This window comes from Paenibacillus sp. FW101-FHT12H11, from assembly GCF_058790355.1.
This window is the reverse complement of sequence record NZ_JBYTCO010000003.1, coordinates 174,071-231,741: the sequence shown is the minus strand read 5'-3', so window position 1 is coordinate 231,741 and position 57,671 is coordinate 174,071. Positions and strand designations below refer to the sequence as shown.

The following is a 57,671-nucleotide window of genomic DNA, read 5'->3' as shown; positions in this document are numbered from 1 at the left end:
TATAGTAAATAATAAAGTGACTAACAGCACGGCTGCAATCAACATGTTTAGCTTATGCGTTCTATTCATGGCCGAACCCGCTCTTATTCATCATTTTTTTATGTTCATTGCGGAACTCCTTGGGAGTCAAAAGCTCCGCCTCACGGAAAACCTTCACGAAATATTTAGAAGAACTGAACCCCGTACGTTCGGCTACTTCGTATATTTTCATATCGGTTCCAAGCAGTAATTCCTTACTTTTGAAGAGCCGCAGCCGGGTCAAGTAATCACTGAACGTATAGCCGGTTTCCTCTTTAAACAACACCGAAACATAACTGGAGTTCAAATGAATATGCTCGGCAACATCCTTGATCCCAAGAGACGGATTCCACAACTCGGCTGAAATATAGACTAAAGACTTACGGATTGAATCGTTAAGCACCTGCGGTACAATGAAGGAAGAATCATGGTTGACCCGTTTCCACAGCTTGTTCTCTTCAAAGGCTTCCTCGACGGCCGAAATTAAATTTTGGAATTCGACGGGCTTCAGAATATAGTTCACCGCGCCAAGAGTCAGCGCTTTTCTGGCATATTCAAACTCCGCATAGCCCGTAAGCAGAATGGACTTTGTCTGCAAGCCTTCCTTCTTCAGTCTTTCGAGAAGCTGTATCCCGTTTAAACCGGGCATCCGGATATCCGTAATCAGTAAATCCACTGGATTTGTTTTTCGGTAGTGAAAGGCTTCCATCCCGTTTTCCGCCACTTGCAAATTGATTTTTCCTTCCGACCAAGTTTGTAGCGCTTTCATAATGCCGTTTCGGGTAGGCAACTCGTCTTCGGCTATAAGAATACAAGGAAGTTCAGACATCGCGTTCAACTCCGTAAGGAAGATATAGATCCACAACAGTCCCTTGCTCCGGGCTGCTTTGAATGTAAACTCCATAATGATTGCGGTAATAAAGCTTAATACGCTGCTGTACGTTTAAGAGGCCAATGCCTGATTTGGAAGATGTATCCGGCCGGCCGGATGATTCCAATCGGTTTTTGAGTGCTTCAAGAACATGCCGTTCCATTCCTACGCCATCATCTTTAACTTGTATACCTAGCAAGGTTTCCCCATCCTTTTCGATGGACCGTATCCAGACAAGCAGCGATGAATTTCCAATCTTCGGTTCAATCCCATGCTGTATCGCATTTTCTATTAACGGTTGAATCAACAGCTTGGGAACCTTTACTTCTTGGGTCAGCGGTTCGATATGAAACTGCCAATTTAGACGATGCCCGAGGCGGTATTTCATAATTTCCATATAACGCTGACAGTGCTCTATTTCGTCTGTTAAGCTCACCCAATCATCTTTGTCTGCAGCATGTATCGTATACCGGAACAGCTTGGATAAGGCAATAACCGTCTGGGCGCCTTCTTCCTCTTGTTTATCTATCAGTGTCCAATATAACGATTCGAGCGTGTTGAACAAAAAATGCGGGTGAATTTGCGCCTGCAGCATTTTGATTTCCGCTTGGTTTTTGAGGCGTTCCTTTTCGTAAACCGTTTGCACCAGCTGATGCAATTCCCGGACAAGATTGTTATAAGAAATATTCAACTCATTCATTTCAAAATTAAAATAGACCTCTTCATTCAGATGCGGCAGCCCGAGGAACGGAATGCGCATTTTATTTCTGAGCCTGCGGATCGGCTTTGTAATAAAGCTGGAAAGTATCCACAAAAGCAAAAGACAGAAAACAACGCCGACAATTAACGACCAAAGTAAAGCCTGCTTGAGTACAAGCAGCCCTTCTGTAATCGCTCTTACAGGAACAAGCATGAGAATGGACCAGTGGGTTTCCGTTGACTGCCGAATAATCTTAAGATAATCCGCCCCGTGTATATTAATGATGGAATGAGTCCCCTGCGGAGCCGGGCTAAGCAAGAAAGACGGATCTACCGATGTCAGCAGCGAGGGAGAGCTGGATGCGACAAGCTGTTGATGCTGGTCGTACAAATGCATCGTGCTTCCCTTGATTGAAGAGAACTCCGTGTTAAAAAAGTCCAGAAGTGAATCGCTGATTCGGAACACAATGTATCCTCCTCCAGCCAGATAGTCATCCTCCAACCGAATTTGCCGCACAGCGAGAAGGTGACCATTCTCCTTCTGCTTTGTGTCCGCCCATACAAGCTGCCCTTCTTTCAAATTTGCGAAAATAGCAGCCTCCTGGCCGATGCGTTCCAATAAATTTTGGTTTTCCAACGGATAGAACGGCTCATCGCCCGCGTACAGCTCAATGCCTTGAATGAGGTCGGAAAAGGTCATCAAATTGATCAAAATAGGCCGGACCGACAGCTTTTGGTCAACCGTTACGGTTTCTCCTTGTTTAACTTTGTACAATAACTGTTGGATCCGGGCATCCGTCATCAGCAGCAAGCTAAGCGTGTCAACCTGTGCAAGCACCGCATCCAAGCGGGCACTGGCCTGCTTGGTTGTTTCCCCTACGTAGGATTCAGCATTACGGACCAACAACTCGGATATTGAACGGTAAACCAATCCGCCTGCAATGGACAGGACAACCATCATAACCAGCAGGAAGCCAAGTAAGATTTGCACTCTTGTCCGGTTCAATTGCAAGGCGCCTATAATCCTGTTCATGCTAAACACATCCTTTATTCCTAGCAAAAAGAACCATACCCCATAGTATACATCATAGGAATGGTTTGCAAACTACTTATATTTATCTGTCGGAAACTTATCCTTTTACTGCGCCGGCTGATAAACCTCTGACCACTTTTTCCTGCGAAAGAAAATAAGCGATTAGCAGCGGTAAGGTTCCCAGTGTCAATGTAGCCATGATTCCAGGAATGTTAACGGAAAACTCACCGTAAAACGCACGTAAACCGAGCGGCAGTGTCATTTTTTCAGGTGTTGTGATAAGCACCAAACCAAAAACAAATTCATTCCATATATGAATAAAATTATAGATCCCTATCGTCGCAAGCGCCGGAGCAAGCAATGGCAGTATGATTTTCCAAAATAATGCCGGCTGCGAGGTTCCGTCCATGATAGCCGCTTCATCCAGCTCGCGCGGAATTTCCTGGATGAATTGTGTCAAAATAATGATCGAAACCGGAAGGCTAAATGAAATATACGGCCCCAATAGCGCCCACAACGAATCATATAATCCGATTTCCTTTGTAAGAAGATAAACCGGGATCAATGTGGTATGCACCGGAATCATCATGCCTGCAAGAAATACATAGTAGATAGGCCGGTTCAACTTGAATCTTATGCGGGACAAGGGAAAGCTGACCATAGCCGATAATAAAATAACGGCAAGCACGCTAACGACCGAGATCAATATACTATTGATAAAATATTGATCGATTCCGAGCTTAAACACGAGCGCATAGTTTTCAAACACAAAGTTACTCCAGAGAGAAGTTGGATTTTGAAAAAACAGCTCTTGTGTTTTCACAGAAGTTGCAATCATATATATAAATGGATAGCCTGTAAAAACCAGCAGAATGGCCGCTATCAAATAAAGCCCTGTATACTTTATTACGGAAGGCATAGTGATCACCCTTTCTTTATCTATGTCATATTTCTATTGGTTTGCCTTTGCGCGTGATCTATCCGCTGCTAAAATGATTAATGCAACCACAAATGCGATAACAAACATAGTAAATGAGATGGAGCTCGCGTATCCCATATTGAATTGGGAAAAGGCCATCTTATACATATATGTGGCCATTAGCTCTGTACTGCTGGAGGGACCACCCTCCGTCATGACGAAGATTAAATCAAAATATTTTAACGAGCCGATTACTGATAAAACCGAGGAAGTAATAATCGTTGGTTTAATTAACGGCAGTGTAATATGCCAAAACTTTTTAAAGCCGCTGCAGCCGTCAATGCCAGCCGACTCGTAGATGTCCGTCGGGATTCCGGAAATGGCCGCTCGGAACAAAATCATATAAAACGGAGTGTACTGCCAACAAATGGTGATGATAACTGCGATAAAAGCGGTTTTCGTATCTCCAAGCCAACCGTTCTGCCACGAGCCGAGCCCTATAGCCTCCAACGTTTTATTAATAACGCCGAACATCGGATCGTAGATCAGCGACCACAAAATCCCTACTGCTACGGTTGACATCAGCAAAGGCAGGAAATACACGGTTCGGAACAACCGCATGCCCTTTAGCGGAGCAAACAAAATAAGCGCCATAACGAGTCCGAGCGGAATTTGTGTAACAACGGAAGCGATAACCAGCAGTAAATTATTAGAAACCGTCATCCAAAAAACGTTATCCGACAATAGAGTTACGTAATTTTGTAACGCAATGAACGTTTTTTCAGTCTGAATTCCGCTCCACTTAAACATGCTGTAATAAAAAGTAGCAAAGATGGGATAAATCACATAAATCAAGTAGACGAGCAGCGCCGGACCGATAAACCATAGTAAAAATAGGCTGTTTTGTATCTTATTTTGCCGGCGTACATTTTGTGGCGAGGCATTGCTGTTCATGGGAAGCTCCTCTCCTTGGTGTAATAGTAGAAGGGGAGGCATCCCTCCCCTTGAATGACTTTATTTCTTTAATACTTCTTTTGCTTTAGCTTCCATTTGTTTAGCTGCCTCGGCCGGCGTCATGGTCTGGCCAAAAATATTTTGCGTTGTATCTTTATGCAGCTCAGCTAATTCCGATGGCAACGTTTGATCATAGAACGTTTGCAAGGAAGTCGCGCTGCTCAACATGTCGTTTAATTGTTTGGCAAAGGCATCCGTGTAAGTAATACCTTTCTGTGCCGAGATTGTACCAGCTTGGTCAGCTAATTTTTGTCCCAGCTCCTTGGATGTTAAAGCTTTAATCAGCTCAACGGATTCGTTAGGATATTTCGTTTTGGAAGATACGGAAAGTACAGGTGATACTCCTCCGACTACGTCTGTAATTTTCCCTTTGCCGCCGTTGATGGTCGGGAATGGGAACATGCCTAATTTTTTCTCAAAGTCAGGCGCTTCGGTACGGACGTTGTTAATATACGAAGAGGTTTGTACTTCCATTGCAGCTTTACCCGTATACATCAACTGACGTGAATTTCCCGCATCGTATTGAATACCATTAAACCCTGGATTGAAGCCGCCGGCTTTGACCAGATCCTGGATCATATCTCCAGCTTTTACATAGGATTCATCATCAAATGTGCGTCCTTTTCTTTCAAAGGCTTCGTTGAAAATTTCCGAACCCCCAAGACGGTTTGCATAATACATGAACAACAAAGCAGCAGGCCATTTCGTTTTATTAGCAAGCGCAAAAGGAATGATATTCTCCTTTTTAAGCTTTTCTACAATAGTCATCAGCTCGTCGTAAGTTTGAGGCGGCTGCAAATTGTATTTAGCGAAAATTTCCTTGTTGTAATAAACAGGAACTAAGGACAAAGCCACCGGTGCACCGTATACTTTATTATCAAAGGTAGCGGAGCTGATCCCGGCAGGGATAAAGGTATCGGTGCTGATTTTACCGGTTAAATCCAACACTTGGTTAGCGCTTACAAATTGTTTCAGCCAACCGCCGCCCCAAGAATGGAAAATATCAGGAGGATTTCCGCCACCCATAGCAACGGTTAACTTCGTTTTGTAAGGGTCATTAGGAATTTGAACCGCTTCCACTTCCACGTCGGGATGATCCTTCATAAACTGTTGAATCGTTGCCTCAATCAGTTCCTTCCGTTTCCCCGTTTCTATATACCATAACGACAGTTTCTTTTTCTCTCCAGCCGCAGCAGGAGCAGGTTGGGTTGGGTTGGAGTCAGGTGCTGCCGGTGCCGCAGTTTTAGTGCCACTACAAGCTGAAATAACAAACAGCGCGCATACGCAAAGCATAGCAATCCATTTCTTCATTGGGGAACCCCTCTCGATATGTTTATATTGAATGTTTACGCTTTCATAATATCACCGGTCCCTGCGCATAAAAAAGGTACTTTGATAGGCAAAAATGCCAATTTGATTGGGTATGTAGGCTTTTAACAGAAATGAATAAAGGAGTGATTGCGGGAGAAAATGCCGGGGGAATGCTTCTGGAGAAGTCATTTCATATAACGAAACAGCCGCCAAAATCACTGCTTCAGTGAGTCTGACGGCTTTTTTGCTATGACCATTCGACAAACCTAACAGGTATTCATTCATTTCAACAAATTAGAGTGGAGGGATAATTACCGGAATGTTACCATCAGCTTCCCATCCAATCTCGACATAGGACAAATACCAAGTTTCCCCGTTATCGTTGTTGCCTTGAAAAAACAAATAAGTGCGCTGATCTTCATCTTCAAATAGATATGGATGACCTGACTCACTAGAATTCCAGCTGCCCGGTTCGCCATTCGGCAAAAGAGGCTCTGAAAACAGCCTTTGAAAATGCACGCCGTCTTCGCTTACCGCACATCCTATTTGCTGCGGCCAATTATTATAGGCACCAGCATAAAACATAAATACTTTGCCATTCCGCTTACACGTCGCCGCCGCTTCGATACATTGCCCCTCCCAAGGAAGCTCGGGCTTAAGGATTGATTGGTCACAAGCTTGAGTCCATGCGCCTGCTCCAAAGTCAGAATCAAGTGGCGCTGTTGCCACACCCTGCATTTGAATTTCACCCCTGGGATCGCGCGTGGCAAAATAAAGGAACAGCTTATCCTGGTGAATAATAACATCGGCATCGATAGCTCTACCGTTATTCCACTCACCTGTTGGCGAAAACACGGGGTTCGACTTATTTCTCTCAAAATGCAGCCCGTCTTCCGAAACGGCGTGACAAATCGCATCCTTTGGGAAGTTCCCGTAAGTTTGATAGAACAAATGAATGCTTCCGTTCAATACAATAGCCCCGGGAGCACATATTCCGTTGATTTCATAAGGATGCTGCGCTGTCATTTCACCAACGCGTTCCCATTGCTCCAGATCATCGCTTACAGCAATACCTATGCCCCAGCCATCAGGTTGACGCCCGTCTTCATAGGAAGGAATAGAATAATACATCCAATACTTTCCTTTGAATTTTACAACAGCCGGATCTTTAGCGTATGGCTTTCCCCTGGAATGATCAGCATAGTACATCATTTTTCATTCTCCTTTTTCTGGATAATTTATGCATTGGTACAGTATAGCATTTATCCGAAAATTCTATCAAATAGTTTTTCCTGTGTCCCGTTTTCTCGGCAACATTCCACATACACCTGAAGCTATTCGCAAGTGTATGAGAAAGCTAGGCACTTCTGAGCAATTGCATGTATGTTATGAGGCAGGACCAGCTGGGTACACTCTTTTCAGATTTCTCATCTCCTTAGGGATTAACTGCATCTTGTAGCCCCAACCCTTATCCCTAAGCGCGCAGGAGACCGAGTTAAAACGGACTGAAGAGATTCTTTGAAACTTGCAAAGCATCTTAGATCTTGTGAACTTACTCCTGTTTGGACACCTGATGAAGATCATGAAGCATTAAGAAATCTAGTTCGCGCTCGGCATGACGCTAAGGAAAATTTGCATCGAGCTCTTCTTCGTCTTGTAGTATGGCCTCAGCAACTATTTTCTCTGCTTCATGTACTCCTTGAAAAACAACAGGCCAGAAATTAGATTGTAACGTTTCTTTATCAAGATAATTAAGGCTTCCCCGCTCTCCATGGCAAGGTAGTTCAGGAATAATTACTCAATATCCCCAACTTGATATTTACGATGCAAAAAACTTGTAACTTTCTATCGTTGATCCGCATCCGTGGTACAAAACAATTTGTCCAAGCTGTTCATATGAAGTATCTAGTATAATACATGTTACTCCACAAATATCTCGATATCCAATCTGTTCCATAGGAGATCTCTCCTTCTCCGTTTGCTCTTTATAAAGATTATATAGATCCAAGTGATTAATTGAGCTTTTTTCGATAGCTAAACAATGTAGCCGACAATTTTTTAGTTGAGTTGAAGTAAACGTAAAATTTCACCATCAATTATCTCTTCGCTTGCCTTTTTAAACCCCAAGGATTCATACATCTGTCCAGCAATTATGTTACTAGGTCTGTGCCCGATCATAATTCTTTTGGAGCCCATTGACTTAAATAGTTCAATTAGTTGTTTCATTGCACTCTTTCCGTAGCCATTACCCTGGTGATTTTCATCAATCATTATTGCAGGTATCCAGTGGTTTCCATTCGAGTCTGGCTTCTTACAAAAAACAAGAAATCCGATTAATTTATCATCAAAATAAATTGCACGCAGCTCAAAATCATCAACATATTTCGATTCTGCAATCCAATAAACAATGGGTGCAGGAAAAACATTACCTTATCCTCCATGATAAAGCCTGTACTCTTTTTGTTTACCTTGTTAACACTTTTTCATAACCTTTTCAAATCTGAAAAAGCCATCACCACCCGGCAAGGGCTTGTCAGAATCGCGTCCATTGTGATGCAAATACGGCTCAGAGTGATGTTCATTGAAGAACTCTACGATTTGGAAGCCGCACTTATTCACATAGAAGTTGATATTTCGCTTCTCAAAATAAGGGGTACCGGTTTCCCAGAGCACAGTATCCGGATACTGTGCTTCAATGGCTTTCCAAGCAGAAAGACCAATCCCGCGACTGTGATGCTCTGGAGATACATAGATCAAATCCAATGAATTATTATTTGTTTCGCTGTTGATCCGTAATACTGCACCACCGACCTTCTTACCATCCTGCAGAAAATGATATACGACCGCTCCAGGAGCATCGAAAGACTCCTGAACATCATTGTTCGATGGAATCGGTACATCTTCACAATCACCAAACGTTTCGATCACGGCAATCGCGAATGCCTCCTGTAATTTCTTTCTAAATTCCGGCAAATCAGATTCCTTTGCCAGTTCCAGTGTAACTTTTAGTTCCTTTTTTATTTTCATGATTACTTACTCCTTCATTTGCTGAAATACCGAGTCCAGTCGTTCAGTAAAACATTCCAACTGCTCTACGAGGCCTTTTCCCAAAAGTGGTTCCATAGCTTTTTCTTCCGCTTCAAAAATCGGAGTTAAAATACTTGCTGCAAAAGCTTTTCCGCTTTCTGTAAGTACGATTTCTTTTTCTTTGTTTCCTTGGGAAACAAGCTGAACGTAACCTTGATTTACACACTCGTTTACTACCGTATTAAGTGTCGTACGCGGAATTAGCCATTCCTCGCATATTTGTTTCTGGGAGTAGGACCTTCCATCGGAAATCGCATAAAACAGTACGAATGTGTTGTCTTTGACTTTGAGCATGCGTAATACGCGGTAATAAAGCTCATCAATGCGGTTGACCGCAATCATTAAGCGACGAATTTCATTGCGACTATCAATCATTATATCCCTCCCTGAGTTTAAATCCGAATTCGGATTGATTGCAATTATATTCCGAATTCGGATTGATTGCAATTTTGAAGTATGCTGCCCATAAGTTTAATCCAAAGCCCAAGGCCATATTAACAAAACCAAAAACCGGAACCCCTTAGGGTCCCGGTCTCATCCTATCCAACCTCATTCAACTTTCCATCCCGAAAATACACTACCCACTTCCAAGGCCTGCATGACAAGCGGATCCCGCTCTTTCCTGCTCATGCCCCTGTATATCAGCGGCAGTTCCACGTTTTCATACGCATTCAGCCTTGGCAGCAGGTTAAAATTCTGGAAGACGAAGCTAATCTTCCGATTCCTTATTTCAGCTAGCTGTGCAAATTTGAGCCGATTAATGGCCTTCCCATCCAGCACATAGTCCCCATCATCCGCAACATCCATGCAGCCCAAAATGTTCATCAGCGTCGATTTCCCCGACCCCGACTGGCCCATGATCGCCACGAACTCGCTGATCGATTTCTAACGAAACATCGTCCAACAAACGAATCGCTTCCCCGCCGATCACATAGTTCTTACTCACATGTTCAATCTGGATTAAGGTCATCCTCTTCGCATCCATTATCTGAAAACAAATAAATGAAGTATGCATTTCATTAGATACGCTCGACCGACCTTACCGCTTCGCCTTATAAAACTCATGATACAGCTTCATCAGCGCCCGCTTCTCAATCCGTGATACATAGCTGCGGCTAATGCCCGGCTCCTGCGCTATCTCCCGCTGCGTCCGCTCTTCCCCGCCAAGCTCCAACCCAATCCGCCCGACAACGACTTCCTTCTCGCGATCATCCAAAATCTCTAAGTTCCGATAAATCTTGTTTTTCTCTATTTTAAGCTGCACTTTATCTACGACTTCGTCGCCCTCCGTCCCAAGGATGTCGATCAAATCTTCATTTGGCAGGCTCATTACTCTTAAATAAAATAAGGCTGTACACGACTGCCTCTATGTTTACTGTTTTCTGGACTGACTGCATCTTTTAAAGAACATGCGGGCAGTTTGGGCAACTCGTCTATTGCAACTTAAATTTCAACAAATATTGTTGCAAATTAGCTGCCATTATGTTTAATTGTGAGGCGGATGTACATATTTCCCCCATCGCTGTCAGTTGCAAATCAGATGCATTGGCAACAGCTTGCGTATTATTGTTTGAATTTTTGGCGATAGCAGCCGTTGAGATAATTGTAGCAGTAATCTGTTGTGAAGAGGCTGCCATTTGTTCTGAAATTGCCGAGACCTCTTGAATCTCATTGTTAATGTGCTGAATGGCGTCCAGAATCGTACCGAACTTCTCGTTTGTCGTTTCTGCGACTGAAATGCCAATTGTCACGTCACGTGCTACCCTTTGGATCGACTCGACAGTTCCTTTCGTTTCCAGCTGAATTTCATGAATAAGCGATGTTATTTGGTTCGCTGAAGCACTGGATTGTGTGGATAATTTTTTCACTTCATTGGCGACCACTGCGAACCCTCTTCCGCCAGCTCCCGCCCGTGCTGCTTCAATCGAGGCATTCAATGCCAGCAAGTTAGTCTGTGTAGCGATATCCGAAATGAGCGAGACAATCTCGCCAATTTCTTCCGAACGCTGTCCGAGACGCTTGACACACGCTGCTGTAGTTGAGGTGGAGGATTGAATCATTTCCATCTGCGTAACGACCTGACGAATTGCCTCGCCGCCCTGTCCTGCTTGTTCTGAAGTCGTCGCCGACTTCTCAGAAACGACGGATGACGTTTCAGCTATACGGCCGATGCCTGTCGCTATCTCTTCCATTACCTTGACGGCTTCCTCAGCGCTGACGAGCTGATTAGCCGCACCTTCGGCAACCTCTTGCACGGCCGCCGTAACTTGCTTGGAGGATGTGGCAGTCTGATTGGCGCTCGATACCAGCTCATCCGATAAAGCTGCGACTTGCGACGAAGTTGCCAACGTTTGCTTAAAAGTAGACTGCAAATGAGCCACCATATCGTTCGCCGCTTTAGCTAGTTGTCCTAATTCATCCTTGCTTTTAACCAGCAGGGGCTGTAAATTAAGCTCCCCTTCGGATACTTGCACGATACGAGCTGTCACTTTGAGCAATATTCTAGAGATATGTATATGCAAGCCTGCAATTACAGAAGCAGCAATGAGCAAACTGATGATTAACAGCACAATAAGTCCCATTTCAGCAGATATGAAGGCTTCGATCGCCTCGTTTGTCGCTAAAACGGCCTCGCCATCGTTGTAAATTTTCATCTTGTCCAGAATCGCCTGAAGCGTTACATTCAGTTCTTCCGTTTGAATGATCAATTGGGCTGCCTTGGCGGCGTTGTTAGTACGGCTGCTTACCTCTAAAGTCTGACCATTGATCTCCTTATACTCGCTCCATTTATTTTTAAAATTATCCAAATTTTTCCGATCTTCTTCATCCATGACCTTTTTATCGTAACTTTCAAGCGTTTGGTCGATTTTACGATATATTTGTGCGATGCTGCTCTCCTGTCTTTCCTTACCAGTCTTCATCGTATCTTGCACATGCATGAGCGTCATCCGCATGACATGCTCGACCTCAAAATTCAGCTCATTGCTTAGTTCAACTCCTGGTAAAGACACCGCAGTTATCGAATCAAGCCGTTCTTTCATGACATTCATGCGATTCAATGAAAAGAGAGCCATAGCGACCATTAATATAAAGATGGTACCAATGCCAAACATAATTTTTTTCCGACCGTTATTTTCATCTCCATGCAGCCGCCTTCTATTCGTAAAAATGGCTTTAATTAAATACGATCCATATCCCGGTTTTATCGTCAGATACCTTAAACCGTGGATACCGCAGACAATCTTTATCAGATAATTCTGTATTCACAAGCCAATTCGCATACCCGCTCAATGTCATTTGGCTTACGCCTGATGTCAATTCCTGAATGACGTCAACTTGTTCACTACCACGTTCAGTATGTGGAAAAAGCCCGTCAGATACAAGCAGCAGCGACTTCAACTGGATTCGGTTGATTCTGCCGAATTCGATAAAATCAGCCATATGCGGTTCACCACTTAACACAGAATAGCCTGAGATCGTGTTCATCTTCGATTTATTCTGCATAATCGTCGGCTTGACCAACTCCCATAATTCCTCTCTCTTCACGACGCCGTTTGCGATCGCCTGCTCCCATATCTGTTTGGATTGATGATCGATATGCGCCACCTGATCCCGCGAAACCGCGCGAAACGTTCCGTCTTCGTATCCCGCAATAATCATGCAGTCGCCAACTTGGGCAAAATCGACATAATGATCCTCGATACGGATAAGCGCAAGCGAGCTCGTCCAAAGAGCTGCTTTATCCGACATATCAATACCAGCCTCCTCCATTTTCTCACGCAAACGGATATTGGATTGAATGACTAATTGTTTAAGATTCAGGTCTGCGATGTCCTCAGATCGCAATGATTCCAAGTACTGCTTAATCACCTGAGAGGCCAAGTAGCCTCCAGTTTCATTATGGGGTCCTCTATAGGGGAGAAGCGAGGTAGCACCATCCAATACACCAAATAGATGTAACTGCTCATTACCGACAAGGGCATCCTCGTTCCACTCGCCGCTGCCGGGAATGGATATAGTTTCAATTTGCATGTTTATTGCCTCCTTATTCGTTCGTCTGTAAGCAAGTTTTCTAATGAATGAGTTCAGCTTCTGTATTATTTGCCTGAAAGCGCAGCAGAGCGCTAGATTCCTGCTCCAATTGTTCCAACTTGGATTGCGTTTGGACCCATCGTGCATAATCCTCTTTTGATGGTTTCTTCTCTACGAATAGGCGAACTGCATCAAGTATTAGCTTCTGAACTGGCGTCCAAGTTTCTTCCAGTTGAAGTTTTTGCCAAACATCGATTTGGGAAGGAATGACACCAACGTTGCGCCACAAAGCCTCTTGCGTCTTTGAATCCAGCATGTATGCCATAAAACTGTTAGCCGCCTTTACTTTATCTTCCGTCGATTTCAAAACAACCAAACTGTCAATGGACGGTACAACGCCTTGTTGGTCAGCACCTGGAAGCGATTGTGCGTTATACTGAAACTTACCTCCAATATACCGTTCTATAATCGAGATTTGTTCTGATGAGCTAATAAATAAGCCGATTTTGCCATTAATAAAGTCGCTAGGCGCTCTTCGATGCGTAAGAGGCTTCATAATCTTTAAGCTGTGCACCCACGCGCTCCACATTGACTCTGCTGAGTCAAATTTTCCGAATTCGTTGGATTCTGAATTACCCGCTTTGACATTCAAGCCCTCCAAGTACCAAGGCACTTCCATGTCAATGCCTATGCCCCAGTGCCCATAGACATCGTTATCGCCCCTGTTCGTTTCGATAGCTGCCTTAACCACTTCATCCCAGTTGCGGAATGTGCCATTATGCACATTCCGCAATAATTCCTCACGATAATAGATCAAGGGTATACCGCCACCGAAGGGCACCGCCCAGTACTGCTTTTCATAATGAAAAGGCTCCGTAAATGATGGCTGTAACTTCTTCCATTGTGGGAAGGTCACCTCGTCAACAGGTAGCACCGCTTTAGTATCTACAAGTTGTGCAATGCCATAGAAACTTTTGATTTCGGCAAGCTGTGGAGCATCGTTTGCCGATATAGCAGCCATAAGCTCGGTAAATAATTGATCGCTTGAGCGGAAGTACCGTACATTTAAGTCAATATCAGGATTAATCTGATGAAATTCATTCAATGCACTCTCAAGCCCTTGACTATATACCCAAACTGATAGTGTGGTTCCACGAGTTGATTCCCCACTCGGACCGACCGTTTTATTGTGTTGAAAGATCATTACGACACTCATAATAATGATCATTTGTAATGCAATACTCCATAGGATCCAATTATTCCGTTTCATGATTCCCCCGAAAAACTCGTCATCAATAATTGTTATTATTGTAGCATGACGCTTCTTTGAAATCATGGTGAAGCCATGCGCTCTCTAACCCGTGTACAAAACTACAATTGCAGTCCCTTCTTGCTCAACTTGTTAGCAATTAATAAAGAAAGCAACGTTGTGATTGACAGAATGGAAGCCAGTGCAGCACCAGTACCGTAATTTGACGTAAATACTTCGCTATAAATCGTCACCGTGATTGTTGCCGTCGCCCCGTAATAGAGCACGATTGTCGAACTTAACTCATTGATGGTCGTCACCCAACTCAGAATAGCACCGGATAAAATACCAGGGGCCATTAAACGTCCAGTTGTTTTAAAAAATGTTTTCATCGGCGGTACGCCGAGACTTATCGAAGCTTCTTCAACGCTACGGTCCAATTGGTACAAAATCGCAGTACTTGAGCGAATCGTATAAGGCAGTTTCCGCACCACATAAGCAATAACCAGAATAACCCATGTTCCCGTCAGAACAACGGGTGGTTTATTGAAAGCGATAATCATACTGATACCGAGAACCGTGCCAGGCATTACATAAGGAATCATGATAAGACCATCCAACATCGCTGAAAGCTTTGATTTACGGCGAACTAACACATAAGCAACCAGCATTCCCAACACAACCATTATTACAATGGATACCAAGGAAAAGGTGTACGTATTCATAATGGCTTTCGGTACGCGGAATAGAATCTCTTTATAGCTGTTTAAGCTAAAACCCGGATGAAAGACAGGTCCTTTTGTTTTGATAAAAGAAGTAACAATAACAGTCGCTTGCGGAATAATCGATACGATTGACACTAGCATAGCGAAGCCGGTCAGCAGCCATTGGGAGAGCGGCGTCAGCATTTCCACCTTCGGTGTCCGCATGCCGGTCATCGTATAATTCTTACGAGATACAAAGTAACGCTGCAAGAACAAAATACTGGTCGAACATAAAATTAGGATAACGCTCAGCGTGCTGGCCATTGCGGGATTCCCGCCCATTTCGCTAATGAATTGTTCATACGCCAAGATCGGCAGCACCTTAAATCCTTGACCGAGCAGCATTGGCGTTCCAAAATCTGCAAAAGAGGCCATGAACACCATCAACGCTCCTGCGGACAATGTTGGAAAGATAAGCGGTAAAGTCACTGTTCGTAATCTATGGAAACTGGAGCGCCCTAAGCTTTCTGCAGCTTCTTCCAGTGAGGTGTCAATCGTTTTGAGCGCACCCGATACATAAAGATAAATATGCGGATAAAACTGTAACGTGAATACGAATACAATACCTTTCCAGCCGTAAATAGATGAAAACGGAATCCCGATGTCATGGAAGAAACGCGTCAAAAAACCGTTGTTGCCCAGCATCAATATCCAGGAATACGCACCGATAAAAGGAGGCGAGAGCAACGACATGATGACAAGAATTTGAATGAGACCTTTGAATTTCACATTATAACGGGTGGTAACGTAGGCTAGCGGCACCCCGATCAATATCGAGAACACTGTTGTGAGCGCAGAGACCTGCAAACTGTTCCATAGCGCGCTGTAATAATACTTCAATTTAATAAAGTTGGCATAATTAACTAACGAAAATAAACCTTGATCGTCAAAAAAGCTGTTGAATAATAGAGAGAACAACGGATATACGATAAAGGCGAGTAAAAAAAGATACATAAACAGGGTTACCCAAGACCAAAAATCCCACTGTTTAAAGGAGAACCACCGGCTTTGTTTAACTGGTTGCACGGTAGATCGCCTCCTTGCCGCTTTCATCAAACATCGCTGCTTTTTCTAACTGCAAATTGACATAGACAATATCGTTCGCCTTACGCAAGCGATGAGGTCCTACCGCATGCTCCTGCACGTCAATGATCTCTCCGTCAGGCAGTTCAATTAAATAACTAACCTTCTCCCCAAGGAACGTCACTGTATCTACCTTCCCCCTGATCGCAAATTCTCCCCCAGGAGTGGTTTCCAGTTGGATACGTTCTGGACGCAGTGATAATAACATTTTGCCTTCGTAAGGCTTCAGAAGAGGCAAACGGAAGGAGGCCCCAAGCAGCTTGATTTCTGCATCTTTATGACCGCCCTTTCCTCCAAGGCATTCGGCCTGAATGAAATTCGATGTACCGATGAAGTTCGCAACAAATTGATTAGCCGGAAATGCATAAATATCTTCTGGTGGAGCGATTTGCTGAATTTTCCCCTCACTAAGAACGGCGATCCGATCGGATACAGCAAGCGCCTCTTCCTGATCGTGTGTGACGTAAATTGTTGTTATATTTAATTCTTTTTGTAATTTTCGGATATCAGAGCGCATTTTGATGCGCAGTTTGGCATCGAGGTTAGACAGCGGTTCGTCCATGAGAAGCAAGCCGGGTCGGATTACTATCGCGCGCGCCAGCGCTATCCGTTGCTGCTGACCGCCGCTCATATTGGAAGGAACACGATCCCGCAAGTGTTGAAGCTGAACCATTTCTAACGCTTCCATGACCCGTTGTTCCGTTTCTTTCTTGTTTACATTGCGCGCTTTCAAGCCGTAAGCAACATTTTCAAATACGGTCATATGGGGGAAAATCGCATAATTCTGAAAAACCATGCCAATGTTTCTTTCATGTGTCGGAATATCATTAATTTTGCGATCTCCGAAGTAAATATCGCCTTCCTCTTGACGATAAAAGCCTGCAATAGTCCTCAGCAGCGTTGTTTTTCCACATCCGCTTGGACCGAGTAGGGTGAAAAACTCCCCCTCCTCGATCGTAAAATGCGCATCGTTGACTGCCTTGGAGGTACCGAAATATTTGGTCACGTGGTCAAAGACAATTTTTTGCATGTTATTTCCCTCCGATGTTTAGAAAAAAGGTGCCCAAACCCTAGGAAAGGCACCTTATATTTTAGAAGCAATATGTTATTCCTGACCGGATACGATCTTGCCAAAACGCTTGATGTTCTCGTCTTTTTTACTAGCTGCCCAGTCAAAATCATAATCGACAAGCTTGATATCTTTCGCTGGCGCGATGCCTTGAACGACTTCCGCGTCTTTACGGACAGAGCGGCGTTTGAATTCTTTTTGAATGATCGTCTGAACATCTTTGCTTACGAGGAAATCAATAAACTGTTTGGCCGCTTCCATATTTTTTGCGCCTTTGATGATCGCAGCTCCATCCGGTACAGCCGATGTGCCTTCTGCCGGATAGATAATGCCGACTTTTGCACCGCCCTCCACATAACGGTATGCCGCTTCTTCTAGCGTGACACCAAGCGCGAATTCTTTATCGGCTACTCCTTTGTACACAAGACCAGATCCTGATAGAACTTTGCCATCGAGATTGTTTACAAATTTTTTCACAAAATCCCAACCCTGATCTTTACCATTCGCCGTTAGCATTGTAATTAATTGCGTATAGGATGATCCCGATTTGGCTGGATCCGCGTAAGCAATTTTGCCCTTCCATTTCGCATTGAGTAGATCCGTCCAACCTTTTGGCTCCTCTCCCGCTTTAACTAATTCTTTGTTGTACATGATGATCATTGGTAAAGCTGCAAATGGTGTCCACACATTGTTTTTGTCTAGATATTCCGGGGAAATATTATCATATTCTTTCGTTTTATATGGCTCAAAATATTTCTTATATGCTTCAAGAGAATCAGCACCACCTGCCCAAAACACATCGCCAAGCGGATTGTTTGCCTCGGCTTGTACCCGCTTCAGCAAATCACCCGTACCGCCGGAAATGAGTTGCACTTCAATACCTGTGCGATCCTGGAATTCCTTAATTATCGGATTGTTGAGCTCAGCCGCATTCGGAGAGTACAACGTGAGCTTACCGCCGGCTTTCGTAGAGGACGTACTGGACGCAGGCTGTGCCGAACCTTGAGCCGCTTGCGATTTGGTTGCTTCCTTTTCACCGCATCCGACCAACGAACCGACAAGCAATGTAGATAAGAGAACACTTGTAACCGTTTTTTTCATTTTTATTGACCCTCCAAATGATTTGTATTTTCAACCTTCTAGTACAACTATACGTTCGAATGAAAGCACTCTCAATGTGACAATTTTTCGTCTTTGTTGAAATTTTTGTCCAAAATAAAAACAGCTGTGCCATAATGCCACAGCTGTTTTTATTTTACGATACGACTATTGATCGAAAAAGCCTACCGATCATCTTTACCAAAACAGCTATCTTTACAAAGGGAGCGTTTCAATTCCGAGCCGCTTGCGAAATTCCGTCGGCGTCTCACCTGTGTACTTGCGAAAGATTTGACTGAAATACCGCGCATCTTGATAACCGATTTGCATGGATACTTCATAAATTTTAAGCCGTGGATTCGTGAGCAGTTCCTTGGCCTGACGGACTCGAATCTCAGTCACATATTCAAGAAAGCTGGTCCCAATCTGCTTTTTAAACAGTCGGCTGAAATAACTTTCGCTCATATGATAACGCTCCGCGATACTTTGCAGTGTGATATCCTCTGCATAGTGCCTTGCGATAAAGGCTACAATTTCCTCGAAACCGCTTTTCTTCTGAAGATCAGATTGATTCCCATATTGTCGATTCCATTCGAATAACGTTGCGTTCAACCGATTTAGCCACTTCTCAAGCGAATCGTCTACACGCTCTACTGAATTAAGAATAAAACCGTTATCTATGACGAAGCTTTGTAGTTCAGTGTCCCGGAGCAGCACAGAATTCAATGTCACGATGAATTCGAAAAAACTTCTTCTCACTTCTAGCCCATCCGGATGAAGGCGACTAATCTGCGAATACCACAGTCCGGTATGCTTTTCGATAGCTGCGGGTGTCCCCCATTTGACTAGCTCGATCAACTCCTGTAGCATGTTGTCATTCACAAGCACCGTTTGCTGCTGGCCTTCGATATCTTCAAACCAGATAAGCTGTTCGCCGCCTAGAAAAACGGTCTGGTACAAGGCGTGCATAGCTTGGACATATGCTTCGGCAATCGAATCGATCGTCGAGTAGACGCAACTGACTGTGAGAATGCATCGCTGCGGTATCGCGATCAACAATGCCATCAACTCTTTCAAAGCAGCGCTTAACTCGGCACGCTCGACTTTACGATTAGCTACGATTGCATACCTCGTTTCGTTCATTCTCACTAGACTAAACGTCGAAAGTTCGCCAACCAGCAACTTGATCTGTTCACGAAAATGACCACCCGACAACTCTTTGTTCATATTTCCATCCATTTGTATCAACACTATGCGATAGTCTGGGAATATAGGCTCATCCTCTGCGTCTTGAAAACCGCTGTGGAATTCCAAAAACCATTCTTTTTCTAATGGACCCGCATTATCCAGCATCCAATCATAGAGCACTTTCTCTTGAATAAGCGGTTGCTCCCATCCGAGTCTGAGATTAATTCGATCCTGCTGTAATTGCACACGGCGTTCCTCATCCAGCTTTGCCGTAATATCTCCGATGATCTTCATCAGTTCGTCCGAGTTAGTAGGCTTCAGTACAAAATCCGACGCTCCAAGTTTTACAGCCTTCTGTGCGTAAATAAAGTCATCAAAACCGGTCAAAAAAACAATTTTTACATATGGCCATAACTCTCTCACCTTCTCTGCCAATTGAATGCCGTCCATGGATGGCATCCGAATATCCGTCAATACAATGTCAGGTGAACTGTCTAAAATCCCTTTTAATCCGGCTTGACCATCATTTGCCTCGCCGATCACTCTGCAGTTCAACTCTTCCCATGGAATCGTCAGTTTTAATCCCTGCAAGACAAGCCATTCATCCTCCACGATAAATACTTTATACACGGTGTTCCTCCCCTGAGCGCATGATAGGTATTTCGATACGAATGGTTGTACCCTGCATGATCTTGCTCTCTATGTCAAACTGGTAATTCGAACCAAAATAGAGATGGAGCCTCATGAGCAAATTTTCTAAGCCGATGCCGGTGCTGAGCTCGCTATCCGATTCGAACTTGCCACTAATAATTCGCTCTACCAAATCGGCGGACATACCCACGCCGTTGTCGCGAATTTCAAAGCAAACACACGTTTCGCTTCGCCATCCCCGAATGAAAAGCTCACCTTTGCCCGGTTTCATTTCCAAGCCATGTGTAATCGCATTTTCTACGATCGGTTGAATAAGCAATTTGAGAGTGTAAAGCGATTCAATATCCTCATCTATTTGTAAATCTACTTCCAGTTTATCGCCGTGACGCATTTTTTGAATGACAAGATAATTGTTGATTTGATGCATGTCTTCCTTGATTCGAATGAAAGGCTGTCCTTTGCGGATACTGAAACGAAGCAGTTCTCCCAAAGAGACGACAGTTCGACTAATATCCGTCATTTTGTGAATGCGCGCCATCCAGTTGATCGAATCCAAAGCGTTATATAGAAAATGGGGGTTAAATTGGGCATGGATCGCCTTAATTTCAGCTTCCTTAAGCATGAGCTGCTTCTTGTAAACTTCGTCGATCAGCTGCTTGATTCGATGTACCATTTTGTTAAAGCTAAGGCCTAACTGACCGACCTCATCCCTGTATTTGGAAGTAAAAGCTACATCCATGTTGCCGTTTTCCACTTGGTACATGAGCGATTTGAGCTTTCGCAATGGGTTCGTAATTGTCACAGATAATACATACGCAAGCCAACAAGAGATAACGCCAAATAAAATCATAACGAATAATGTCAAGTTACGGATGCTGCTGCTCTCTTTAGTCAATTGAGAGACTGGAACGATACTGACCAATTTGAACCCTGTAATTTCGGATGTATCATAAATAACCATGACAGGTTCACTACTTTTAGTGGACGGCTCAAAATAGCCTTTGTTGCCAGCCAGGACCTGATCCAAATATGGCTCGTTTAGCCTAGTGCCCACAATAAGCTTTGATGGCGTGCTTGATATAACATAGCCGTTTCGATCCAACAGAAGCATTTGACCACCTGGCTGAAGGTGTGCCTTATTATATTTGTCAGCCAACGCGTTCTCCATTATGTCCACGATCATGTAACCAAGAGGTTTATTTGTCTCGATCTTTTTTAATAACCTGCCGCTGCTTAAAACAATGCCGAAATCTTCCGTCTTTTTCATACTGTAGTGTGTATCCCATACGATATTGCCTCCAGCTAGCCTCATCTTCCGGAACAAGCCCCAATTGATGTTATAATCGTCATATTGACTCGGTAGGAGATTGCCGGTAAAGTAACGGTCCCCATTCTCCCCTAGCAAGTAGATGGCAATATTCCAGTTTTTGAAACCAAGAAACGTGTCTAAAATGTCGTTTACCTTCTTTTCGTCCTGATATTTCTCAGCTAGCGCACGATTTGAATCTTTCGAAAGCACGTCTTGTATTTCCTTGTTACTGTAAATGTACATCGTCAACTGCTCAATGTCTTTCACAAAATAGTTTAAGCTATAATTAACTTGCAGCAAACTTTCGAGAATCGTTTGACACACTTGCTTCTGCACGACCTGCGACGATTTGTAGTAAGAGAACGTGCCTAGAATTGATAGGGGAATAATAGCCAGCGGAAGGAAAAGAATAATAAGCTTCTTCTGAAGACTTGTCCCGAGCAGGTAGTTTTCCAGGCGATTTCGTAAGGCGAACATGACTTCTCTCCTTCGGTGATATCATTAATGACAAGCCTACAGGACAAGCCTGCGAACTTCAACCCCTGTATAAGAGATCTTTTATCTTACTCCTATGTTCAAATCTAATGTTGATTTTTCACATAAGAAAACCGCCTTTTAAAAAGGCGGTTAATGGAGTTATCGTCCTCGCTAGCTAAAGACGTTATCCCAACACTATTTGTTTTAGTTCAATTAAGCTGTCTATAACGATATCAGCTTGAGACAACTCATTCTCTTGTGCAAAATCAAATTTACACCCTATTGCAATTAAATGATTATCTTTAGCTGCATTTATATCCGAAAGACGGTCTCCAACTACTGCTCCGTTGGTAATCGCATACTTTTCAATAATGATCTTGACTAGATCAGATTTATTTAAAGATTCAATTTGCTGAATACTAAATGTTTCAGTCACCCAATTATCTAATTGATAAAAATTCACAATCGCAGTTAGATATTCGGTTAAGCCATTACTCGCTATGTAAATTGTACAATTATTCTCTTTTAAATAACTCATAATCTCCTTTACATAAGGATATAAATCACCTTTTCCGATATTAATATTTTCAATTAGCTTTTTCAGGAAATAAGCATCGGTTCTTTCTCTTACTTCAATTGAGTGATTCGGCATCAAAGATTCCCATACTTTGGGCAAAGGTACCCCCATAATTTCACGGTATTTATCTATAGGTGTTTCCTTGTCCCATTCTTTTTGTGATCTTAAATGATTGAAGGTATCATCTAGTGATATTTCTAAAATCTTATCGGTTTGAAAAAGAGTTCCATCCATATCAAAAATAATTGATTTAATCATTGAGTTCCCACTCCATTTCTTATCTGTAAGACGCAATTCATATTCTATATATTACTGATATGAACTGCAATAAGGCAGGATCTTAAACATTTTTCTTAGAAGTTCAAATCTCCTTCCTCGGTGAGAGTGTCTCCTTAGCACACTCCCTAGTTAGTGCTATTAATTTATTCGATTTATCCCCCAAGCTCCATTACGAATTCCGCTCCCTTAATCTTCGGACTACAAGCGATATTAAAAATATCTCTTAGGGATAAATACATTAATTAATACACCTATTAACCAGCAAACTAGAGTATTTATTTGTTCTAGATTTCAGTTTTTTCAAAGATATGCACAAAACAGCTGAGGTTATTAGCATTTTACCTGTTGATACTATTAGCAAATAGATGTCCATAATTCAAAAACCGGAGCCCCCTAGAGTCTCGGTCTCAACCTAAACCACCTCATTCAACTTCCTATCCGAAAATATACAACCCACTTTGCCTGCTGTGCAATCGCCAGATCGTGCGTAATCAATGCAACCGTCCTACGCTTTCGGGAACATCCGAGACGACTTTGTCAATCTTCGTTGTAGAGCTAAGTCCAAGTTGTGGCCTGTCGGGAGCCTCGTGAATAAATGCTTAGCTAGTATTACTCAACAGAAAAATAGCTGCAACATCAAAGAGACCTAATAGCCCCCGACTTCAGAATAATTTTCAATATGATCAATTACCTTTCTACTCGTGCGAGCCACTTTCCCGTAGTGACAATATCTCCATCTGCCGTAATTTTCTCCGCCAATTGAAGGTTTCTACATTTAGATGAGGCGGTGGTTGTCGCAATAAATTATATTCAAATCATTAAAGAAGTCATTTACATAACGTTAATAATTGGACCTGTACGGCACGTTTAATCGTCACCTCGGGTTAACTGACTTGCTGCTTGATACCTGGTTGGAACCATTTATAATTTACGCCAACAAATTTTTATAAGCTAGCCACTCATTTGGTAGATTTGCAACTAACTTTAGTAGAGTCATTTGTGTGTATCATTAATATTTACATAAAATCAATAAATCTTAAACTTTTCTGTGCCATTTTCGCTCGTTTTGTCATTGCATATTAACTTTTTTTAAATATATGTTATTTTATATAACATATTAAATTATATTACTTGACGTAATACTAACACGGTGATAGAGTTTCCACTATATTCTCTAAAGGGAGTTGAAAAATATTGTTTAAGATCATGAACATTTTGAGGCTTAATAAAAGTCAGTCTGCTACAGACTTACCAGCCTCCCAAGCAATAAAACGTACCAGGAGTAATAAAGCCACTTTTGCAGCAGCACTTGCTCTATCCATCTCCATCGCAGGATTGGTTCCGTTCAACAGTGCATATGCGTTAACTAAACTGACATCGAAAAGCGGTACGGAATGGGAATTTCATGATTCCTTTGCGCCTAACCTCGATACAGGCAGTATTCGCAGAGCGAGTGCTACACCTCTACAGGGCTTCGGCGATATTTTCGTACAAGTGTCCACCACACCTGGACCTCGCATGAATGGCCAAATGATGCGGGGTTTTGGACTTACCTTTGACAACAATGACACTTTTGCCACTACCCAATCTGTTAATCTGGGCAATGTACTTATTACACGCGATATATACTTTGATAGCACAAACAATAGAACACGTTTCTTTGACACTTTTACCAATACGACCACTTCACCCGTCACGGTCAATGTATCTTTCGGTGGATCTCTCGGCTATGGTACAGGCCCATATTACGCCAATGTCAAAGCGACCTCCAGCGGAGACACCGCCATCGCTTCCAACGATTCATGGGTGTTGATAGCCAATGCGAGAGCAGCTGATCGTCCAATAGGTGTTGCTCTTGGTTCGCCTGCTCCATTTGGAGGCGCGCTGCAAGGCACCGGCAACCAGCAAAAGGATCCTTTCACTACTCCACTGGCCACTTCAGGCAATGATGCAAACTTCTACGGCTTTATCCATCGCCTGACGATTGAGCCTGGCCACACCAAGTCGCTTGCCAGATATGTGCTGGCTGGAGAAACAGGCGCAGCCGGACTCACACAAGCTGCCGATTCACTGGATCAGTTGGCGAAGAATCCTGATCTTACACACTTGACTCCTGCACAGGTATGTACAATAAGCAACTGGGACTTGTCCAACTTGACTGGTTATGATGCTGTTGCTTGCGCAGCCGTTACTCGCCTTGACATTCCGGCAGCTCCTGCCGTACCACCTACGGTGACAACCGCCACTTACGATGTGCTTAACAAAAGCATTTCGCAAATGCAGGATGCTATGGAGAAAGGCATCACTACCTCCGAAGACATCACAAGGGCTTATCTTGATCGCATTACAGCGTATGATTTTGGACAGTTGGGCTTCCATTCCTTCCTTCACGTCTCTGAAACAGCTATTCAACAGGCACAGGCAGCGGACCAAGCTCGCAAAGGGGGGAAGAGAGGCCAATTGCTTGGCATTCCGATTGCTATCAAGGATCTCTATGATACAAAGGATATGCCGACCACCGGCGGTACCAAAGCACTTGAGGGCTGGCAGCCTCAAGCAGACGCTTACCAGGTTCAGAAGTTGAGAGAAGCAGGAGCCGTGATTATCGGCAAAACCAATCTTTCAGAATTTGCCAACAGTGGCAGCTTCAGCGAAAGCGGCTGGATGCAAACCTGGAATGCGCTCTATCCGTCCAAAACCTCATTCGGTTCCAGCGGCGGCTCCGCAGTAGCCGTTGCGGCAAACTTTGCAGCAGCAGCCTTGGGTACACAAACTGGTGTTTCGTTGTACGCACCGTCTGTAGGTGCTAGTCTGACGGCCTTCCGCGGAACGGATGGTATGGCAAGCACGCGCGGTGTTATGCCGCTGACATGGGGACAGGACTATGCAGGCCCCATTGCCCGCACCGTCACCGACCTGACTTATTTGCTTAATGCAACTACAGGAACCGATCCACTGGATTTGGTGTTGACAAAGGAGGCAGATGCAAAAAGGCCAAGCGACTGGACGAAAGCACTCGATCGCAATGCCCTGCAAGGCAAGAGAATCGGCTATATTCCATCCTCATTCGTTTCCTCGTACGCCGATGACGGCACGGGTGAAGCCGTTTTGCAACATTTATCTGATCTGGAGGCGGCAGGAGCTACTCTGGTCGAAATGAGCACGCCTCCTGGCGGTGGATCAAGCCCATCGGGAAATGCCGGCGCTGAGGGCTGGGCGCGCTACATCGAGCTACAGAAGGATTTCCCATTCGCTAACGGCGACGAGTTGCTCGCCTCGCCTAAGGTGCTGCTGTACAATCAGCGCAACTTGCAAGTGCGCCCGCGAATGACAGAAAGTCAGGTACAGGCCTACCTCGATTACAGAAAGAACTACAAACAGATTATTGCAGGCTGGATGGATCAGTACGATGTAGACAGCGTCGTGTATGCAGGATTTATAAGCGATGTGTACAACAACGACAGTGCAGCTACTCAGCTAAGCTCGGACAGAGGTACCGGCGTACTGACATCTAATGTCGGACTGCCAACTGTTATCGTACCTGTAGGCACAAATCCAAATGGCTATTCAATTTCTATGCAGCTTGTAGGTAAAGCATGGGATGACGCCAACATTCTGGGTATGGGCTATGCACTAGAGCAGCAGACCATGGCTTCGCGTCATACAAGCTTTGCGCCTGCGCTGACCCAGAAAGACAATAACGTACCGTCAGACCCGGGCAATGAACATTCAGATTCAGGCAACGGACCGATAGATTCAGGTAATGGACCGACAGTTCCAGGCAACGGACCGACAAATCCAGGCAATGGGCCGTCCACGCCTGGTGACGGCACTATCGACAAGCCGTCACCAGAAGTAATCTCGTTTACCGACACGAAAGGACACTGGGCCGAGGATAGCATTGTTCTACTGATTAAGAAGGGATTGCTATCCGGTTACCCGGATGACAGCTTCCGTCCCGACCTCAGCATTACCCGCGCCGAGGCCGTGAAAGTGCTTTCGACTCAGCTTGGCCTAAAGCCGCAAACAAGCGACTTTACTGATGTACCTGCCTCGCACTGGGCTGCTGGTTACATCGGAGCCGCAGAGAAGTCAGACCTCATGAACGGATATGATGATGGCACATTCCGGCCGGATGACAGGCTTAACCGGGCAGAGATGGCCGCCCTGGTTGCCAGAGCTTTCAAACTAAGCGGCAGTACTGCTGTTTCATTCTCAGATGTTCCGTTGGATTCCTGGTCATACCCATATATCAATGCTCTGACAGCCAACAAAATCGTCACAGGATATGATGACGGTACATTCCGCCCTACTCAAGCGATAACCAGAGCCGAATTTGCCACGATGATAGCCAGAGTACTGCAACGCTAAACAAGAGAAACCGACGCTCGGATGTAACCAGCTACCGTTTTTATTTTACATTGTCAAGACCAAAAAACTGGACATCAAAAGATTTTCACACTCAGGAAGGCTGAGAACTATTTATCCACCTATACAACATAATAATTGTTGGGTGACAATTAAGTTTTGAAGTGCAAGAAGCCAGCAAACATAAGGGTTTGCTGGCTTTTCATATATATAATCGATTTGCAAATTAAGGAGTGAAAACCCGATTTACAAATAAGATTTGAAGTACTTCTAACAAATAATTGCCTACCCTCTTATTCAACTAACGTTCCTCGTTAGTTCAACCCCCGAAAATTATTCTAATACTAATTTTCCATTGAACTTTTTATAATCTTTAAATACTCTTTGATGATGTCGTGCAAAAAGCTCACTGGAGGCTTCAGGTAGATTATCTATTAGGTAAAATTTAGCATCTACACTTTCATCTGTCTCTTTTTTAAGAGTACCCGACCACTTATCCACCAAAAATAAATATTCAATAACGTGATGCTCATTACCCCAACGGTCAGTGAATGTTTGAGTTGTTGGAGAAGAGTAAATAGCAATTAATGTTGCCTCTAAAACGTCAAGTCCTGTTTCTTCTTTAACCTCACGCTTCATTGCCTCATAAACTGATTCATCTAATTCCATGGCTCCTGCAGGCATACCCCATTTATTATCACCATGACGCTTTATAAATAAGGTACGACCTTCATCATCAAGTAAGATTGCTCATACTGAATTTACTATAATCTTTTGAGTTCCAATTACTGTTCGAAGTTTACCTAAATACGAGTCATTCCAACTAATGTTCATATATCACCTTTTGGATTTTATTGGGATATTGATATTTTACCGCTCGAAACCTATTTAAATAATAATTAAATTTATATTGTCTCGTTCTAATATAGTTATCAATAAATTAATAGAAATAAGGAGCAGTTACCGTGGCAGAACTGCTCCTTATTTCGTTCAACTATCGTCAACGTTTAATAAACAATCTTACAAGGGAACTTAAACTTTTTCCTTTTGGCCATATTCAGACAGATGTGATACTTTATTAAAATCTTTTATCTGCCATTGTTCTTGATCGAAATAAATATTGCTTACGCAAGCATTGATTAACTCTGTCTTTCCTGAACCTATCTCTCCATTGGATAAGGAAGCTAGAATACTATTGATAACTCCTCCATGAGCCACAATTATAATCTTTTTTCCTTTATGCACTTGATTAATTTCATTGATACCTAACAACACCCTGTTGCCTAATGACGATTTACTTTCTTGATTTGGATAACTTCTATCAGGAAATGCAGTAAGTCTTTCATGCAATGTCATACCTTCTGCATCTCCATAATTCCTCTCAATGAAGTGTTCCATTACCACTAATGGAACACCAATTTTCCGTTGTATTGATTCTGCAGTTTGTATCGCTCTTTTAAGCGGACTAGTTATTAACAAATCCCAGAGGGATTCCTTTAAATAATTACCACATTCTTCTGCCTGTAAAAGCCCTTTACTATTTAAAGGAATATCAGTCCTACCTTGTAACCTTCCTATTGAATTCCAATCCGTTTCCCCATGTCTCACCAAACAAATAGTGGTCATTTTTTTCTTCCCTTCTTTGATTACTATTCGAATCAACAGGTTCTGTAACTTCAAAGAGACACCTATACTACAGGTTTTAATATTATCACATATTGGAATGCTGCCCGTTAGCGGAACGAGGCCGCCGATCGTTTCCGCGGCAGCCTCATAATGTAATGTTTTTTACTAACGTACCCGTTTGAAACAAACTAACAGGAGCCTAGTAGGCTCCCTTTTATGCGTTCTTTTCTTCTACTTTCTTTAAGATGCCTTTTGCTTGCTGATATTGAAATGTTCCAAATATAAAAGACGCAATAGTTTTTGATGCATTAACCACTAGAATAGCCTGATGTGCATCCGGCTCATATTTTCTCGAATGTGAATCACTAATTACATTCCGTATTGTCCCTAAACCTTGAACTGTGCTCGCTAATCCCGTTATTACTTGCCTTAGCGGTTCTATTATTTCTGGCTTAGAAGGATCTAGATTTAATACCTTCCTAGCCTCATTTGATAATTTGACTAAATCATTCTTTGGATCAGGATGCTCACCTGTAATAGTAAAGACAATCTCTTTTAATACGCCTTCTAGAAGACTTCTAGCATTTGTTATAGCACCAGCATAATCCTGCTCAATAATTTTTCTATCGCATTTTTTAAGTTCATCCCTGATATGATCGTATGTCAATTCACTAGGTGGATTAAATTCAACAGAGATAAATTGAACTGTAATTGAACGCTCTCTTACGATATCTATAAATGGATTAAACGTATCTTGAATAAACAATAGTGCTTCATTCTGTTGAGTATTCCCATCGTATGTGTACGTTAAAAACTCTTCCATTTCCAAGCACATTTTTAGTACTACTGGAACTTCAATATTTTCTTCTTTACATATTTTAAAAATGATTAGTCTGGCTTTTTCATACTCAGCATTATCTACATTCTTCAGATAGTCCCATTTTTCAGCGCATTTCTTTAGGTCTTTCTTTACCTGTTTTAAGATATCAACTGGATTTTCGATCAATATTACTCATTCCTCCAGTATTGGAAATTAAAATTCACTTCAGGTTGCTCAAGATTATACTTAGTTATTTGCAATAATTCCAAGCAGTAATTTCTCTTCAGGAAGAATAATTAAAACCTGACACAATACCGATCTTAATATTCCTGAAAATCGTAACATTCTTAAAGCTCGGTCACTAGTCTTGAAAATTAACTAAAAGTTTATAGGAAAATTATAACACAGGAAATAACGAAAAAGCGCCATACGCTGGCGCTCACACAACAAATAAAGTTTACGGCGCAAATGATCTTAAACTCTCAAAGCAGCCGATCGTTGTGGACGGCTGCCTCCGTGTTTTGATTCAAATATCGTGTCCAGATAGCTTAATCATCTTTTCGTTACTGCATGAATCCCTCTTTGTATTTTTATTTAATTACTTTGTTTCTAAATGCTTAAACCTCCGTGGGTCGTACTCACCTTGAGGAGGAAGCTGCAACCATCCGCTAGTTGCTGAGTATGAGTACAAGTATGTGTGGTCAGGCTCATCTTTGAAAGTAACGTATACTGGGTACTTGGGCAATATACTTAAGTCACAATTTATTTTTAAGATTTCTTCTTCTTTATACCCTTTAGAAATTAGATAATCATGCATTTTACTCTCATGTTGATAAATATCAAATCTAATTTTCACAAATATACCCAAAATAATTAGTGGTATACAAATAATAATAGAAATGGTAATTCTTTTTTTTGTTGTGCCATTCATTATCTGTTATAGCCTCCCAGTATTATATTTATTTAATCTAACACTTATCTTCGACTAACTATACTGAATTTTCTCACTTTATATATATTTTTTCCATGGTAATTATTGACTATTTACCCTTATTTTAGTATAGTAATACTGTAATTATATCAAAAAATAGGATATTTTGCATTTTGTTTGAAAAAAGTAAAAAAAGGTTTTTTTCTGTTGTATTGGTCCTTGTTCTATTAATCTCTTTATTTTCTTCAGTTACTGCTAGCGCACAAGAAGTTGTACCGTATGGCATACCTAACCCTGATTATCCTGGAACGACTATTGCTATGGAACCTGGGGACGTTCTTTATTCCTCTAAATCGCTAGGTGGTAGTTCTCCAATTGTAGGGCATGTTGGTATTGTAGGAACTGACTTCAGAGTATATCATGTTAACCCCGTAGCAGAGAATGGGGTAACTGGTGGTAAGTCTGATGATATTACTACATATAGGAATAGACACGCCTCAGGTCAAACAATTACTATTTATAAACTTCGTGCTGGAGCATCATACGCAACAAATGCTGCAAACTGGGCAAAAGCGAATTACTCTAGGGTAACTAATTACTCAATTCCAATTTACAGTTGGGAAGATTTTAAATTAAGTACTATTAACCCAAACTATTGTTCAAAATTTTTATGGCAAGCCTTTTATTACGGCAATAATAGAACAGATTACGTCACTGGGTATTGGACTGATTCAAAAGAAGTAGTTGTTCCTCCTTACATGTTTGCCGATAGCAGCGTTTTTGCTTTCTCAAGTACTTTTACTAGACCGTAAAATGAAAACAAGACCAAACTAAAAAACTCAGGACTTTGTTCTGAGTTTTTAGTTTGGCAAGTTCTAATTTAATTATTAGCTTCATCAAATTAGCATGAACTTTTCATTATTCTCACAAGGTGCAGCTGCCGTTTGTGCCAGCAGCCTCGTTTCGTTCTGTATTTTGCGTTATAGTTTTTCGTCAGTTCAGTAGCCCCTACTTAACATAACCTATTTCAATGTATTCCCCTAAGTTCAGAAGATTTTTTTTCATTGCTTGCTGTCAGAACTCTGGTTTTGAAAGGTCAATATTAAAGTGATCCTTTACAAGCTGTTCTGTCGGTCAAGTTGAGTGATTGCTTAGGTGACAAGATCTTGATACCAATGCCACCAAGTGGTTCAACATGGCTACAAATATATACCTTAACACCTCAATTTGAGAGACTTTTTATTATCATGAACAGTTATATTCTTGCCCCCACATTTTGGACAATAGGACACCTCAATTAGTTCAAGGTTTTCAATGTAACCTTTAACCTTGCAATCGTGGCACGCTATTGATAGTACCTCGTTTGAGTTTTCCATTAATTTCTTTATGCCTCCATTTCATTTCTGTTCTCATATATATTTATTTACTTTTTCCACTTCCCCCTCTTTTTTTATTCGCTTTGTTCTGCTTCAAAACAAGGCAAGAACAGATGATTAAACTAACATAAACGACAATAACAATCCAAAGTCCTATTCCATTAGCACTCAATAGATACCTCTCTTCTTTTTTTGTTTTTTTCTCACTCTTGCATTCTACCTTTTGAGTTAAAGCTCTATAAACAGGCTTTCAACTATTACATTTACGTTTACGACTCTAAGCCCAGTCATGTTTTCCACAGACTCTCTAACGTTTTCTTGAAGATCTCGGCTTACGGCCTGAATATTGGTAAGGTAGTTGATGATGACATGTAGATTGATGGTTGTTTCTGTTTCTATAACCTCGACAAACACACCTTTTATGGCGTTTTTTCCTCTCAAACGCTTAGTAAGCCGCTCGGGGATGCTGCCTGACATAGAAGCGATTCCAGGCGTGGCAAGGGCGGCGATACCAGCTATAGTAGAAATAACATCGTTTGATATATGTATTAAGCCATATGAAGTTTTATTGGACATTTGGATTCCTCACATTCTATTGTGTCTTATGTGATTTTTTACGTTAATGATTAAATTAATCTCAATCATTATCAGCCTCATCCCATTTTCGGGAGTACGCTTTCTTCGTTGCCCAAAATGTTAAGCCCAGTATAATGAATAGGGCAACAACTCCTAAAAGGATTGCACCAACCATTCGATAACACCCTCCTGTATAATTAATTGTATAGTAAATGATTATTTTCATTAAAATTCGTTATTATCTCCCCCTAATTTGTATGTTTTTATGGCTTGTCGAAAGTTTTCAAAGTCTTTGATTAAATAATTAAGCCTCTGTATAAAATGTGCAGTCATATCCGAATCCTTAGCAAATTCAATCTCATCAATCAGCTCATCCAATTCACTAGCCAATACAATGAAATCGATATTATCCTTATCTCTACTTAACTTATTTTTAAGGTCATTCGCTAGTGCCTCGCCTAGTTCTCTCCTGACAGTAACTTCAAAATGAGTCCTCATTTTCACTAATGCCGGGGTATAGTCCTTTCTAAAATCAATACCAGGCACTTCACCCCAAAATGTATGCCAGTCCTTAAGCAATCCTGCTTTGTAATATAATAATTTTAAATATCCGCATAACCAAGACGTGCAGCTTGTATTTCTATTTTGACAACCTATTCCGTTTATTAAATGTTTACAACTGCGGCAACAAGAACCGCCGTTCTGAATACAGATCTTACAAATATGGTCTGCCCCTAATCCATTTAAATGTCGCATACCAAAGTCGATAAGATACTTTCTTGTAGCAATATACAATTCATCACCAACCAGCATTCAAAACCATTCCTTATTTCTTAATTTTCAAATAATAAAATATTTGATTTTATAGATATTTGTAATTATACTATAACTTAAAAGCATTTAAGAACGCAAAGGTCATTTCAAACCTTTACCTTCGTGCTTTCCGGTTTGTGTTATGATATTCTATGTATATAAATTGTCAAACATTTAGGGGAGTACGCTATGTATCAAGAAATACAGCATTTTAAAGCCGATTTTTTTAAAGCGTTAGCACACCCATTACGAATAAGAATCCTTGAGGTTTTAGTTGAGGGCGATAAAAACGTGAACGAGATACAAACAATATTAGGTAGCGAAGGTTCATCTGTTTCTCAGCAGCTAGCTGTGTTAAGGAGTAAAAACGTAGTGCGTGGGATTAAAGACGGGACCTCAGTGATATACACACTAACGGACCCCTTAATTAAAGACCTACTTATTGTTGCTAAGCAAATTTTTGACAACCATCTTGTAAATGCTATATCAATGTTAGAGAATATAAAAAATCAGTGATATGTAAAAAGGGATGAATCGGGTTTGTTCTCGATTTACTCCTTTTTTTTATTCGTTTAATTTTCAGGAAAAATGAAATTGACAACCAATAGTTTTAGATTTATGATTTTATATATATTCAAATAATCAAATATTAATATATGGTGGGATTAGGTATGAAATTTTCTTTTAGTGGAAGATACCATGGTTATAATGTGAAAAAATTTCAAAAAGACTTGATTTCGGGGCTTATTGTAGGTATCGTTGCCATTCCATTAGGAATGGCTTTTGCAATTGCCTCAGGCGTAAAGCCAGAATATGGGTTATATACTACGTTTGTCGCAGGAATACTAATCTCATTTCTTGGTGGTTCGAAATTTCAAATTGGCGGTCCTACCGGAGCATTTATACCTATATTATTTGCCATTGTCATGCAGTATGGATATGAAAACTTGCTTATTGCTGGATTTATGGCGGGAATCATATTGTTATTCATGGGGATTTTTAAACTGGGTGGTGTAATTAACTTTATTCCTCGTCCTGTTACAATTGGTTTTACTACAGGGATTGCTGTTACCATTTTCACAGGACAAATTGCGAATTTTCTAGGATTGCATAATCTTCAACAACATCAAGATTTCCTTTCCAATATGAAGGAATTAGGTGTTCATCTTTCAACAATAAATATGTATAGTGTCTTAACCGCAGTGATATGTCTAATGCTTATTATTGTCACACCAATGCTTTTTCCCAAAATTCCAGGATCATTAGTAGGACTATTAATTTCTACGGTAGTAGCATCCATTTTCTATCCTGACAAAATTGCTACCATCGGCTCCATCTACGGTGCAATTCCCAAAAGCTTGCCCAGCTTACACTTACCTACACTCTCAATTGAACATATTCAATCTTTAATAAAACCTGCATTTGCTATAGCTATATTAGGTGGTATTGAATCATTACTCTCTGCTGTAGTTGCTGATGGAATGTCTAGAACCAGACATAACAGCAATCGCGAATTGATTGGTCAAGGTGTCGCTAATATGATAACTCCATTGTTCGGGGGTATTCCAGCAACAGGTGCTATTGCTCGAACCGCAACAAATATTAAAAGCGGGGCAGAGTCTCCCTTCTCTGGAATCATTCATGGTATAGTCGTCCTGTTAGTTTTGTTATTATTTGCTCCATATGCTTCGAACATTCCGCTTGCAAGTATGGCACCAATTTTAATTGTTGTTGCCTGGAACATGAGTGAGCGTAAAGAGTTCGCACATGTTTTAAAAAGCAAAACTGCGGAGTCACTTGTTTTACTTATTACCTTTCTTCTTACTGTTTTTACTGATCTGATAACTGCTGTTGAAGTTGGATTAATCTTATCAGCCATCATTTTTTTGAAACATATGAGTAGTCTTCTAGTTATTGCAAAGATCTTTCCGGACGTTACCGAGAAAAATGATAAAGTAACAACACATGCTGTTAATGAACAACATAATTGCTCCCAAATTAGTATCTACTCCGTCGAAGGAGCTTTGTTTTTCGGGACAGCAAATAAATTAAAAGATTCCATCATGGAAGAAGTTAATCAGAAATCCAAAATATTAATTTTAAATATGAGCAGTGTCCCCTATCTAGATACGACGGGTGAGTCCATTCTATTAAGTGTCATCAAGCAATATAAAAAGCACGGTGGTATAGTAATCATTTCCGAATTACAAGTCCAACCACGCCACATGCTAAAAAAAACAAGATTAGACGAATTCATTGGGTACGAACACATTTTTAAGAAAACAGGTGAAGCGGTCAGCTATGCATTAACAAAATCCAACTTTCCTATCTGATTTGAGTTAGAGCATTTTACGTTTTGTGAATGCCTACTCGTTATGTCTTTAAGCAAAGGGCTAACCACGCGGTAGCCCTTATTTTTATAATATTTGAGTGCGAATATAGTTCTCTTCGTATTAGTTGAATCATACTTTTATCTGTAATATTGAATTAATCAAACCATTGAGGTGAAAAATGGAAATTGAAAAATTGGAAGCATTTCTATCGGTTTGCAACACGTTAAACTTCACAAAGGCTTCCAAACATTTGCAAGTTTCACAGTCTGCTATAACAGCAAGGATAAAAGCATTAGAGCACACTTTAGATACAAGGTTATTTTTTCGAGATAAGCGAACTGTACGGTTGACCGAGGCTGGTATTACTTTTTTACCTTTTGCTGAGAGGATGCTTCGATTGTTTAGCGAGAGCAAACTTTCTATGTCACAACAATTCGATAATCATATCGTATTAGGTGGGCATGGATCCGGATGGCAGCATTATTTCTTTGATCAAATAGTAAGCTTTAGAAAAAGTCATCCAAAAGTTGCAATTAAAATTAATAGTTACTTTGATGATTACAAAAATATGGCTCATTTACTTGACGGTACTATTCATATTGCACTAAGACATGATCCACCGAATCACCCTAAAGTATCCAATATATTTCTATTCGAAGACGAACTCATATTAGTTTCCGCTGAGAAAAGACTCGTTGTAAGCCAACCAGATTTTTTTACTGAAAAGTATTGCCATGTGGGCAACAAGTTCCCTGACTGGTTTCCAAAAGTGTTTGGTCAGGGACATACTCCAGCGTTAGAGTTAGATGATTCAACAATTATTATAAACATGCTTCTGCAAGGTGGAATGTTTGGTTTTTTGACGAAGAGCTTTGCTAACCCGTTTATTAAGGAAGAAAAACTTTTCATAGTACAAAACGATTTTCAAATTGACATTCCAAATATCCAAGTATACGCAAGTTTTTTAACTGAAAAAAAATCACAAATTAATGTAAGGCTAGGTTTAGATATGCTTGGAGTCAATTTGAAAAATGAGGACTGAATATACTTTAGTTACCCTTATTTAACTCCTCTACTACTTTATATACTAATTTGTACCAATGATAGAGGCCTTAGTTCGGTAAAAACTGAACTAAGGCCTCTCTGACTTTAAGACTCCTCTGGGGCAATGCGTAATTACCAGTTAAACCCAATCAATAAAGTTGCTAGAGAATATGATATTACATCTAAATCCACTTTTTTTCGATAAGAGAACTATGTTGGAAAATATACTGATAATTGTCATTGAAGGAGGTGCTAACTATTTCCCACAAAAAAATAACAATTAAAAAGTCAGTAAAAAAACAGTCGTCAAAAAAGAGCACTTGTGCAAAAAAAAAATGTTTTTTCATTGTATGCTCAAAAAAAAGATCAAGTCCTGTACGGAAAAAGTGCCCAAGCCGTCTAAAACGAAAAAAAACAGGACTTCCATGTGACCAACCAAACAAAATAATAACCCTTCATCAACCAGTCCAAGTTTCTTCAAATCAATTAGATATTAGAAATCTCACACCGGAATCGGACAAAGTACAGATCTTTGGAAACGACGGAAACGAAGTACGAGCTGTACGAACTGATCATAACGGTCGTTTAGAGGTTGTTGTCTCGCCAACAAACAACACTCTTTTTATAGAGGAATCCTTTTTAAACTTAAAAGTAACGAATCATACGCTTACACTACCTGTTCAAAATACATCAACGATTACAATGAATTCCTATGCAGTCATAAACAGGGGAGATGTGCCTGCTATTGTTTGTGCGGAAATCAGTCCAAATTCAGTCGATTTTATCAAAGACTGCGAAGACATAGTTCCTCCGAAATCGATGAAAGTATTTGTTTTAAACAGGTTTTTGAAGTGGACTCGCTTAATATTAGCCACAGATATAACTTGTGGCAAGGGTTCTACAGAATGTGATGTTTATTTTCAAGCTCAAACAACAATAAATTAATTTAACTGGAAGGAATGATGAAGTTGCCTAACTTTAGTGTTTTTCAATCGGATCCGGATAATCTACGTTCTTTAATATTTGGCCGAGATTCAACAGGAACTGTTCAGGCTATCGCCACAGATTCAAGCGGAAACATCACAAGTATTATTCTTGATGGAACAATTACAAACATTCTTGGTGCTACGATTACTGCTGGTACATTGAGTTCCGCTGGTACGGTTACTAACATCCTGAACGGTACGATCACTAGCGTTCTTGGTGCTACGATTACTGCTGGTACACTGAGCTCCGCTGGTACAGTCACTAATATCCTCAACGGTACCATTGATAGCGTGCTTGGTGCTACAATTACTGCTGGTACATTGAGCTCCGCTGGTACAGTTACTAATATCCTCAACGGTACGATCACTAGCGTTCTTGGTGCTACAATTACTGCCGGTACATTAAGCTCCGCTGGTACAGTTACTAATATCCTCAACGGTACCATTGATAGCGTGCTTGGTGCTACGATTACTGCCGGTACATTGAGCTCCGCTGGTACAGTTACTAATATCCTCAACGGTACTATTGATAGCGTGCTTGGTGCTACGATTACTGCCGGTACATTGAGCTCCGCCGGTACAGTTACTAATATCCTCAACGGTACCATTGATAGCGTGCTTGGTGCTACAATTACTGCAGGTACATTGAGCTCCGCCGGTACGGTCACTAATATCCTCAACGGTACCATTGATAGTGTGCTTGGTGCTACGATTACTGCCGGTACATTGAGCTCCGCCGGTACGGTCACTAATATCCTGAACGGAACTATTGATAGCGTGCTTGGTGCTACGATTACTGCCGGTACATTAAGCTCCGCCGGTACGGTCACTAATATCCTCAACGGTACCATTGATAGTGTGCTTGGTGCCACGATTACTGCTGGTACACTCAGCAGCGTGACTTCCATCTCGCAAAAGAGCTTCGTTGAACAAGCTACCATCGGAATCACAAGCGATGATACCTATACACCACTGCCTGCGGTAACAACGAGTGTTCTCGGTGTATATTCCTTCTTTGTCTATAACACTGGTGCGAGTTCCGTCGATACGCAAGTTCAAATCAGCGCCGACGGATCGAACTATTACGTTGATACGAACGGTAGCAACCCGTTGGCAGCTGGCTCCATTGACGTACTTGTCCCTACCAGATTCCTGAAATACACACGTTTAGCTTACCGTTCAACAGCCACAGGATCACCTTCAACCATCAATGTTATTCTGAATGCCCAGGGAACATAAAAGCTTTCCTAACAATATAATATATGAAGACCCTTATGCTGCTGTAAAGGGAAATCCAAAAAGAGTACATGGTCCTCCATGTACTCTTCCTTTAGTAAGGAGAAGATGAAGTTGAGCACAGTCGGCATCCACATCATCATGAAGGATGAATCAGAATGGCTGCGTCAATGTTTGGATAGTGTTAAAGATGCAGATGAAATTATTGTCATCGACACCGGGTCTCAAGATTCATCCATCCGCATAGCAAAATCTTATGGAGTAAAGGTATTTTTTTCCAGATGGGAAGATGATTTTTCCGCACCTCGGAATCAAGCCTTACAAATTGCCACTACCGACTGGATTTTTTATCTGGACGCAGACGAAATCTTACTTTCCGGCTTAGCAGCAATCAAAGAAAAATTAAACAACTCCGATTCAGAAGCGTTCACGGTGATAATAGAGAATTTAATTGGCACAGGCCCTCAGGAACATCTTCTGCATAGATCCATACGACTATTCCGTAACAATCCCAACTACCGTTTCCAAGGAATTATTCATGAAGACATTGGTCACTCAATTGTCAAATTGCATCCCTCTTCTTCTATTGAGGATTCGGAAATCCGAATCAGACATTTCGGTTATTTACCCGAAAACATACGAAAAAAAGATAAAATCACCCGTAATGAAAAACTCTTGCAAAAAGCACTACAAACAGAACCCGCTAATCCTTACTATTCCTACAATTTAGGTATTACTTTTTGCCAGGCTGGAAAGCTAATTGAAGCCAAAAATGCTATGATTCAAGCTTTAATGTTAGTGAGAGATGATGCTCCTTACCGTTCTACTCTTGTAAAAGATTTAAGTAAAATTTTACTGGAACTTCGAGAAATTAAACAGGTCGAATTGCTGCTGCTTAAGGAAACGGAACGTTATGAAGATTATCCCGATCTCCGTTATATACTTGGTCAGTCTTTTCAAATTCAAGGGTTATGGGAACAGGCTTATGAACAATTTCAGCGAGCTTCAACCCTACAAAACAGTAAATATGTGACTGAAGCTGGAACAAGCAGCTTTCTTGTCTATTATAAAATGGGAGAAATCGCACAGAATTTAGGTCGCCTTGAGGATTCAGCACGTCTATTTAATCTGACCTTGCAGCATCATTCAACTTATGCTCCAGCTTTAATCGGCATTTCCGAGGTTTTTTATGAATTAGATGTGCCTTGGCATGATATTGCCATTTTATTAAAGGAGAAAGTTTGTCCTTCCGTCCCGTCTGAGCATTATTTGCTTTTGGATACACTTGTTCAGGTAGGTGCATTTGAAGAGGCAATTGCTATAACTCCCATTTCCTACTTAACTGATTCGCTTTTTTTGAAAAATTATTGTCTTGCCATGATTCACCTTGGTCATCTAAAAGAAGCAGATCATTTATTGCAAAATTATATAAAGGAGCAGCCAGGCACACTCGAACTTGAAATTCTGCTTCAATGGAGCGCGATTTGCAAATGGCAGCTCAATGAATCACTTCAAACAGACTTCTTTGCTTTATTACCAGAGCATCTGATAACGCTGTATCAAACTATCAATGAATTTCTCTCAACAGGACATAGGCCAACAGATTTAGATAACAATTCGTTGTCTGAACTTACTGCTTCTATTACTCGACAATCCATTGTTTTAGGCCAGATCCAGCTCATGGATAAACTTTCTGAACTGACTGGACAGTTTAAACTGGAACTAATTAAAATGCTGTACGATCATGGGTACATTTTTACTGCTGCAGAGCATCTCATTTCCTTGTCTAGCGTTCAATTGGATGACGAGGGTTTATTTGATTTGGGTGAAATTCTTTTTGATAAAGGACATTACCTAATGGCGGCTGAAATGTTCGAAAGCATACTCCTAGAGGAGGGAACGTATGAACGAGCTAAAACCGCGGCCGCTATTTGTTATCTTCATCTTGCAGAAACCAGTCTTTCCGATGCTTTATCCAGGGCGCCAGACGTTCCTTCGTTAAAGGAAGACTTGCAACAAATTCGCTCTAGTATTCGCTTATTAAACAGAACTGGTTGGCATACGCGGTGGTCTAGTAGGCAAAGGAGGATTTCCAATGGCCAAAAACACGATTTCGCTATGCATGATCGTAAAGAATGAAGAGGCACATTTACGCAGATGTTTGGACAGCATTAAAGATACTGTAGACGAAATCATCATTGTAGATACCGGTTCGACGGACAACACTGTCCAAATTGCAAAATCCTATAAAGCCAAAGTAATTACAATACCATGGCAATCCAATTTTGCTTCTGCGAGAAATGCTGGCTTATCTCTGGCCACGGGATCCTGGATATTAATTCTAGATGCAGATGAGGAGTTAGATGAAAACCATAGGAAAGAACTCAAGATTTGCGCGGAACATCATGAGTTCGAAGGTTTTTTTTTACAAATTCATAATCATAATGGAAACTCTATTCACTCTCCTGTATCTACGATCAATCCGATTCTAAGAATGTTTCGCAATGATCCCGATCATCGCTTCCGCGGGAAAATACATGAACAGATCGCTTATTCAATTGTAGAACGAAATCCAAACTCCGCTTTGCATATAACTAATATCATTATTCACCATTATGGATATGAAGAACAACTTGTGATTCAAAAAGATAAAATCCGCAGGAATCTTGACCTTTTAATGCAATCGCTTCAGGATGAACCCAATGATCCGTTTCACCATTATAATATTGCTGTAGAACATATGCGGGTAAACAATTATGAGTCGGCACTTCCCTATCTGCAAACTTCTTTGTCCTTAGTTAACCATGAAGTTAGTTATGCTCACTTGCTTTATAAGTACAAAGCTCGCTGCTTGTTTGCTTTAGGCCGCCAACTCGAAGCCATTCAAGCTTGCGAAAGTGGCATCCAATTATTTCCTGACTATCCCGATTTATTTCATATAAAAGCAATTGTTCACTCAAGTATTGGCGAAAAAACATTAGCCAAAGAGGCTTTCCTTCAAGCTATACAAATTGGAATAGCACCTATGCAGTATCATACGGACTCCGGTATTGGAACTTTTCTATCCACCTATGGCTTAGGGCAAGTTTATGAAGAAATGGGAGAAGACAATCATGCCATTCACTGGTATGCCGAAACAGTCAGACACAACTCCCAGCTGTCCAAACCTCTGCAAAGAATTTTCCGGTTGTTGAAGTCCATAGGCTCCGAGTCCATTCTTCCTGTCCTTTTATCAGAAAAATTTTCTATTAAAGCTCCAGAAGCTGTGTTAAAGGTCGTCAATCTGTTAATTGAAGAATCCTGTTACACCACGGCACTTTCTCTCTTAACCAAATTGGACGACGAGGCTCACAGGCAGGTGAAAGATGAAAAGATAAAAATATGCCGATTGTTGTCCGGTCAAATACACAAAAATATAAGGTATTGGATCGGGGTAGATGAGCCGGAAATAGAGAGCAGCACGATGGAAGGTAATACTAACGATCAGTTTGAATTTGCTGTCAAATCTGCATACTACAATGGTCATCAAGGTAAAGCTCTAAAGCTACTTAAAAATTGGCCCCCCTCCATAGTGACAGATCTGAGAGAGGTGCAGGATGACGGGTACCGAAGAAGCCGACTATGGGCGGCTCTGGCCAATGCCAAAATCGGGGTACCTGATAAGCAATCTCCACATTATATGTTACTTCGTTTGGCCAAACTAAGTCTGCCTTTGTCCAGAGGCTACTAAGGAGAACAAGCATATGTCTCTCTTGGATATTTCCTTATGTATGATTGTGAAAAATGAGGATCTTCATTTAGATCGATGTTTGTCTTCCGTTCAAGGAATCGTCTCAGAAATTATAATTGCAGACACTGGATCAACGGATCATAGCTTGAGTATTGCTAAGCGGTACGGGGCACACCTTATTCACCTTCCTTGGGAAAACGATTTTGCCAAAGCAAGAAATGCCGCTTTGCAAGAAGCTTCCTGCTCTTGGATTCTTGTTCTGGATGCGGACGAAGAGCTCGATGCGTGGAAGCCAGATGAAATTTTAACATTACTGCAGGACGAGAATGTGTACGGATATTATTTGCAGATCGTCAACTTTCTTAGCGATCTTCCTGAGCGGGAGTTTGTAACGGATGCGGCATGCCGGCTTTTTCGAAATGATCCTCGTATTCAATTCCGCGGTAAAATTCATGAGGATGTTGCTCAAAGCATCATGGAACTATCGAGCGCGTCTATTCCATTTTCCAGCCTACGGATCAATCATTTTGGATATATGCATCAGGAGATCCTGAGAAAGGATAAAACCAGCCGAAACTTCAACATCATTGCCCAGGCATTGATAGAACAACCCGAAGATCCGATGCTGAATTATGCTCTGGGAACCGAATATTATCAAATAGAACGTTATGAACAAGCACTAAAGCTGTTTATACCATTAATCAAGAAACTTCCGAATAACACGGGATACCTTTCGGATTTATATATGAAAACCGCTTACGCCCTGCACATGACCCAACAGCTGGATGAATCTGAAAGGCTACTGGACCAAGGATTGTCTCTTTTTCCAGACTTTTCGGATCTGCATGAAGCGAAGGCCTTCCTTCTTATGGAGCGTTTGGAATACTTAAAAGCATACGAATCACTTCAACTAGCTATTCAATCAGGCGATATTTCTTACAAGTATACGTCAACCTCTGGTTGTGGGACTTATCGGACTCACACATTGGCCGGTTATGTGTGCGAGAAACGATGGCTCTATCAGGAGGCGCTCGAGCATTATTTTCAAGCGATAACCCTCGACCCCAGCTACTTGCAGGCCTGGTTAAAATCCATTTCGCTTTGTCTATTGTCCGGTCAGACACAAAGATTAGCTGAGCATCTTGAAAACAATGCCTCTTTGCTTACTCCCCGACATTTAGCATTGTTAACTCCTGCGTTTTTGAATGCACGATGCCTCGAGTGTTTAGAGCCCTTGCTTGCTGCAGTTCTCCCGAATGAACAAGCGCTCCTTCTCAGATCCATCTACATCTGGCTGCTGAACGATCGTTCTAAGGCGATACACAGCCTGGAACAATTGCATATAAAAAATAAAAATGATCCACTCCCTCTTTCTTACTTATGGGCCATAGCCTGGGCGCAATCTGATGGCACTGCCGCTCGTAAAGTGTTAGAAGTCATGCCTGCTAATCCTCTACATTCCCCATTAGTTGAAATCCAGGAGCTTTTGGATGAAGGAGTTATAAAGACGATTCCTACGACTTCACTGATTCATGCCATACAATTTCTAACACAAGCTGGAGCTTGGGAAACAATAATCCGTATATATCAACTTAGCCTGAATAACTTTCCATTCTCACAAATGCCCCAATCTCTGATATGCGGTTTACTCAAGGCTCCTGTAAATGTTAAGCAACAATGGATCTCTTTTATCAAGGCAAAAAGCCCCGCAACTGACTTTATCCATGCGGCAGATGCGGTCTTCTTTGCTGTAATGGCTCAAATTTGCGGTGAAACGTTGTCGACAGCTTGGATGCAAGAAGTTTTGCAAAAGCACGCACATAATTCCGCCGCTACAACTTTATTGGCATATCACTATCTTAAAACTGGCCGAAAGCAGGAACCCAGTATACCAACCGGTTCGCTAGAGCCCACATTACTGCTGAGGTCTTTTTTTAAAGAAGCTTAATATGTACGGACGATGCCAGCTTTACTTCAGAAGGCTTAAAGGAGGCAACAATCTTGACCCAATCTTTAGCTTTTCCGCCAATTTTATATTTACCCTGTTTTGACTATCAAGTACATCGCCAGCGCCCCCAACAACTGCTATATCAATTAAGTCTATTAGGCTTCAACGTCATTTATTGTAATGTGACACAGGATAAGAAAAACCCATTTGTGATTCTGAATGATCATTTTGCGGTTTGCCAAGATCCAGATGCCATTAACAAAAATCACGAATATGTGATGTGGCTTACGCACGGTCCTTTTGTCGAGCAACTTCCAAAGTATAAGATTAATATGGTTGTCAGTGATATTGCCGACATAAGCGCAGAAGAGTTCGCTCCTCTCGAGGTCTGGGAGAAACGCAAGATTGATGCTGCTGATATCGTACTCTGCGCCTCTCAAATCATCTACGATGCAACCGTACAGAAGCATTCCAATGTTATGCTCATCCGAAATGCAGCCGATTATGAGCACTTTGCGCAAGTTCTAGACAAGGATCAATCTCTTCTGCATGATGAAATTGAAGCCCGAAAGCTATGCCTGAACACAGCACCTGTTGTCGGATTCTGGGGTGCTGTCGCCTCGTGGGTGGACTACGAATTGATTGCCTATTTAGCAAAGGAAAGACCGAATTACTCTTTTGTTTTTGTTGGGGAGATCTTCTGTCATGGACCCGAGCAGATAGGCAAGCTTCCCAATGTTCATTGGCTCGGAAATAGAGATTATGAAAGCTTACCCGCCTTTGCCAGACAGTTCGATGCAGCAATTATCCCCTTTCAAATCCGGAAAGTTACAGAAGCGGCGAACCCAGTTAAGCTTTATGAATACCTGGCAGCAGGACTTCCAATCATCAGCACGGATTTACCCGAGGTCAGACCCTTTGACGAAGTTCGAATCGGTCGGTCTCCTTCCCATTTTCTACAGCAGCTGGACGAAGCAATACGATTTGACCGTTCACCTGAGAAGCGCCAGATTCGTCAAAATCAAGCCAAGCGCGAAAGTTGGCGGGCAAGAGCGCAACTCGTCGCCGATCAAATGCTATCTAAATATATGGAGAAGCAAAAATAACTCCGGTCTTTCGGGATCATCCCGAAACCGGAGTTTTTCATTATAAAACTTATGCTCATTTAACTGAACCAAGCGTCACTAGTAAATAACCGGGGAAAAACTCCCTTTCTTTATCATTCAGCTCGCTATACCATTCAATTGCGCTTTGCTTTATGATCTCAGCCCCTGGAATATAGTCAAGAAAATCCATACTTTGAATAAATCCGATGTTCCTTTCTTCTTCCACTTCAATATCCGCCAGTTCGAACTCTTGCTTAAGTGAATCTACTGGAATTTCAGTGCCGTACCTCCACGTATGATTGGCTTCGGCGTATGCTTTACCTATTCGATAGGGTAATGAACGAGAATAAGGAACAAGTACTAGGACCTTGCCACCCGGCTTTGTCACCCTAGCCATTTCCTTCAGAATGTTAACCTTTTCCTCTAAGCTAAAATGTTCCAGTACACCCGCGCTCCAACAAAGATCGTGCGTATTCGCTTCAATCGGCATTTTACGTATATCAGCGAGAACGAATTCACCATGCTGATCCTTTTGTTTGAATGCCATCCGTGATTGTTCCAACGCTTGTGCCGAGTAGTCTACAAGGGTCACAGCAGCTCCATCCATGGCTAATCGCAAAGAGATTTTACCTGTTCCTGAACCAGCCTCACATATTTGTTGATCTCTCAGTGGCCCAATCTTTTCTGTCAAGAAGTTGAAAATCACTTCACTCAAAGGATCCCACTGATAAGAGATCTCTCTGGACCACAGTTGATCCCATACTTGTTTTTGAGCTTCCTCCTCTTGCGTCGGAAGGGTGAAATCATGTCCTGCCGATATGACCCTCTTATTTAAGTCGAAGCTTTCCGTTAATATATCCCGCCATTTTCGCTTCCATATTTGTTTGTCGAACGCTTGTGCCGTATGGCGTGCATTCGCACCCAATTGTTCTCGCACATCTTTATTCTCAATTAGTGAGCAAATGGCTTGAAACAATCTCTCTTCTGTAGGTGTCACCAATAATCCGTTAAACCCATCAATGATTAGATCGTTCAATCCCCCGACATTCGCTGAAACGAGAGGAACACCACAGCTTAGCGCCTCCAAGCAGGAGTAAGAAGTCCCTTCGGAGAAAATGGTCGGGATAACGGCGATATCCGCTTTCCAATACGCCTGTGGCATCAGATCGAATGAATAAGCCTTGTGGGTGATCCGATCCTGATTAGGGTGATATTGCATCCATAGATCGAACGCCTTTGTAATTAAACTATCTTCGATCGTCGCTCCTGCAAATTCTATCGTCACCTGATCATATGTCTCCAACAACCGATCCGCAACCAACATCATGGGAACAATTCCTCTTTCAATACTAATGCGGCGTGGATAAAGGATATGAATATTTTCTTTATCCTCTTCTTCAATCGATACGGTAAAATGAGCTGTATCCACGGAATTGGGTAATAAAAGCACTTTGTCTGCATTTGAATAAGAGCACACGGAACGACAGAAGGAAAGGAAGTGCGAATCCACCGAAACAATACGTTTCAATTTCTTCAGCGCGTTTTGCACATTGCTAGCCACATCGGATTTATGATCAACGGATGCGGCATGATGATCCCAGTTTATTCCATGACATATTCCAATGCTCCCTTCCTTATAATCAATCGGCTGCCAGATGAAGCTTGCATAAATGAGCAAGCCCTTCGCTTCTGCAGACATCAGGTTAAAAACATCTACGATATTTCTGTCTGTACAATCATAACCAATCACCCTTATACCGTTCACTTCTGTCTGAAATGATCCACAATACGATAATTGATAAATGACAGGAATTAGTCCGAGTTCCTTAATCGTTTCAGATAAATCGTATAAATAGCGTTCTAAACCACCGCCATATATCTTATCAATTTTGCCATTGTAGGCATCTAGGAAACTATGCGTCAATATCCCAATTTCTCTCATTGCAATTCCTCTTTCCATTCCACAAGCGTAGGATTTTCATCTAAAATGGAACGATAGTGATCTAAGCTGCCCCATTCCCCTTTTGGATCGCGCTCCATATAGCGTAAGTATTTACGGTAGCGTTCCTCTTTTGAAACCGCCCATCCGAAATGTTTGACCCTCAGTTCTGCCAGAAATCCCGGCAATGCGGAATAGGATAAAGGGAGACGTGGAACATGATGATCCATAGGAGGATTATAATAATAATAATCGGGCATATAACGAACAAGAGTGCGTGTATGCCGGCGATGAATCCCCCAAAGAGTGTCATCTCTGTAGTGTGTTATCCCACCCCAAAAATCAAAAAAACGAAAACCTACCCAGTCGTATCGATCTTGATTAATTAGTTCCCGCATATGTGTTTTAGCCTTATCTTCGTAAAATTCATCAGCATCAACAGAAAGCAACCAATCAGGCTCCGACGAGCACGCAAAGCGCCATAAGTATTCCCGCAACTCCCACTCCCGTTGAAATTTCGACTCCTGTAAAACAACTAATTTTTTTACTTTCGGAAATGAGCGGCACAGCTTTACTGTATCATCCGTACTCGCATCATCGACAATGACGATATCATCAACAAACTCACTTAAATCCTTTAACACATCTTCCAAAAAACGATCTGCCTCGTTATGGACCTGCATCATCGCTGTAAGACGGTTTCCTGTAGATTTACGTACAGGGATGTTGTTCACTGAAACTCCCCCCCCACTGCTTGCTCTAAGGACACTATTTCATTCAAATTTGTAAGTACGTTCCAATCTTCAACCGATGCCCGCAGAAAAGTACGAATCGCCAAGTGGTGTTTGTTGTGAATTAGTTGGATATTCCCCCGAATAACTTCCGCTGTGACCCGATTCTCATCGGACAGACCATAGTTATCAAATAAAGCCAAAGCATCCTTCCAGCGGTAAGTGTGAAGATAATATTGAAGCTTCATCGTCGCGGCTTGGAGCGAATTCTTAGCCCCCATATCTTCAAGCACTTTTATAGCTGAGCGATAGTCATCATTCGCTCTAAATATTTCTGCCTGAATAAGCCTCCATTCCCCCTGCTCTTGCCAGTTCCTGATGTTCTCCATACTCTTCCTTTCCTCATCCGTTATAGCTGTGATTTCGTAAGTACGAACTGCTTTCTCCAAACTCCCTGCTTTGACTTCGATCGCCGAAAAAAATCTGAAATGGGTATTTAAGCATTGCGAATACTCTTTCTTTATCATTTGTTCGAATGATATACCCAGATACAACTTAGCGGAAACATCTCCTAAAAAATAGAGATATGAAGCTAGCAAATAACAAATTGTTTCGTGAGGTCCTTGTTGTTCATGTAACGATTGATAGAATCGCTTACGCTCTTCCCATTGTTTTGTAACCCATTGTTCCAATAGCTCTCCTTTCAACATGGATATTATGGCACTCCGAACTAATTCCTCAGAATCTCTCAGCAAGAATACTCTTTCCCATTGAAGAGTCTGTTCTAGGTAAGTTCTTTCAGATTCTGTAATAATCATGTCCGAATATGAGGCCAACAGTCCTGTATATTTATCCCATAAAGTTAAATTTTCGAGCTCTGAGCGCAGTGGTATGCATGCAATGATTCTTAGCGGCTGGAAAGCAAGCACATGTTGTAACGCATAAGGCGAGGAGACTATAGCGGTATATTTTTGGGAATCAAGCGAAGCCAATTCAGACAAGGAAAGGAATCTTGTGTTTTCATCTATGGCTCCTTTTTCATCCATTCGGCGAATGAAAATAATTTCTTCTTTATCAGGCAATATGTTGAGTAATTTATTGTGATTGAATCCTGCATGACCAAACACGAGATAGTTCATTATCACGCCTCCAAATAAAACAAATCATTAAATAAGTATATGTGCATAATAAGTAAATAATTTAATGTTTATACCTAAATATATAGTTCAAACTAAACCATATTCGAGATACAAATCTTTGGATTGGGTGCTTTAAATTCTTACCAAAAATATTGAATATTTGTGTCATTCCTCTAATACTATCAAATGAGAGATGTATATTTTGAAAGAGGTGTTTTATATGAGTTTGGTTAGAGTAACAATTGAGTATAACGGTGGAGTTAACACGTATGAATGTAACGCATTTATCGGCACGTCTATAAAACGAAAAGCAGAAACTCAAGCAGAAACCCCTGAAGTTGAAACAATAAAAGCAGGAATCATTGAAGGAACCGATATGGCAATAGTAGTAATGAGTTCAATTGTCGGAGCGCAGTTTGCATTAGCAAATGATTCAAATTTGACTCCTTTACAGCAGCAAGCAATGCTACTTAAAGCCATTCAGAATGGACTAGATATAGAAAAAACAGTTCAAGGATTTCAAAAAAATACAACAGCTCATTAACTTAAAAAAGCTTATTTAATTAAGTCGTCAAAATTTGCCCATCTACTCCATACCTTGGGTATCCTTCGCTCAATAAAATTTCGTATATGTGTGGTTTTGATTATAATTGTTCACGTAGCATTTTAATCCTTATTAAAACCTCTTTAGCTTCATGCCCGTAACAGACTACATCCCCCTGCAGTGAAGAAGGAATAAACTCTTTGTAGTATTCAATCCAGCGAGACAAAGTGGTCTTTTTCACACCTAGATAAGCCATAAGCTCATATTTTCGAAGATAAGATTTCACATTGAATCACCTGCTTTCTACCTTTAATTTATGCGGGAATTATAAATTCATGTTCCACCCAATTAAAGCCATTCATATTATCGAGTAAAGCAAAGTGCTTATTTCTAAAATCCTTGTACGATATGAGGAGGAATAAACTTTGGTTATACAAAGCAATAATGAAGCTTTATTGCTATCTGATGAGATCTTACGCAATTTTGAATTAAGCGAGTTACCAATACAGAATATTCTTTTGAAATGTTTGAGACTGGCTCGCTTAACAAATGATTTTGAAGGAGTAGATTGGCTCAGACAAGAAGCAAGTGGCTTGGATACTGACCGTGAAGGATTCCTAACAGCAGCGGCTTGGACGGCGATAGAAAAATCCGGAAGACGCTATTTTATAGATGACCCGAATAATAAAGATCAAAATCAAAAACCAAAGAAAGTAGAACAAGCCTTCACTGAATCAATTGCAGTCATGGAGGCTACCGTGAGTTCCGGAAGAGCAAGAATGAAGGTGGCATATGATCGCGATGTCTCACTTTCTTCTAGTTCCCAACTTACAGCATCACAAGGAAATACTGCGGAGCGTAGCAGAATTCAACATCAAATTCAAACAAGCATGGAGAGAATTGAAACAATTAAAGCACGATTATATCAGTATGTATTAGATCGTAATTATGAATTGAGGTTGGGCGAGATCACGGAGGATATTTTTTCGCGGAACCGTTTGATTGTTGACACAGCATTAAAGGATATTTGCCCAGAACCATTTCAGAAATTTATTTCAGTTTATGAGAATATAAAATTAGAAGATGATCAGAATTGCGAAAATGTTGCTCGCACATGCCGAAGACTAATTAAGGAAGTTGCCGAATCTCTATCCCCGCCATTGGCTGCCCCAACTGAAGTTTCTGGAAAATTAATGAACATCGGAGAAGATCAGTACATCAATCGCCTCATCCAATACATTGACAGCAAATCATCCAGTGAAAAGATTAAATCTATTGTTGGGTCTCATTTGAAACTCATAGGTGAAACGTTGGATAACGTTAATGAAACTGCTAACAAAAGGATAAATGCAGAAGTGACATTGCAAGAAGTGGAAAGGTGTATTATCTATACCTATTTGGTGTTCAACTATGTCTTATCACTATAAACTCATACTTAAATAAACATTTAATAGGCCAAATCTATTTAAAAGGATTTAACATAAAAAATCCACCTTTTCGGCGGCATTGGTTGATAATGTATTCCATATTTAAATATTGTTACTCTGGAAGAAGCCCGTTTTTCTTAGACTGTTCAAAGAGTAGGATAATAGGCTTGTCCGTATCTAACACAAAAAAGAGCAACTTCAAGCAATCTCGAAGTTGCTGAGTGGCCAATATACCTGCTATCATTGTATGCATGAATACTGGTAAGAGTGAATCCAATTTCCTATGTTTTTTTGAATACTGAGGAAAATAACTTACAGGTTGTTCGTTTCAGAGGATCCCCTTCCCTTTACAATGTCCCTCTGAGTTGTTTCTTACCGTTCTCGAGCCCCAATAGGAATTGTCTACCGCGGTGATCTGCTCTCAAATCGTCTTCGAAATTATGGTCTTGATTTTATAAATCCTGCAACTGTTGTTGGGAAACGAGGGGCTGCAGTTTTCTTGCACGGCTTCCTGATCGAAGCATGAGGATCAACTGATTATAATAATTGTTAGATGTCACAACAAACCGCATTTCCTTGCTCAAAACGGTTGCGCAATAGATGTGACGTGAAATATCTAGGTATCTAGCCGCGACTCCCTCCAGATTGCATCCATCTCTTCCAGTTTATTTTTTCTACCGGCTACATAAAGTTTTTGTGCAATAGACAGGCTGCTCGAAAGCAAAAGGCCACTACGAGTAGCGTTTTTTTAATGTGAGAGAGTTTCAGCAGAGTTATCGCTGCTGTTTTATTGTGATTTTATTGTTTTACTTTTATTGATTCTCATCCGCATCACTTTTCTGTATGTGCATATTGTGTTGGATAATTAAAAATTAATGTCCCTTCATTTTGCCTATAGCTTCTTCTGTGCTCCAGGAACCACTGCTAAGAATACCGAAATTCACTTTACCAGCATTATAAGCATCAAAACCAGGAGCTCCAGTAGCATCAAAGATTACGGCTACTTCAAATCCTTGCTCCACAAGTTCTCGCATATGTGAGTCCACACAAATGTTCGAATTCATACCAGCTAACAAAACTTTACTCATTCCCCGTTTGCGCAATTGAAGTACAAGATCGTTAGTTTCAGGACCGAATATTTTATGTGGACTTGTTATAATCGTTTTACCATCTTCAATGTATGGCTTATACAAGTCATAAAAATCAGCCTGCGATGATTTCGGAACTGCTGTTTGGGGACCATCAACATTAAACATCATTAAGTCATGCATCATTTTTTCACCGGCGCTTAGTATTTCCCATTTGTGATCATGCGGATAATAGTAATGTGGTGAAATAAAAACTTGATAGTTTTGTTCCTTCGCAGTTTTAAAAACCAAATCAAGATTTTTAATTGTATTAACTTCATTTAGAACATCTTTCGTTAATTCATACCCTGAGCCAGTTGGACTCAAAAAAGCATTTTGCGGATCAGTTACGACAACAGCTGTAGTTTTGTAATCAATATTCATTTTTCATCCTCCTGTAAAGCTGCATATTTTTATTTTATGGAATTCTCCAAGAAAATAACTCTTTCACCACATAGCTTCAATTAATGTAACCCCAACAAAGAAAAAGCATTCATGCAAGGTATATGCATCAAATGCTTTACTCCTAAATTGCGAATGCCAAATTAAGAATGCCCATTTCATTTATAAACAGAAGTAGTGCTGTAGTGAATTCAACCGAGATCTACGCAGTCCCTCCCGAAGTCGGCTGAGAAGGGCTTTTTTCATAAAAACAGGCAAACTTCGTATATATAAATTCAATTCTGACGGTGGCTGTAGTTCGTGAATAATAGTCCTCCATCCTTGTCATCTTCTTATTTTCCTAAAGTAAACTAGACACAACATGCTTAGAGGAATAAGTATGCTTGGTAAGATAATTGAAAATGGTAGAATGGATAGATCATAAGCAATGAGCTCCGCTGAATTGACAGCACTTTTACTTGAGACAACTAAAAAGATTGCACCTACAGGCAAATAGAGTGCCTTTATATCTCGCAATTTAAACATTCGCCCTATTATTTTTACAAATACGTATTGGACAACGATAATCTCGAAGAGTGTTAGAACTGTCCAAATACTAATAATCATAATTTCAATTCGCTCAATGTATTCTCCAAGTTTAACCATTTGAATGGAAGAAAAAAATGGAAATGATGCTGTTTTAAACATATTGTCACCAAGGCTGCCAAACGAAAGATAAGTTGACATGAGCAAATATATGCAAGAGGAAACGATTGCGATTGAACAACTTTTATATAGCTTTTTGTGAACTGTAACCTCAGAGAAGACAAAAGCGATGACTCCTGCTTTACCGAAGGGAAAACCAAACGATATCATTGCACAGTATAATATCAATGGAAAAGGATGCTGAAACTGAGGCAACAAAGGGTTATCCTCAACGTCTTGATAAATTAAAAATCCAATGATCAAGATGGCCACAATGAAAAATGGCAAAATGAGTACTATGGATCTAGAAATGGTGCCAAGCCCAAGAAAAGCAGCGTAAGTCGTCACACATAAAACAAGCCCCATGATCAACATTGGAGAAGTATTTGGCAGAATAGCAGTGTTATAAAACAACGAAATAGAGCGTAAAGACAATACACCAAGGCCTATCATACCCATGAGATAAAACACTAGCACAAACTTCCCTAACCATTTACCAAATAAAGCTTCAATTATGTCACTAAAATTCAAATTTGGAAATTGGCTTTGGACATATGTAAACACTTTAAGTATCAGAAGCACAGCAAGCATCGCCGTAACATTTGCCATCCAAACATCATGCATAATTACTTTTGCTTCTAACAAATAAAGGGTTGAGAAGCCAGACATGAATGCGAAACAAAGAAATCCGAGCTGGAATGGCGATATTTTTTCAAATTTCACAATGGGTATTCCTCCGGAACAATGTTTACCTTACGCTCCACGTATTCGGCAATTGGCTTGTAAAGCCACTTATTTATGGAACTAGGCGTTGGAATTTGGTCACCAATAGAAGGTATGAAATACATACCCGCGATTAGGGATAACATACAAAGTACAGCTGCTTCACGTCGAAGTTTCTTCTTCCATAAACTTGTAGCTTTCCAAACGCAGTAAAGGAGAATAAATATAATCGTCAAATAATCATTCATTTTACACCTCCAAGTACTTGGCTCATTCCAACCGTTGGAATTTTAACGTCCACGTGTACACGAATTGGAATTTTAGGATAGATGTCAGTTATCCATGTTTTCTCCATCCCTCTCCACTCGTTTGGATGATATTTACTAATAAAATCAGAAAATCCAATAACATCTACCTTTAGGTCGTGTTGAAACCGATTTAGGCTATCTTTGATACGCTGCTCGATTTGTCGACTGGAAGACTGTTCAATAGCTTGAAGTGTGACAGGATCTGGTAAATTTAAGTACTTATCGAGACTAGTTATAGATCCTATTAATCCTATTTTAATCACGATTAGGGGTTTCCCCTCCTCCTGAATTAACGCCATAGACCGCTTGCTTACCTTCATTCTCATTCCTAAATTGGCCGATTTATATGACACATATTCCGAAAATTCAAGATCACGCCAATATTTCTTATTGACGATAATGTTGATTGAAAGAACATCCGTTCCTGATATCCATTGTGTAAGCCTCCCCTGTTGAATGACAGAACCACCGCTAAGTAGAAGTACTTCACGTGAACTACCGATTGGCTTCATTTTGCTTAGTCTTCCAGTTACAAATCCGCGATAAGGATTTGTGTAATAGTTTACGACATCTTTAACGGTAATAGATAGGCTTTTTCCCCATAGATGCTCATTTTTGATTTTACCAACCATTTCATTCGAGATAAGATCTTTGGTTTCTGCCTTGGTTCTCATCATTTCGCTAGCACTTCCTTGGCTTATAATTACATAACTGGATAGCCGAATATCTCGCGTCCGAGTCATAAAGTCCACAATTTCGTAGATCGAATTCCTTGCCGCGCTCTCGCCAATAAGAAAAAACTTATCATGTTGCCAGACCAGCACTTTACCAGCGCGACTACGTAAATTGCGTGCAGCCTCGAAAATAGACTTGCCTGATGAAGTAGCGACCCACTCTAATTTTTTGTCTGAGTTTCCAGAACTGTTCGTTGAAGCGTCAATACAGTTGATGGTAAAAATGAACATTTGTTTTTCTTTGTCATAATCAATTGCTGTCAACATGACAAGCGCAATATCGCTTATTTCGCGAATGTCCGAAGAACACCCCACTAGAAATGTCATCATCAAGAACATCAGCAGTGCACGTTTAAACTTCTTCATCATGTTCGGATCCTTTCGCAGCAACAGCAGAAGCTTGCATTTTCGAAAACTTACGAAGCTTGATTGGAAGTAATACAAAGTGGCTTAGGAAATCCCGCCAGTGCTTAGGTTCAGGCGTAGGTATAAATAATGTACCAAATGACCTTAGCGAACATAAATGTAGAACAAGCGCGAACATACTGAGCGAAATGCCGAGTACACCGGTGCAAGCAGCGATAAACATAAGTGGAAAACGGAGCAATCTTAGGGTAATAGCAGTATTAAAAGACGGGATTGTAAACGACGCAATTCCAGTCACTGCCACGATGATTACCATGGATCTCGACACGATGCCTGATTGAACAGCGGCTTCCCCGATAATGAGCGCTCCAACGATACTGATAGATTGACCTACTGTTTGTGGTAGCCTTACACTTGCTTCCCTTAAAATTTCAAATGCAATTTCCATAATTAGGGCTTCAAGAATTGTAGGAAATGGGATGCCTGATTTAGCCGAAAGAAATGTCAGCATAAGTGGTGTTGGGATCATCTCGAGATGGAAAGTAGATAAAGCAATGTAGACTGACGGAAGAAACAAGGACACGAAAAGCGTTATTATACGCAAACCACGAAGGAAATCCGCAAAATAAAACTTTTCGTACAGGTCCTCACTTGGGTGTAGAAAATCTGTAAACATAGCGGGCGCTAAAAGAACATTCGGACTACCGTCCGTTAAAATCGCTACTTTACCTTGATTTAAGGCAGTTGCAACTCGGTCTGGTCTTTCCGTGTTCTGTATTTGGGAAAATGGTGAGTAGACACTATCCTGTATCCATTCCTCAATCTGAGCACTGTCTACAACAACATTTAGACATACAGATTCTAGCCTTGACTCTATTTCATGTAATACACTAAGATTTACTTGATTTTCAAGATAAAGCACCATGATATTAGTTCGGCTTTCTTGACCCACTATAAAAGTCTTCGACTTAAGTTGAGGAGTTTTCAAACGTCTATAAATTAGTCCAGCATTAGTATCCAAATCCTCTATAAAACCTGCACGAGGTCCTCGGACATTTACCTCCATCATTGGCTCTTTAATGGATCTCTTTCCGAATCCAGGAAGACTCATTCCAAAGGCTTGAATTTGGTTTTCAGCGAACAAAACAATCCCAGCGTCCGTGATGATTCGCACCGCATCTTCTAAATTGGGTACCACTCGTGTAATGCCTTGATCCTTGGCGGCATCAATAAGCGAAATCGTTGAAGCTTCTTCCCATTGGATACGCTGGCCAATACGCGGAAGAATAAGTTGTTGCAGCCACTCCGTGTCTATTAAGACTTTTAGATAAGCAATCGCTCCAAACGGTTCTTCCCCATCCCTTTCAAAATAATGAAAGGTAAGCTGTTCGTTGTTCCCGAACAAGTTCCTTAGCGCCTCAATATTATGGATTACCGAAAGTGAGATTGTCTGTTCTTCATTATCCATAACTAACAATTCTCCCTTTCTTAAACGTCATACTCGATGGAATTATCCCCCAATTATATCCTTATTATTCAAATAAAATTACACCTCCTCGTGAACAAGTCTAAGGCAGAAGTATCGTCTCTGTTGACACAGTAAAGCGTTTCCCGATTGTTTAGGAGGGACGTTTTGCTTTTCTCTTCATTTATGACTTTGAATACTCCGCCAATGTTTTAGAATCCCTAAGCAATAACAAAAATAAAAACGGAACCCCTTTGAAGCAAATTATTCATGGCAACAACTAATTGTTGAACACCTCGCGATGATACTTAATATTCAAGTAAAATAGGCTTCTAACTACGACACTTATGATATTCCTGGAATAAATTATTAAGGGCTTCTATAATTACTCCCCTTACCACTTTTACCGCTCCAACCCGGTAATGTGGTTCTTTTTGTGCTCTTCAATATTCAGCCTTGTA

Annotated in this window: 48 protein-coding genes and 2 pseudogenes (1 of these 50 cut by a window edge); 13 read left to right on the top strand and 37 right to left on the bottom strand. The window is 41.2% G+C overall.

Annotated features, from left to right (window positions below; translation table 11 throughout):
• The 22 genes and pseudogenes from AC3WTJ_RS11255 to AC3WTJ_RS11150 form a co-directional block, all read right to left on the bottom strand.
• A protein-coding gene (locus AC3WTJ_RS11255) for an ABC transporter substrate-binding protein (RefSeq protein WP_492521793.1) crosses the window boundary here: on the bottom strand, positions 1 to 69 show its start. It extends 1,233 nt beyond the left edge of the window; the window shows 69 of its 1,302 coding nt (coding positions 1–69); its start codon is at positions 67 to 69; the stop codon falls past the left edge of the window.
• Positions 62 to 847, bottom strand: a complete 786-nt coding sequence (locus AC3WTJ_RS11250; protein WP_164819508.1) for a response regulator transcription factor — start codon at positions 845 to 847, stop codon at positions 62 to 64. Before AC3WTJ_RS11250 ends, AC3WTJ_RS11255 begins: the two co-directional genes overlap by 8 nt.
• Positions 840 to 2,621 carry a sensor histidine kinase gene (locus tag AC3WTJ_RS11245; protein ID WP_492521792.1) on the bottom strand — a complete coding sequence of 594 codons (1,782 nt, stop codon included), beginning with the start codon at positions 2,619 to 2,621 and terminating at the stop codon, positions 840 to 842. Before AC3WTJ_RS11245 ends, AC3WTJ_RS11250 begins: the two co-directional genes overlap by 8 nt.
• Positions 2,622 to 2,718: 97 nt before the next feature.
• Positions 2,719 to 3,540, bottom strand: coding sequence for a carbohydrate ABC transporter permease (locus AC3WTJ_RS11240; protein ID WP_492521791.1), 822 nt, complete (start codon positions 3,538 to 3,540; stop codon positions 2,719 to 2,721).
• Between the two features lie 33 nt (positions 3,541 to 3,573).
• The gene (locus tag AC3WTJ_RS11235; protein ID WP_492521790.1) at positions 3,574 to 4,494 is read right to left on the bottom strand and encodes a carbohydrate ABC transporter permease; all 921 of its coding nucleotides are present in this window, start codon (positions 4,492 to 4,494) and stop codon (positions 3,574 to 3,576) included.
• 60 nt (positions 4,495 to 4,554) lie between these two features.
• Positions 4,555 to 5,865, bottom strand: a complete 1,311-nt coding sequence (locus AC3WTJ_RS11230; RefSeq protein WP_492521789.1) for an extracellular solute-binding protein — start codon at positions 5,863 to 5,865, stop codon at positions 4,555 to 4,557.
• A 294-nt stretch (positions 5,866 to 6,159) separates the two neighbouring features.
• Entirely contained in the window at positions 6,160 to 7,077 is a 918-nt protein-coding gene (locus tag AC3WTJ_RS11225) for a family 43 glycosylhydrolase (protein WP_492521788.1), read from the bottom strand.
• 846 nt (positions 7,078 to 7,923) lie between these two features.
• On the bottom strand, positions 7,924 to 8,220 hold the full coding sequence (locus tag AC3WTJ_RS11220; RefSeq protein ID WP_492522215.1) for a GNAT family N-acetyltransferase: 297 nt from the start codon (positions 8,218 to 8,220) through the stop codon (positions 7,924 to 7,926).
• Between the two features lie 117 nt (positions 8,221 to 8,337).
• On the bottom strand, positions 8,338 to 8,892 hold the full coding sequence (locus tag AC3WTJ_RS11215; protein ID WP_492521787.1) for a GNAT family N-acetyltransferase: 555 nt from the start codon (positions 8,890 to 8,892) through the stop codon (positions 8,338 to 8,340).
• Between the two features lie 6 nt (positions 8,893 to 8,898).
• Positions 8,899 to 9,327, bottom strand: a complete 429-nt coding sequence (locus tag AC3WTJ_RS11210) for a MarR family transcriptional regulator (RefSeq protein WP_492521786.1) — start codon at positions 9,325 to 9,327, stop codon at positions 8,899 to 8,901.
• A 174-nt stretch (positions 9,328 to 9,501) separates the two neighbouring features.
• Positions 9,502 to 9,777 carry a hypothetical protein gene (locus tag AC3WTJ_RS11205; RefSeq protein ID WP_492521785.1) on the bottom strand — a complete coding sequence of 92 codons (276 nt, stop codon included), beginning with the start codon at positions 9,775 to 9,777 and terminating at the stop codon, positions 9,502 to 9,504.
• Positions 9,743 to 9,922 (bottom strand): hypothetical protein, encoded by a 180-nt coding sequence (locus AC3WTJ_RS11200; RefSeq protein ID WP_492521784.1) that lies wholly within the window; start codon positions 9,920 to 9,922, stop codon positions 9,743 to 9,745. The genes AC3WTJ_RS11205 and AC3WTJ_RS11200 overlap by 35 nt, the downstream gene beginning before the upstream one ends.
• A gap of 69 nt (positions 9,923 to 9,991) precedes the next feature.
• A pseudogene (locus tag AC3WTJ_RS11195) lies at positions 9,992 to 10,261 on the bottom strand (sigma factor-like helix-turn-helix DNA-binding protein); the annotation flags it as partial.
• A 124-nt stretch (positions 10,262 to 10,385) separates the two neighbouring features.
• Entirely contained in the window at positions 10,386 to 12,065 is a 1,680-nt protein-coding gene (locus AC3WTJ_RS11190) for a methyl-accepting chemotaxis protein (protein ID WP_492521783.1), read from the bottom strand.
• Positions 12,066 to 12,126: 61 nt separating this feature from the next.
• Entirely contained in the window at positions 12,127 to 12,984 is an 858-nt protein-coding gene (locus AC3WTJ_RS11185; protein ID WP_492521782.1) for a protein phosphatase 2C domain-containing protein, read from the bottom strand.
• A gap of 40 nt (positions 12,985 to 13,024) precedes the next feature.
• Complete coding sequence (locus AC3WTJ_RS11180; protein WP_492521781.1) at positions 13,025 to 14,254, bottom strand: extracellular solute-binding protein; 1,230 nt, start codon at positions 14,252 to 14,254, stop codon at positions 13,025 to 13,027.
• Between the two features lie 101 nt (positions 14,255 to 14,355).
• Positions 14,356 to 16,023 (bottom strand): ABC transporter permease, encoded by a 1,668-nt coding sequence (locus tag AC3WTJ_RS11175; RefSeq protein WP_492521780.1) that lies wholly within the window; start codon positions 16,021 to 16,023, stop codon positions 14,356 to 14,358.
• Positions 16,010 to 17,110 carry an ABC transporter ATP-binding protein gene (locus tag AC3WTJ_RS11170; RefSeq protein ID WP_492521779.1) on the bottom strand — a complete coding sequence of 367 codons (1,101 nt, stop codon included), beginning with the start codon at positions 17,108 to 17,110 and terminating at the stop codon, positions 16,010 to 16,012. Before AC3WTJ_RS11170 ends, AC3WTJ_RS11175 begins: the two co-directional genes overlap by 14 nt.
• 75 nt (positions 17,111 to 17,185) lie before the next feature.
• A complete protein-coding gene (locus AC3WTJ_RS11165) occupies positions 17,186 to 18,250 on the bottom strand; it encodes an extracellular solute-binding protein (protein WP_492521778.1) in 1,065 nt (354 codons plus the stop codon).
• A 213-nt stretch (positions 18,251 to 18,463) separates the two neighbouring features.
• Positions 18,464 to 20,065, bottom strand: a complete 1,602-nt coding sequence (locus tag AC3WTJ_RS11160) for a response regulator transcription factor (protein WP_492521777.1) — start codon at positions 20,063 to 20,065, stop codon at positions 18,464 to 18,466.
• Positions 20,058 to 21,872 (bottom strand): sensor histidine kinase, encoded by a 1,815-nt coding sequence (locus tag AC3WTJ_RS11155; RefSeq protein ID WP_492521776.1) that lies wholly within the window; start codon positions 21,870 to 21,872, stop codon positions 20,058 to 20,060. The genes AC3WTJ_RS11160 and AC3WTJ_RS11155 overlap by 8 nt, the downstream gene beginning before the upstream one ends.
• A gap of 184 nt (positions 21,873 to 22,056) precedes the next feature.
• Positions 22,057 to 22,698 (bottom strand): annotated as a pseudogene (locus tag AC3WTJ_RS11150) (HAD hydrolase-like protein); the annotation flags it as partial.
• A gap of 1,224 nt (positions 22,699 to 23,922) precedes the next feature.
• Here AC3WTJ_RS11150 and AC3WTJ_RS11145 point away from each other — a divergent pair.
• Positions 23,923 to 27,099, top strand: coding sequence for an amidase family protein (locus AC3WTJ_RS11145; RefSeq protein WP_492521775.1), 3,177 nt, complete (start codon positions 23,923 to 23,925; stop codon positions 27,097 to 27,099).
• Positions 27,100 to 27,429: 330 nt separating this feature from the next.
• Here the strand turns inward: AC3WTJ_RS11145 and AC3WTJ_RS11140 are convergent, their stop codons facing one another.
• From AC3WTJ_RS11140 to AC3WTJ_RS11125, 4 genes are all read right to left on the bottom strand, one after another.
• Positions 27,430 to 27,843, bottom strand: coding sequence for an NUDIX domain-containing protein (locus tag AC3WTJ_RS11140; RefSeq protein ID WP_492522214.1), 414 nt, complete (start codon positions 27,841 to 27,843; stop codon positions 27,430 to 27,432).
• A gap of 285 nt (positions 27,844 to 28,128) precedes the next feature.
• On the bottom strand, positions 28,129 to 28,722 hold the full coding sequence (locus AC3WTJ_RS11135) for a histidine phosphatase family protein (RefSeq protein ID WP_492522213.1): 594 nt from the start codon (positions 28,720 to 28,722) through the stop codon (positions 28,129 to 28,131).
• Between the two features lie 214 nt (positions 28,723 to 28,936).
• Positions 28,937 to 29,728 carry an abortive infection family protein gene (locus AC3WTJ_RS11130; RefSeq protein ID WP_492521774.1) on the bottom strand — a complete coding sequence of 264 codons (792 nt, stop codon included), beginning with the start codon at positions 29,726 to 29,728 and terminating at the stop codon, positions 28,937 to 28,939.
• A gap of 412 nt (positions 29,729 to 30,140) precedes the next feature.
• Entirely contained in the window at positions 30,141 to 30,473 is a 333-nt protein-coding gene (locus tag AC3WTJ_RS11125) for a DUF3139 domain-containing protein (protein ID WP_492521773.1), read from the bottom strand.
• Positions 30,474 to 30,646: 173 nt separating this feature from the next.
• Between AC3WTJ_RS11125 and AC3WTJ_RS11120 the strand changes: the two genes are divergently transcribed.
• The gene (locus AC3WTJ_RS11120) at positions 30,647 to 31,285 is read left to right on the top strand and encodes a hypothetical protein (protein ID WP_492521772.1); all 639 of its coding nucleotides are present in this window, start codon (positions 30,647 to 30,649) and stop codon (positions 31,283 to 31,285) included.
• 792 nt (positions 31,286 to 32,077) lie between these two features.
• On the opposite strand, the gene AC3WTJ_RS11115 is transcribed toward AC3WTJ_RS11120, so the two are convergent.
• Together AC3WTJ_RS11115 and AC3WTJ_RS11110 are read right to left on the bottom strand one after the other, a co-directional pair.
• Entirely contained in the window at positions 32,078 to 32,425 is a 348-nt protein-coding gene (locus tag AC3WTJ_RS11115; protein WP_492521771.1) for an Asp23/Gls24 family envelope stress response protein, read from the bottom strand.
• Positions 32,426 to 32,650: 225 nt separating this feature from the next.
• The gene (locus tag AC3WTJ_RS11110) at positions 32,651 to 33,238 is read right to left on the bottom strand and encodes a hypothetical protein (protein WP_492521770.1); all 588 of its coding nucleotides are present in this window, start codon (positions 33,236 to 33,238) and stop codon (positions 32,651 to 32,653) included.
• 189 nt (positions 33,239 to 33,427) lie between these two features.
• Here AC3WTJ_RS11110 and AC3WTJ_RS11105 point away from each other — a divergent pair, with 189 nt between their 5' ends.
• The 9 genes from AC3WTJ_RS11105 to AC3WTJ_RS11065 all read left to right on the top strand — a co-directional run bounded on the left by AC3WTJ_RS11105 (position 33,428) and on the right by AC3WTJ_RS11065 (position 45,621).
• A complete protein-coding gene (locus AC3WTJ_RS11105; protein WP_492521769.1) occupies positions 33,428 to 33,754 on the top strand; it encodes an ArsR/SmtB family transcription factor in 327 nt (108 codons plus the stop codon).
• 155 nt (positions 33,755 to 33,909) lie between these two features.
• Positions 33,910 to 35,571 (top strand): SulP family inorganic anion transporter, encoded by a 1,662-nt coding sequence (locus tag AC3WTJ_RS11100; protein ID WP_492521768.1) that lies wholly within the window; start codon positions 33,910 to 33,912, stop codon positions 35,569 to 35,571.
• 178 nt (positions 35,572 to 35,749) lie between these two features.
• Positions 35,750 to 36,613 (top strand): LysR family transcriptional regulator, encoded by an 864-nt coding sequence (locus AC3WTJ_RS11095; RefSeq protein WP_492521767.1) that lies wholly within the window; start codon positions 35,750 to 35,752, stop codon positions 36,611 to 36,613.
• A 236-nt stretch (positions 36,614 to 36,849) separates the two neighbouring features.
• Positions 36,850 to 37,560 carry a DUF6385 domain-containing protein gene (locus AC3WTJ_RS11090; RefSeq protein ID WP_492521766.1) on the top strand — a complete coding sequence of 237 codons (711 nt, stop codon included), beginning with the start codon at positions 36,850 to 36,852 and terminating at the stop codon, positions 37,558 to 37,560.
• Positions 37,561 to 37,760: 200 nt separating this feature from the next.
• The gene (locus AC3WTJ_RS11085; RefSeq protein ID WP_492521765.1) at positions 37,761 to 38,840 is read left to right on the top strand and encodes a DUF6385 domain-containing protein; all 1,080 of its coding nucleotides are present in this window, start codon (positions 37,761 to 37,763) and stop codon (positions 38,838 to 38,840) included.
• A 111-nt stretch (positions 38,841 to 38,951) separates the two neighbouring features.
• On the top strand, positions 38,952 to 40,976 hold the full coding sequence (locus AC3WTJ_RS11080) for a tetratricopeptide repeat-containing glycosyltransferase family 2 protein (protein WP_492521764.1): 2,025 nt from the start codon (positions 38,952 to 38,954) through the stop codon (positions 40,974 to 40,976).
• Complete coding sequence (locus tag AC3WTJ_RS11075; protein ID WP_492521763.1) at positions 40,933 to 42,567, top strand: glycosyltransferase; 1,635 nt, start codon at positions 40,933 to 40,935, stop codon at positions 42,565 to 42,567. The genes AC3WTJ_RS11080 and AC3WTJ_RS11075 overlap by 44 nt, the downstream gene beginning before the upstream one ends.
• 13 nt (positions 42,568 to 42,580) lie before the next feature.
• Positions 42,581 to 44,515: a glycosyltransferase gene (locus AC3WTJ_RS11070; RefSeq protein WP_492521762.1), complete on the top strand. Its 1,935-nt coding sequence runs from the start codon at positions 42,581 to 42,583 to the stop codon at positions 44,513 to 44,515.
• Positions 44,516 to 44,568: 53 nt separating this feature from the next.
• The gene (locus AC3WTJ_RS11065) at positions 44,569 to 45,621 is read left to right on the top strand and encodes a glycosyltransferase (protein WP_492521761.1); all 1,053 of its coding nucleotides are present in this window, start codon (positions 44,569 to 44,571) and stop codon (positions 45,619 to 45,621) included.
• 55 nt (positions 45,622 to 45,676) lie between these two features.
• Here the strand turns inward: AC3WTJ_RS11065 and AC3WTJ_RS11060 are convergent, their stop codons facing one another.
• The 3 genes from AC3WTJ_RS11060 to AC3WTJ_RS11050 are packed head-to-tail and all read right to left on the bottom strand — an operon-like array spanning position 45,677 to position 49,430.
• Positions 45,677 to 47,563 carry a glycosyltransferase gene (locus AC3WTJ_RS11060; protein ID WP_492521760.1) on the bottom strand — a complete coding sequence of 629 codons (1,887 nt, stop codon included), beginning with the start codon at positions 47,561 to 47,563 and terminating at the stop codon, positions 45,677 to 45,679.
• Complete coding sequence (locus tag AC3WTJ_RS11055; protein ID WP_492521759.1) at positions 47,560 to 48,294, bottom strand: glycosyltransferase; 735 nt, start codon at positions 48,292 to 48,294, stop codon at positions 47,560 to 47,562. The genes AC3WTJ_RS11060 and AC3WTJ_RS11055 overlap by 4 nt, the downstream gene beginning before the upstream one ends.
• Positions 48,291 to 49,430 (bottom strand): hypothetical protein, encoded by a 1,140-nt coding sequence (locus AC3WTJ_RS11050; RefSeq protein ID WP_492521758.1) that lies wholly within the window; start codon positions 49,428 to 49,430, stop codon positions 48,291 to 48,293. Before AC3WTJ_RS11050 ends, AC3WTJ_RS11055 begins: the two co-directional genes overlap by 4 nt.
• Before the next feature lie 220 nt (positions 49,431 to 49,650).
• On the opposite strand from AC3WTJ_RS11050, the gene AC3WTJ_RS11045 reads away from it, so the two are divergent.
• Positions 49,651 to 49,974 carry a hypothetical protein gene (locus tag AC3WTJ_RS11045; protein ID WP_157325502.1) on the top strand — a complete coding sequence of 108 codons (324 nt, stop codon included), beginning with the start codon at positions 49,651 to 49,653 and terminating at the stop codon, positions 49,972 to 49,974.
• Between the two features lie 100 nt (positions 49,975 to 50,074).
• On the opposite strand, the gene AC3WTJ_RS11040 is transcribed toward AC3WTJ_RS11045, so the two are convergent.
• Positions 50,075 to 50,260: a hypothetical protein gene (locus AC3WTJ_RS11040; RefSeq protein WP_492521757.1), complete on the bottom strand. Its 186-nt coding sequence runs from the start codon at positions 50,258 to 50,260 to the stop codon at positions 50,075 to 50,077.
• 139 nt (positions 50,261 to 50,399) lie between these two features.
• Here AC3WTJ_RS11040 and AC3WTJ_RS11035 point away from each other — a divergent pair, with 139 nt between their 5' ends.
• A complete protein-coding gene (locus tag AC3WTJ_RS11035; RefSeq protein WP_492521756.1) occupies positions 50,400 to 51,401 on the top strand; it encodes an AbiTii domain-containing protein in 1,002 nt (333 codons plus the stop codon).
• An 872-nt stretch (positions 51,402 to 52,273) separates the two neighbouring features.
• Here AC3WTJ_RS11035 and AC3WTJ_RS11030 read toward each other — a convergent pair.
• The 5 genes from AC3WTJ_RS11030 to AC3WTJ_RS11010 form a co-directional block, all read right to left on the bottom strand.
• The gene (locus tag AC3WTJ_RS11030) at positions 52,274 to 52,912 is read right to left on the bottom strand and encodes an isochorismatase family protein (RefSeq protein ID WP_492521755.1); all 639 of its coding nucleotides are present in this window, start codon (positions 52,910 to 52,912) and stop codon (positions 52,274 to 52,276) included.
• A gap of 342 nt (positions 52,913 to 53,254) precedes the next feature.
• Complete coding sequence (locus AC3WTJ_RS11025; RefSeq protein WP_492521754.1) at positions 53,255 to 54,337, bottom strand: GerAB/ArcD/ProY family transporter; 1,083 nt, start codon at positions 54,335 to 54,337, stop codon at positions 53,255 to 53,257.
• Positions 54,334 to 54,585 (bottom strand): hypothetical protein, encoded by a 252-nt coding sequence (locus AC3WTJ_RS11020; RefSeq protein WP_157325512.1) that lies wholly within the window; start codon positions 54,583 to 54,585, stop codon positions 54,334 to 54,336. The genes AC3WTJ_RS11025 and AC3WTJ_RS11020 overlap by 4 nt, the downstream gene beginning before the upstream one ends.
• The gene (locus AC3WTJ_RS11015) at positions 54,582 to 55,748 is read right to left on the bottom strand and encodes a Ger(x)C family spore germination protein (RefSeq protein ID WP_492521753.1); all 1,167 of its coding nucleotides are present in this window, start codon (positions 55,746 to 55,748) and stop codon (positions 54,582 to 54,584) included. The genes AC3WTJ_RS11020 and AC3WTJ_RS11015 overlap by 4 nt, the downstream gene beginning before the upstream one ends.
• A complete protein-coding gene (locus AC3WTJ_RS11010; RefSeq protein ID WP_492521752.1) occupies positions 55,732 to 57,213 on the bottom strand; it encodes a spore germination protein in 1,482 nt (493 codons plus the stop codon). The genes AC3WTJ_RS11015 and AC3WTJ_RS11010 overlap by 17 nt, the downstream gene beginning before the upstream one ends.
• Positions 57,214 to 57,671 lie beyond the last annotated feature (458 nt).

What these genes read in the sequence shown, in the direction of transcription:
- AC3WTJ_RS11250 (WP_164819508.1), bottom strand. Translation starts at nt 847, where the DNA reads ATGTCTGAACTTCCTTGTATTCTTATAGCCGAAGACGAGTTGCCTACC.
- AC3WTJ_RS11245 (WP_492521792.1), bottom strand. Translation starts at nt 2,621, where the DNA reads ATGAACAGGATTATAGGCGCCTTGCAATTGAACCGGACAAGAGTGCAA.
- AC3WTJ_RS11240 (WP_492521791.1), bottom strand. Translation starts at nt 3,540, where the DNA reads ATGCCTTCCGTAATAAAGTATACAGGGCTTTATTTGATAGCGGCCATT.
- AC3WTJ_RS11235 (WP_492521790.1), bottom strand. Translation starts at nt 4,494, where the DNA reads ATGAACAGCAATGCCTCGCCACAAAATGTACGCCGGCAAAATAAGATA.
- AC3WTJ_RS11230 (WP_492521789.1), bottom strand. Translation starts at nt 5,865, where the DNA reads ATGAAGAAATGGATTGCTATGCTTTGCGTATGCGCGCTGTTTGTTATT.
- AC3WTJ_RS11225 (WP_492521788.1), bottom strand. Translation starts at nt 7,077, where the DNA reads ATGATGTACTATGCTGATCATTCCAGGGGAAAGCCATACGCTAAAGAT.
- AC3WTJ_RS11215 (WP_492521787.1), bottom strand. Translation starts at nt 8,892, where the DNA reads ATGAAAATAAAAAAGGAACTAAAAGTTACACTGGAACTGGCAAAGGAA.
- AC3WTJ_RS11210 (WP_492521786.1), bottom strand. Translation starts at nt 9,327, where the DNA reads ATGATTGATAGTCGCAATGAAATTCGTCGCTTAATGATTGCGGTCAAC.
- AC3WTJ_RS11205 (WP_492521785.1), bottom strand. Translation starts at nt 9,777, where the DNA reads ATGAACATTTTGGGCTGCATGGATGTTGCGGATGATGGGGACTATGTG.
- AC3WTJ_RS11200 (WP_492521784.1), bottom strand. Translation starts at nt 9,922, where the DNA reads ATGACCTTAATCCAGATTGAACATGTGAGTAAGAACTATGTGATCGGC.
- AC3WTJ_RS11190 (WP_492521783.1), bottom strand. Translation starts at nt 12,065, where the DNA reads ATGTTTGGCATTGGTACCATCTTTATATTAATGGTCGCTATGGCTCTC.
- AC3WTJ_RS11185 (WP_492521782.1), bottom strand. Translation starts at nt 12,984, where the DNA reads ATGCAAATTGAAACTATATCCATTCCCGGCAGCGGCGAGTGGAACGAG.
- AC3WTJ_RS11180 (WP_492521781.1), bottom strand. Translation starts at nt 14,254, where the DNA reads ATGAAACGGAATAATTGGATCCTATGGAGTATTGCATTACAAATGATC.
- AC3WTJ_RS11170 (WP_492521779.1), bottom strand. Translation starts at nt 17,110, where the DNA reads ATGCAAAAAATTGTCTTTGACCACGTGACCAAATATTTCGGTACCTCC.
- AC3WTJ_RS11165 (WP_492521778.1), bottom strand. Translation starts at nt 18,250, where the DNA reads ATGAAAAAAACGGTTACAAGTGTTCTCTTATCTACATTGCTTGTCGGT.
- AC3WTJ_RS11155 (WP_492521776.1), bottom strand. Translation starts at nt 21,872, where the DNA reads ATGTTCGCCTTACGAAATCGCCTGGAAAACTACCTGCTCGGGACAAGT.
- AC3WTJ_RS11135 (WP_492522213.1), bottom strand. Translation starts at nt 28,722, where the DNA reads ATGACCACTATTTGTTTGGTGAGACATGGGGAAACGGATTGGAATTCA.
- AC3WTJ_RS11125 (WP_492521773.1), bottom strand. Translation starts at nt 30,473, where the DNA reads ATGAATGGCACAACAAAAAAAAGAATTACCATTTCTATTATTATTTGT.
- AC3WTJ_RS11115 (WP_492521771.1), bottom strand. Translation starts at nt 32,425, where the DNA reads ATGTCCAATAAAACTTCATATGGCTTAATACATATATCAAACGATGTT.
- AC3WTJ_RS11110 (WP_492521770.1), bottom strand. Translation starts at nt 33,238, where the DNA reads ATGCTGGTTGGTGATGAATTGTATATTGCTACAAGAAAGTATCTTATC.
- AC3WTJ_RS11105 (WP_492521769.1), top strand. Translation starts at nt 33,428, where the DNA reads ATGTATCAAGAAATACAGCATTTTAAAGCCGATTTTTTTAAAGCGTTA.
- AC3WTJ_RS11100 (WP_492521768.1), top strand. Translation starts at nt 33,910, where the DNA reads ATGAAATTTTCTTTTAGTGGAAGATACCATGGTTATAATGTGAAAAAA.
- AC3WTJ_RS11095 (WP_492521767.1), top strand. Translation starts at nt 35,750, where the DNA reads ATGGAAATTGAAAAATTGGAAGCATTTCTATCGGTTTGCAACACGTTA.
- AC3WTJ_RS11075 (WP_492521763.1), top strand. Translation starts at nt 40,933, where the DNA reads ATGGCCAAAAACACGATTTCGCTATGCATGATCGTAAAGAATGAAGAG.
- AC3WTJ_RS11070 (WP_492521762.1), top strand. Translation starts at nt 42,581, where the DNA reads ATGTCTCTCTTGGATATTTCCTTATGTATGATTGTGAAAAATGAGGAT.
- AC3WTJ_RS11060 (WP_492521760.1), bottom strand. Translation starts at nt 47,563, where the DNA reads ATGAGAGAAATTGGGATATTGACGCATAGTTTCCTAGATGCCTACAAT.
- AC3WTJ_RS11050 (WP_492521758.1), bottom strand. Translation starts at nt 49,430, where the DNA reads ATGAACTATCTCGTGTTTGGTCATGCAGGATTCAATCACAATAAATTA.
- AC3WTJ_RS11045 (WP_157325502.1), top strand. Translation starts at nt 49,651, where the DNA reads ATGAGTTTGGTTAGAGTAACAATTGAGTATAACGGTGGAGTTAACACG.
- AC3WTJ_RS11030 (WP_492521755.1), bottom strand. Translation starts at nt 52,912, where the DNA reads ATGAATATTGATTACAAAACTACAGCTGTTGTCGTAACTGATCCGCAA.
- AC3WTJ_RS11020 (WP_157325512.1), bottom strand. Translation starts at nt 54,585, where the DNA reads ATGAATGATTATTTGACGATTATATTTATTCTCCTTTACTGCGTTTGG.
- AC3WTJ_RS11015 (WP_492521753.1), bottom strand. Translation starts at nt 55,748, where the DNA reads ATGATGAAGAAGTTTAAACGTGCACTGCTGATGTTCTTGATGATGACA.
- AC3WTJ_RS11010 (WP_492521752.1), bottom strand. Translation starts at nt 57,213, where the DNA reads ATGGATAATGAAGAACAGACAATCTCACTTTCGGTAATCCATAATATT.